The organism is Alteribacillus sp. YIM 98480 (assembly GCF_009765375.1).
Taxonomy (GTDB): domain Bacteria; phylum Bacillota; class Bacilli; order Bacillales; family Marinococcaceae; genus Alteribacillus.
Genome location: NZ_VTOK01000001.1, coordinates 288,358 through 346,028 on the forward strand (window position 1 = coordinate 288,358; position 57,671 = coordinate 346,028).

Annotated in this window: 56 protein-coding genes and 1 pseudogene (2 of these 57 only partly in view); 42 read left to right on the forward strand and 15 right to left on the reverse strand. The window is 39.3% G+C overall.

The genetic code is table 11. The features are described 5' to 3' along the window. The 14 genes from FZF09_RS01225 to FZF09_RS01290 all read left to right on the forward strand — a co-directional run. Nucleotides 1-172, forward strand: partial view of a TRAP transporter large permease gene (locus tag FZF09_RS01225; protein ID WP_158734745.1) — the final stretch only. The gene continues 1,142 nt to the left of window position 1, outside the view; the window shows 172 of its 1,314 coding nt (coding positions 1,143-1,314); its start codon lies off the left edge, out of view; its stop codon occupies nt 170-172. Nucleotides 173-283: 111 nt separating this feature from the next. Continuing rightward, nucleotides 284-724 carry a TRAP transporter small permease gene (locus tag FZF09_RS01230; RefSeq protein ID WP_158734746.1) on the forward strand — a complete coding sequence of 147 codons (441 nt, stop codon included), beginning with the start codon at nt 284-286 and terminating at the stop codon, nt 722-724. Between the two features lie 70 nt (nt 725-794). Beyond that, a complete protein-coding gene (locus FZF09_RS01235; protein WP_233269360.1) occupies nt 795-1,565 on the forward strand; it encodes an SDR family NAD(P)-dependent oxidoreductase in 771 nt (256 codons plus the stop codon). Nucleotides 1,566-1,615: 50 nt separating this feature from the next. After that, nucleotides 1,616-2,029: a nuclear transport factor 2 family protein gene (locus FZF09_RS01240; RefSeq protein ID WP_158734747.1), complete on the forward strand. Its 414-nt coding sequence runs from the start codon at nt 1,616-1,618 to the stop codon at nt 2,027-2,029. Between the two features lie 50 nt (nt 2,030-2,079). Further along, the gene (locus FZF09_RS01245) at nt 2,080-3,636 is read left to right on the forward strand and encodes an AMP-binding protein (RefSeq protein ID WP_158734748.1); all 1,557 of its coding nucleotides are present in this window, start codon (nt 2,080-2,082) and stop codon (nt 3,634-3,636) included. Between the two features lie 61 nt (nt 3,637-3,697). Then, nucleotides 3,698-4,441, forward strand: coding sequence for an SDR family NAD(P)-dependent oxidoreductase (locus FZF09_RS01250; RefSeq protein ID WP_158734749.1), 744 nt, complete (start codon nt 3,698-3,700; stop codon nt 4,439-4,441). Nucleotides 4,442-4,463: 22 nt separating this feature from the next. Next, nucleotides 4,464-4,922 (forward strand): FAS1-like dehydratase domain-containing protein, encoded by a 459-nt coding sequence (locus tag FZF09_RS01255; RefSeq protein ID WP_199256738.1) that lies wholly within the window; start codon nt 4,464-4,466, stop codon nt 4,920-4,922. Nucleotides 4,923-4,950: 28 nt separating this feature from the next. Continuing rightward, nucleotides 4,951-5,355 carry a hotdog family protein gene (locus FZF09_RS01260; protein WP_199256739.1) on the forward strand — a complete coding sequence of 135 codons (405 nt, stop codon included), beginning with the start codon at nt 4,951-4,953 and terminating at the stop codon, nt 5,353-5,355. Between the two features lie 30 nt (nt 5,356-5,385). Further along, complete coding sequence (locus FZF09_RS01265; protein ID WP_158734750.1) at nt 5,386-6,555, forward strand: thiolase C-terminal domain-containing protein; 1,170 nt, start codon at nt 5,386-5,388, stop codon at nt 6,553-6,555. Between the two features lie 66 nt (nt 6,556-6,621). Then, complete coding sequence (locus tag FZF09_RS01270; RefSeq protein ID WP_158734751.1) at nt 6,622-7,035, forward strand: Zn-ribbon domain-containing OB-fold protein; 414 nt, start codon at nt 6,622-6,624, stop codon at nt 7,033-7,035. 36 nt (nt 7,036-7,071) lie between these two features. Beyond that, nucleotides 7,072-8,658: an AMP-binding protein gene (locus FZF09_RS01275; RefSeq protein WP_158734752.1), complete on the forward strand. Its 1,587-nt coding sequence runs from the start codon at nt 7,072-7,074 to the stop codon at nt 8,656-8,658. A gap of 33 nt (nt 8,659-8,691) precedes the next feature. Further along, on the forward strand, nt 8,692-10,038 hold the full coding sequence (locus FZF09_RS01280; protein ID WP_158734753.1) for an MFS transporter: 1,347 nt from the start codon (nt 8,692-8,694) through the stop codon (nt 10,036-10,038). A gap of 117 nt (nt 10,039-10,155) precedes the next feature. Then, on the forward strand, nt 10,156-10,851 hold the full coding sequence (locus tag FZF09_RS01285) for a response regulator transcription factor (RefSeq protein WP_158734754.1): 696 nt from the start codon (nt 10,156-10,158) through the stop codon (nt 10,849-10,851). A gap of 400 nt (nt 10,852-11,251) precedes the next feature. Beyond that, entirely contained in the window at nt 11,252-12,745 is a 1,494-nt protein-coding gene (locus FZF09_RS01290; RefSeq protein WP_158734755.1) for an aldehyde dehydrogenase family protein, read from the forward strand. A gap of 159 nt (nt 12,746-12,904) precedes the next feature. On the opposite strand, the gene FZF09_RS01295 is transcribed toward FZF09_RS01290, so the two are convergent. After that, nucleotides 12,905-13,957: a zinc-dependent alcohol dehydrogenase family protein gene (locus FZF09_RS01295; protein WP_158734756.1), complete on the reverse strand. Its 1,053-nt coding sequence runs from the start codon at nt 13,955-13,957 to the stop codon at nt 12,905-12,907. A 382-nt stretch (nt 13,958-14,339) separates the two neighbouring features. Between FZF09_RS01295 and FZF09_RS01300 the strand changes: the two genes are divergently transcribed. The 3 genes from FZF09_RS01300 to FZF09_RS01310 all read left to right on the forward strand — a co-directional run bounded on the left by FZF09_RS01300 (nt 14,340) and on the right by FZF09_RS01310 (nt 17,158). Next, the gene (locus FZF09_RS01300; protein WP_158734757.1) at nt 14,340-14,816 is read left to right on the forward strand and encodes a nuclear transport factor 2 family protein; all 477 of its coding nucleotides are present in this window, start codon (nt 14,340-14,342) and stop codon (nt 14,814-14,816) included. 127 nt (nt 14,817-14,943) lie between these two features. Continuing rightward, entirely contained in the window at nt 14,944-16,524 is a 1,581-nt protein-coding gene (locus FZF09_RS01305) for an ATP-dependent acyl-CoA ligase (protein ID WP_158734758.1), read from the forward strand. A gap of 76 nt (nt 16,525-16,600) precedes the next feature. Then, nucleotides 16,601-17,158, forward strand: coding sequence for an NADPH-dependent FMN reductase (locus FZF09_RS01310; protein ID WP_158734759.1), 558 nt, complete (start codon nt 16,601-16,603; stop codon nt 17,156-17,158). Nucleotides 17,159-17,375: 217 nt separating this feature from the next. Here the strand turns inward: FZF09_RS01310 and FZF09_RS01315 are convergent, their stop codons facing one another. The 5 genes from FZF09_RS01315 to FZF09_RS01335 form a co-directional block, all read right to left on the reverse strand. Then, nucleotides 17,376-17,753 carry a 5-carboxymethyl-2-hydroxymuconate Delta-isomerase gene (locus FZF09_RS01315; RefSeq protein ID WP_158734760.1) on the reverse strand — a complete coding sequence of 126 codons (378 nt, stop codon included), beginning with the start codon at nt 17,751-17,753 and terminating at the stop codon, nt 17,376-17,378. Between the two features lie 15 nt (nt 17,754-17,768). After that, on the reverse strand, nt 17,769-18,527 hold the full coding sequence (locus tag FZF09_RS01320; RefSeq protein WP_158734761.1) for a fumarylacetoacetate hydrolase family protein: 759 nt from the start codon (nt 18,525-18,527) through the stop codon (nt 17,769-17,771). A gap of 60 nt (nt 18,528-18,587) precedes the next feature. Then, nucleotides 18,588-19,352: a fumarylacetoacetate hydrolase family protein gene (locus FZF09_RS01325; RefSeq protein ID WP_158734762.1), complete on the reverse strand. Its 765-nt coding sequence runs from the start codon at nt 19,350-19,352 to the stop codon at nt 18,588-18,590. 170 nt (nt 19,353-19,522) lie between these two features. Then, nucleotides 19,523-20,155 carry a GntR family transcriptional regulator gene (locus FZF09_RS01330; protein WP_233269361.1) on the reverse strand — a complete coding sequence of 211 codons (633 nt, stop codon included), beginning with the start codon at nt 20,153-20,155 and terminating at the stop codon, nt 19,523-19,525. Between the two features lie 66 nt (nt 20,156-20,221). Continuing rightward, entirely contained in the window at nt 20,222-21,118 is an 897-nt protein-coding gene (locus tag FZF09_RS01335; protein WP_158734764.1) for a LysR family transcriptional regulator, read from the reverse strand. A 213-nt stretch (nt 21,119-21,331) separates the two neighbouring features. On the opposite strand from FZF09_RS01335, the gene hpaE reads away from it, so the two are divergent. From hpaE to FZF09_RS01425, 19 genes and pseudogenes are all read left to right on the forward strand, one after another. Then, a complete protein-coding gene (hpaE, locus tag FZF09_RS01340) occupies nt 21,332-22,852 on the forward strand; it encodes a 5-carboxymethyl-2-hydroxymuconate semialdehyde dehydrogenase (RefSeq protein ID WP_158734765.1) in 1,521 nt (506 codons plus the stop codon). 22 nt (nt 22,853-22,874) lie between these two features. Beyond that, nucleotides 22,875-24,350 carry a 4-hydroxyphenylacetate 3-monooxygenase, oxygenase component gene (gene hpaB, locus FZF09_RS01345; protein WP_158734766.1) on the forward strand — a complete coding sequence of 492 codons (1,476 nt, stop codon included), beginning with the start codon at nt 22,875-22,877 and terminating at the stop codon, nt 24,348-24,350. 14 nt (nt 24,351-24,364) lie between these two features. Next, entirely contained in the window at nt 24,365-25,345 is a 981-nt protein-coding gene (gene hpaD, locus FZF09_RS01350; RefSeq protein ID WP_158735014.1) for a 3,4-dihydroxyphenylacetate 2,3-dioxygenase, read from the forward strand. 32 nt (nt 25,346-25,377) lie between these two features. Next, nucleotides 25,378-26,823, forward strand: coding sequence for an aldehyde dehydrogenase family protein (locus tag FZF09_RS01355; RefSeq protein ID WP_158734767.1), 1,446 nt, complete (start codon nt 25,378-25,380; stop codon nt 26,821-26,823). 24 nt (nt 26,824-26,847) lie between these two features. Then, the gene (locus tag FZF09_RS01360) at nt 26,848-27,306 is read left to right on the forward strand and encodes a flavin reductase family protein (protein WP_158735015.1); all 459 of its coding nucleotides are present in this window, start codon (nt 26,848-26,850) and stop codon (nt 27,304-27,306) included. Between the two features lie 28 nt (nt 27,307-27,334). Further along, a complete protein-coding gene (locus FZF09_RS01365; RefSeq protein ID WP_158734768.1) occupies nt 27,335-28,210 on the forward strand; it encodes an FAD synthetase family protein in 876 nt (291 codons plus the stop codon). A 263-nt stretch (nt 28,211-28,473) separates the two neighbouring features. Next, nucleotides 28,474-28,743, forward strand: a pseudogene (locus tag FZF09_RS01370) (UPF0236 family transposase-like protein); the annotation flags it as partial. A gap of 180 nt (nt 28,744-28,923) precedes the next feature. Continuing rightward, nucleotides 28,924-29,217 carry an MFS transporter gene (locus tag FZF09_RS23280; protein WP_370514407.1) on the forward strand — a complete coding sequence of 98 codons (294 nt, stop codon included), beginning with the start codon at nt 28,924-28,926 and terminating at the stop codon, nt 29,215-29,217. Between the two features lie 186 nt (nt 29,218-29,403). Continuing rightward, a complete protein-coding gene (gene hpaI / locus FZF09_RS01375) occupies nt 29,404-30,324 on the forward strand; it encodes a 2,4-dihydroxyhept-2-ene-1,7-dioic acid aldolase (protein ID WP_158734769.1) in 921 nt (306 codons plus the stop codon). A 127-nt stretch (nt 30,325-30,451) separates the two neighbouring features. Next, nucleotides 30,452-31,519: a TRAP transporter substrate-binding protein gene (locus FZF09_RS01380; RefSeq protein WP_233269362.1), complete on the forward strand. Its 1,068-nt coding sequence runs from the start codon at nt 30,452-30,454 to the stop codon at nt 31,517-31,519. Nucleotides 31,520-31,533: 14 nt separating this feature from the next. After that, on the forward strand, nt 31,534-32,037 hold the full coding sequence (locus FZF09_RS01385) for a TRAP transporter small permease (RefSeq protein ID WP_158734770.1): 504 nt from the start codon (nt 31,534-31,536) through the stop codon (nt 32,035-32,037). Then, nucleotides 32,034-33,338: a TRAP transporter large permease gene (locus FZF09_RS01390; RefSeq protein ID WP_158734771.1), complete on the forward strand. Its 1,305-nt coding sequence runs from the start codon at nt 32,034-32,036 to the stop codon at nt 33,336-33,338. The genes FZF09_RS01385 and FZF09_RS01390 overlap by 4 nt, the downstream gene beginning before the upstream one ends. Before the next feature lie 247 nt (nt 33,339-33,585). After that, on the forward strand, nt 33,586-34,173 hold the full coding sequence (locus FZF09_RS01395) for a TetR/AcrR family transcriptional regulator (protein ID WP_158734772.1): 588 nt from the start codon (nt 33,586-33,588) through the stop codon (nt 34,171-34,173). A gap of 88 nt (nt 34,174-34,261) precedes the next feature. Further along, a complete protein-coding gene (locus FZF09_RS01400; protein ID WP_158734773.1) occupies nt 34,262-35,647 on the forward strand; it encodes an aminotransferase family protein in 1,386 nt (461 codons plus the stop codon). A gap of 31 nt (nt 35,648-35,678) precedes the next feature. Then, nucleotides 35,679-36,788, forward strand: a complete 1,110-nt coding sequence (locus FZF09_RS01405; protein WP_158735018.1) for a class II histone deacetylase — start codon at nt 35,679-35,681, stop codon at nt 36,786-36,788. A gap of 40 nt (nt 36,789-36,828) precedes the next feature. Then, entirely contained in the window at nt 36,829-38,301 is a 1,473-nt protein-coding gene (locus FZF09_RS01410; RefSeq protein ID WP_158735019.1) for an aldehyde dehydrogenase family protein, read from the forward strand. A gap of 108 nt (nt 38,302-38,409) precedes the next feature. Beyond that, nucleotides 38,410-39,216: a molybdenum cofactor biosynthesis F family protein gene (locus FZF09_RS01415; protein WP_158734774.1), complete on the forward strand. Its 807-nt coding sequence runs from the start codon at nt 38,410-38,412 to the stop codon at nt 39,214-39,216. 299 nt (nt 39,217-39,515) lie between these two features. Beyond that, the gene (locus FZF09_RS01420; protein ID WP_158734775.1) at nt 39,516-40,466 is read left to right on the forward strand and encodes a DMT family transporter; all 951 of its coding nucleotides are present in this window, start codon (nt 39,516-39,518) and stop codon (nt 40,464-40,466) included. A gap of 241 nt (nt 40,467-40,707) precedes the next feature. Then, nucleotides 40,708-41,895, forward strand: a complete 1,188-nt coding sequence (locus tag FZF09_RS01425) for an aminotransferase-like domain-containing protein (RefSeq protein WP_158734776.1) — start codon at nt 40,708-40,710, stop codon at nt 41,893-41,895. A gap of 92 nt (nt 41,896-41,987) precedes the next feature. Here the strand turns inward: FZF09_RS01425 and FZF09_RS01430 are convergent, their stop codons facing one another. Continuing rightward, nucleotides 41,988-43,046 carry an exonuclease domain-containing protein gene (locus tag FZF09_RS01430; RefSeq protein ID WP_158734777.1) on the reverse strand — a complete coding sequence of 353 codons (1,059 nt, stop codon included), beginning with the start codon at nt 43,044-43,046 and terminating at the stop codon, nt 41,988-41,990. Nucleotides 43,047-43,213: 167 nt separating this feature from the next. Further along, nucleotides 43,214-44,221 carry an LLM class flavin-dependent oxidoreductase gene (locus FZF09_RS01435; RefSeq protein ID WP_158734778.1) on the reverse strand — a complete coding sequence of 336 codons (1,008 nt, stop codon included), beginning with the start codon at nt 44,219-44,221 and terminating at the stop codon, nt 43,214-43,216. A gap of 201 nt (nt 44,222-44,422) precedes the next feature. Here FZF09_RS01435 and FZF09_RS01440 point away from each other — a divergent pair, with 201 nt between their 5' ends. Further along, nucleotides 44,423-46,429 carry a catalase gene (locus FZF09_RS01440; RefSeq protein ID WP_158735020.1) on the forward strand — a complete coding sequence of 669 codons (2,007 nt, stop codon included), beginning with the start codon at nt 44,423-44,425 and terminating at the stop codon, nt 46,427-46,429. A gap of 132 nt (nt 46,430-46,561) precedes the next feature. On the opposite strand, the gene tatC is transcribed toward FZF09_RS01440, so the two are convergent. The 6 genes from tatC to desB all read right to left on the reverse strand — a co-directional run bounded on the left by tatC (nt 46,562) and on the right by desB (nt 51,764). Beyond that, complete coding sequence (gene tatC / locus FZF09_RS01445) at nt 46,562-47,278, reverse strand: twin-arginine translocase subunit TatC (protein ID WP_158734779.1); 717 nt, start codon at nt 47,276-47,278, stop codon at nt 46,562-46,564. A gap of 73 nt (nt 47,279-47,351) precedes the next feature. Beyond that, on the reverse strand, nt 47,352-47,579 hold the full coding sequence (locus FZF09_RS01450) for a twin-arginine translocase TatA/TatE family subunit (RefSeq protein ID WP_158734780.1): 228 nt from the start codon (nt 47,577-47,579) through the stop codon (nt 47,352-47,354). 27 nt (nt 47,580-47,606) lie between these two features. Beyond that, complete coding sequence (locus FZF09_RS01455) at nt 47,607-49,037, reverse strand: alkaline phosphatase PhoX (RefSeq protein WP_233269363.1); 1,431 nt, start codon at nt 49,035-49,037, stop codon at nt 47,607-47,609. 420 nt (nt 49,038-49,457) lie between these two features. Continuing rightward, a complete protein-coding gene (locus FZF09_RS01460) occupies nt 49,458-50,021 on the reverse strand; it encodes a general stress protein (RefSeq protein WP_158734781.1) in 564 nt (187 codons plus the stop codon). A gap of 75 nt (nt 50,022-50,096) precedes the next feature. Beyond that, on the reverse strand, nt 50,097-50,471 hold the full coding sequence (locus tag FZF09_RS01465; protein ID WP_158734782.1) for a DUF2512 family protein: 375 nt from the start codon (nt 50,469-50,471) through the stop codon (nt 50,097-50,099). A 213-nt stretch (nt 50,472-50,684) separates the two neighbouring features. Next, on the reverse strand, nt 50,685-51,764 hold the full coding sequence (gene desB, locus FZF09_RS01470; RefSeq protein WP_233269364.1) for a Delta(10) desaturase DesB: 1,080 nt from the start codon (nt 51,762-51,764) through the stop codon (nt 50,685-50,687). Between the two features lie 211 nt (nt 51,765-51,975). On the opposite strand from desB, the gene FZF09_RS01475 reads away from it, so the two are divergent. Together FZF09_RS01475 and FZF09_RS01480 are read left to right on the forward strand one after the other, a co-directional pair. Continuing rightward, nucleotides 51,976-52,623, forward strand: a complete 648-nt coding sequence (locus FZF09_RS01475; protein WP_158734783.1) for a FusB/FusC family EF-G-binding protein — start codon at nt 51,976-51,978, stop codon at nt 52,621-52,623. A gap of 181 nt (nt 52,624-52,804) precedes the next feature. After that, a complete protein-coding gene (locus FZF09_RS01480) occupies nt 52,805-53,992 on the forward strand; it encodes an MFS transporter (protein ID WP_158734784.1) in 1,188 nt (395 codons plus the stop codon). 198 nt (nt 53,993-54,190) lie between these two features. On the opposite strand, the gene FZF09_RS01485 is transcribed toward FZF09_RS01480, so the two are convergent. Beyond that, nucleotides 54,191-55,630 (reverse strand): aminotransferase-like domain-containing protein, encoded by a 1,440-nt coding sequence (locus FZF09_RS01485; RefSeq protein WP_158734785.1) that lies wholly within the window; start codon nt 55,628-55,630, stop codon nt 54,191-54,193. Nucleotides 55,631-55,737: 107 nt separating this feature from the next. On the opposite strand from FZF09_RS01485, the gene FZF09_RS01490 reads away from it, so the two are divergent. The 3 genes from FZF09_RS01490 to FZF09_RS01500 form a co-directional block, all read left to right on the forward strand. Beyond that, entirely contained in the window at nt 55,738-56,643 is a 906-nt protein-coding gene (locus tag FZF09_RS01490; RefSeq protein WP_158734786.1) for a DMT family transporter, read from the forward strand. Nucleotides 56,644-56,738: 95 nt separating this feature from the next. Then, a complete protein-coding gene (locus FZF09_RS01495) occupies nt 56,739-57,302 on the forward strand; it encodes a DJ-1/PfpI family protein (protein ID WP_158734787.1) in 564 nt (187 codons plus the stop codon). 121 nt (nt 57,303-57,423) lie between these two features. Next, nucleotides 57,424-57,671, forward strand: partial view of a hypothetical protein gene (locus tag FZF09_RS01500; protein WP_199256740.1) — the 5' portion only. The gene runs 73 nt beyond the window's last position; only the first 248 of its 321 coding nucleotides appear in the window; it begins with the start codon at nt 57,424-57,426; its stop codon lies beyond the right edge, outside the window.

The window sequence follows — 57,671 nt, forward strand, 5'->3', positions numbered from 1 at the left end:
AACGCCTCCAATTGGGGTAAGTGTTTTCACAGTCTCAGCTGTTACTAAAATTCCTATTCATAGATTGTTTCGATTTACAACTATTTATGCGTTAATAGCGACGATAGTCGTCGGAGGCATTATTACTATTTTCCCTGAATTGGTAACTTGGCTGCCAAGCAAAATGAGTTAATCATATCAAAAATATATGAAAGGAGGATGAAAAATTTTTTCTACATTATATAAGATTTTTAAATGGATAAAGTGGGGGAGCGTTGGAGTTTGCGGAGCAGCTGTTGCCTCCATGGCTTTATATATCGTTTTAGACGTAATAAAAAGAAACCTCATGGGTTCTTCCTTAATTGGAGGATACGAGATTATTGAGAATATATTAATGCCACTTGCTGTTTTTCCTGCCTTAGCAATTGCGCAGAGTTCAGGCATTATTCCGCGCATCGATATATTTGTATCCAAACTTTCGAATCGATTTCAATATCTTATTCATCTTTTTCTAGTAGTTATAGAGATTATTATTTACAGCATGTTAACTGTATATGGCTGGCAAAGTGCCTGGATGAATACGATTGAAAATGCTTCATTTTCAGCGAGTGGTATGCTTATTCCTATATATCCGTTTCTTTATTTGGCTGCGTTAGGCTTTGGATTATTAGTGATTGAGAATCTATTTATACTGATAAAAAGTGTAATAGATAAAAAAGTTATTTTTTCCGTTGATAAAAGATAATCATCTGATTTTTATGCTCGATGTAAAACAAACGTTAGTTTTTAATTATTGTATAGGAGGATGATAGATAATGAGGTTAAAAAATAAAGTAGCTGTTATTACGGGCGGAAGTGGCGGAATAGGAAAGGAAACGGCGTTAAGATTTATCGAAGAAGGCGCAAAAGTAGTTTTAGTAGACATTAATAAAGATACAGGTGAAAAAGTGGCGCTCAACCTTCGGGAAAAAGGCGGAGAAGTTATGTTTCTTGAAGCAGATGTTACAGAGGAAGAAGATGTTAAAAAATATGTAGAAGAAACCGTGAAGAAACACGGAAAGATAGATATTTTCTTTAACAATGCCGGAATTGAGGGGGACGTATCTACGGTCGCTGATTACGATGCAGAAGTTTTTAAAAAGGTACTAGACGTTAATGTAACAGGTGTATTTTTAGGATTAAAACATGTTTTACGACAAATGGAAAAACAATCGTCCGGAAGTGTGATTAACACTTCGTCAATGGGAGGACTTGTCGCTCACGAAAATTTCTCGGCATATGTTGCCAGCAAACATGCAGTTAGCGGTCTTACAAAGGTAGCGGGAATTGAATATGGAAAAAAAGGGGTTCGGGTTAATGCGATTTGCCCTGGGCCGATAAAAACCGATATGGTGAAAAATGCTGCTCAAAAATTTAACCCTGAAAACCCGCAAGAATATTATGACAAAATTTCCGTAATGGTTCCTGACGGACGGTTAGGAGAGCCAGAGGAAATTGCAAATCTTGTCGTGTTTCTTGGGTCTGATGAAGCGAAATATATAAATGGCGCTGCTCATTCAATCGATGGAGGGGTAACAGCCGTTTAAAGTAATACAGTATTTTAATCTAGAAGACAATTATTAAGGAGTGAATAGTAATGAAAACAGAAGATAAGCTGGCCATTCATGAATTGCTTAGCAGAGCATCTTACGGTCTGGATGAACGGAATATAGATATGCTTTCCGGGTGTTTTGCTGAAGACGCGGTGATGACACTTCGAATTGCTGACGGGGATATGATCGGTCCTTTTGATGGGCATCAATCAATTATGAAATTAATGAAAGATTCAATGGAAACGCAAACAGATAAAAGACGACATGTTACCTCCAATTTATTTTTTGAAGATGAGTCTGAAACCAATGCAAAAGCAATTTCATATTTAACCCTGTTTGCAACAGAAAATGGAGTTATCAAACTTTTAACGACCGGAATCTATCGGGATGAAGTCGTTAAAACGGCGGATGGCTGGAAGTTAAAAAAACGTCATTTAGATCTTGAGCTGCCTTACTAGATTGCTGAATATTTCAATTATACAGAAAAATGGAGAAGGAGGAATAGTAAATGAATATTGGAGAAATTCCCTCGAAATATTCGAGACTTGACCCACAGCGAACAGCATTGATTGATATTTCCACTGATCGGCGTATGAACTATGGGGAGCTGGATGATCGTGTTCGGAGGCTGGCAAACGGATTTATAGAACAATTAGGTCTTAAAAAAGGAGACCGCGTGAGTGTTTTATCGAAAAACAGCATGGAATATATAGAAGTTTATTTTGCTTGTGCACGAGCAGGTTTAATTATACAACCGCTTAATTGGCGTTTGAGTGTCCAAGAACTTAGCCGCATACTGGTTGACGGCAAACCATCGGTGTTGATTAGTTCAGGAGATTTTCAAGAAGTATGCCGCTCGCTTAAACAGAAAGTTGATGTAAGTCATTGGCTGGCATTTGGAGAAAAAAGTGATCGGTCTTATGAGCGTTTGATTAGTATTGCGTCAGATGACGAACCAAGACAATCCATTTCCGTTGGCAATGACGATCCCATGCTCATTCTTTACACGGGCGGTACTACTGGGGAACCTAAAGGAGCTATTCACACGCACAAAAGCTTTTATATGGGAATGTTAAACCAAACAGTCGCAGAACGTATTGTCCCTTCTGATGTTTATATGCTTACCGGGCAGATGTTTCATATACCTATTGTCCTCGCCCTGAATTATATGGCTCATGGGTGTCCTTTAGTTTTAATCAATTTTGAAGCAAAACAAGCCTTGGAAGTTATTGAAAAAGAACGGGTATCTGCTTTTTTGGGTATTACTACCATGCTTAATTGGATGATGTCTGTCGAAAATTTTGACAGCTATGATCTTAGCAGTTTAAGAAATATTCAATACGGCGGCGGGCCAATGGGAATGAAAGTAGTGAAGGCAGCACTCAATGCTTTTCCGTGTACTTTAATTCAAGGATATGGGCAGACAGAAGGAATGGGGATGACCTTCCTTTCACAAGAAGATCACTTGAATGCGGTGAAAGGGGTCCGTCCTGAAAGATTGTCATCTTGTGGGCGTGAGGCATTTGTTAACAGTATTAGAGTTGTAGATTATAAAGGTGAAGCAGTACCTCGTGATGGCAAAACACCAGGGGAGATTGTCGTTAAATCAGACGCAAATATGATTGGTTACTGGAATAAACCAGAGCTGTCTAGAGAGACATTACGTAATGGCTGGTTGTGGACAGGTGATATTGCGACCTGGGATGAAGATGGTTATATATTTATCGTTGATCGTGCAAAAGACATGATTATTTCAGGAGGAGAAAATATTTACAGTACTCAGGTGGAAAATGCAATTTATCAGAATGAGGCGGTTCTAGAAACAGCTGTATTTGGGGTTCCAGATGATGAATGGGGAGAAAATGTAGCTGCAGCAGTTGTGCTTAAACCTGGAATGAAAGCTACAAAGCAAGAAATAATGGAAACAGCAAAACAACATCTTGCATCTTATCAAAAACCTCGTTTTGTATATTTCGTTGATCGTTTACCTAAGTCTCCAACGAGTAAAATATTGAAACGAGAACTTAGAGAAACATATGGAAAGGTGCACAGAAGTAAAATATGAGCCAGTTAATTTTTAGGCTAGGGAAACTTTAATTAAAGCAAATAAATGAGGGGGTTATTTTTTGGGCAATCGTTTGAAAGATAAGGTCGCCGTCATTACAGGAGCTGCTTCTGGATTTGGAAAAGCGATGGTAAAAAAATTTTCTACAGAAGGAGCAAAAATTTTAGCTCTTGATATTAGCAATGACGTCGAAAAGCTTAAAGAGATGTTCGACGGAGAAATCCATACATTGCAAACAGATGTATCAGACCCTGGACAAGTAGAAGCTGCATTTAAAGAATGTCAAAAAATATACAACAGATTAGATGTGCTTTGTAATAATGCCGGTATTACAGGCTTAGTAGAAACTCCGATACATGAATATCCTCTCAATGAATGGGATAAAGTGTTTTCCGTTAATGTGAGGGGTGCATTTAATGTTTTGCAAGAAGCAGTAAAAATAATGCTGCAGCATGGAGGAGGTTCTATCGTCAACACCGGCTCTATTGGCGGTTATAGAGCGACTCCAGGATCATCAGCATACATTGTATCTAAAGGAGCTATTGTAATGTTGACAAAACAGGCAGCCCTTGAATATATCGATAAAGGGATTCGTGTTAATTCTATTAATCCCGGTACATTTAATACCCCGCTACTTAATGGGTTCTCCCAAGAGGCAAAAGACTTTTTAGCTGGACAAGTTCCAATGGGAAGACTTGGAGAGCCGGAAGAAATGGCGAAATTGGCACTTTTCCTTGCATCAGATGAATCCTCCTATATTACAGGTCAAGACCACATCATTGACGGTGGACGTTCTACGGAATAAGTTGACACCCAAAGGAGAGGAAATGATGGGTAATCTATTAACTGATCACTTATTGTCCAACATTGGAAAGAAAGCACCGATTAAGAAAGAATTGGTAACCCGAAGAGATATACGAAAATATTCGATTGCAACAGGACAGCGCCAAAAGAAGTTTTTGGATGGTGATGAAGCACCTCCTATGTTTCACGTTTCTTTATTTTGGGATGTGGTGGATATGGATCAGCTTTCACCTGATGGTGTTTTTATTGATCGTTTGCTGCCTGAATTCCCTTTAAAAAAAGCGATGGCTGGCGGTTTGAAAATTGATTATTATCAACCTGTTTACCCTGGTCAATGGTTAACAGCAGCTCGAACATTAACGGATATTTATGAAAAGGAAGGTTCTAAAGGTCCGCTCATTTTCTATGAAATTACGATGGAGGTTGAAAATGAAGCTGAAGAAAAAGTGTTAACAGAAGTGACAACACGTATTTTAAGATAAATTTTTTTGAAGTGGCAGGTGTTAGAAATTGACAAAAATGGCAGGCAATCCAGGTGATGTATTACCAGAACGAGCATTCAAACCAGATAACGTGCAATCATTTTTATATAATGCCGTACTATTTAATGCCCATCGTATCCATTTTGATGAACCTTATACTACGGAAGTAGAAAACTATCCTGGCTTAGTAGTTGCAGGACCGTTAATGGGAGACTGGCTTCATCAGTGTGTGCTGGAATGGATCGGGGATGAAGGGAAGTTAACATCGATCGAATACTCTAACCGCAAGGCAGCTTATATAGGAGAAACGCTTTGGTCTGGAGGCAAAATACTCTCTTGTGATGAGCAAAACAGGGAATTGGAGCTTGAAGTCTATATAAAAAATGAGAAAGATGAAAAGATTGTCCCTGGTACGGCTGTTGTGAAATATTAACAACTAACAGATGAAAGAGGGAAATGACACATGAGTTCATTAAATGGAAAAGTGGCAATAGTTGGTGCTGCGGATACGGAAGTAGGAGTTGTTCCACATATGGGAGCGACCCAGCTTTGTGTGGATGCAGCACTGCGTGCGCTAGATGACGCTGGGATTGATAAAGAACAAGTAGATGGATTGATTACATGTAATTCGATGGCTGAACCTTATATGTATCATGCAGAAGCAATTGCAGAATATATGCAGATTTTTCCCCGTTATTGTCTAGGGGTTGGCACAGGAGGAGGCACGACATTTTCTGTTCTGCATCACGCGGCATCAGCCATTGCTACCGGGGTTTGCGATACCGTGTTAATTACAATGGCAGACAGCCTATACAGTGGTTTATCCAAAGAACAGGCGATGGCTATGCAGTCTTCAACGGGTCACCAGCAATTTGAAATACCATATGGTCCCACTGTTCCAGCATTTTATGCGCTTTCAGGGCAAGCTCATATGGCAGAATATGGGACTACCCCTGAACAGTTTGCAGCCATTGCTGTTGCCGGTCGTAAGCATGCAAATCTTAATCCCGCTGCACAAAAACGGGATATCATAACAGTAGAAGATGTTTTAAATTCAAGAATGATTGCGGATCCTTTGCATTTATTAGATTGCTCTTTAATTTCTGATGGCGGCTCAGCCGTAGTACTTACTTCAGCAGAACGAGCAACTTCTTTTAAAAATCCTCCTGTCTATTTACTAGGAGCGGGAGAAGGACATAGTCACGAACATATAAGCCAGGCCCACAACCTTACCACTTCAGCAGCAGCAGAATCCGGCCAGCGCGCTTATGAAATGGCTGGTGTAGGACCAAGTGATATAGATGTCGCTCAAATTTATGATTGTTTTACCCCAACTGTGTTAATTGAATTAGAAGATTTAGGGTTTTGTGAGAAGGGGGAAGGTGGAGCATTTGTGGAAAACGGTAATGTGGAATTAGGAGGATCGCTGCCAATTAATACACACGGTGGATTACTTTCGCATTGTCATCCTGGAAATCCTGGTTCTATGTTTGCCTTAACCGAGGCAGTAGCACAGCTTAGACACCAAGCGGGTGATCGGCAAGTACAAGATGCTAAAGTTTCGCTGGTACATGGACAGGGCGGCATATTATCAAGTCACACTACACTAATACTTGGCAGGGAGAAACACTAACAAAGAAAGCTAAAATTAAAAATATCAGTTCATTATTTTAAAAAAATAAAAACAAGGAGGAGAACGATGGCTGATCACTCCGGAAAAAATTTTCCCACTCCAACCAAAGAAACAGCTCCCTATTGGGAAGGATGCCGTAATCATCAATTAGTCATCCAACAATGTCTTAAGTGTGAATATTATCAATTTTATCCAAGAATGATATGTACTCATTGTTCTCATGATCATATGGATTGGGTCACTGTGTCTGGTAATGGAAGAGTAGTTAGTTTCACGGTTATCCGAAGGCCCATTTCACCAGCCTATAAGGCAGAAGCACCTTATGTGGTAGCATTGATCAAGCTTGATGAAGGCCCGACCATGATGAGTAATATAGTGGAGTGTGAACCAGAAAAAGTATTTATCGGTATGAAAGTAAACGTAGTATTTGAAGATTGGTCTGAGGGTATTTCTATTCCTAAATTCGTTCCTCAAAAGTGATTTAGAAATACAAAATATTTTAATTTGGAGGTTCAAATGTACAGCGGTAAAGAAACATTTGGAAAAGTAGTAGAGCATCGTGCAAATCTTCGTCCTCATGACACATTTGTCCGTTTTGAAAATACGGATTTGACTTTTGAACAATTTCATCGAAACGGCAATAAAGCAGCAAATATGGTAAAATCGTTGGGCCTTACAAAGGGTGATACATGCGCCGTTATGCTTCCAAATAGTCCTGAATTTCTCGAAACTTGGCTGGGGCTTGCGCGTCTTGGCGTAATAGAGGTACCAATAAATGTCGCATACCGTGGTGATCTGCTTACCTATATTCTTAATAAAGCGGAATGCAAAGCTCTTATTATTGATTCTCAATGGGTGGAACGAGTGAAATTTATTTCAGAAAATTTGCAACATATTCAGCATGTCATTGTCGTAGGTGACGATTATGATCCGTCTTTTAAAAAAATGAATTGGCATTCTTACACGGATCTTATCGGAGAATCTGCAATGGATCCAGTACGTGAGACGATTCAACCGCAAGATCCTTCGCTTATTCTTTTCACTTCCGGTACAACCGGGCCTTCTAAAGGGGCTATACTGAGTCATAAAGCAAATTTTGCTCTTGCTTCTGCATGCTGCGAGCTAATGAGTTATGGTCCGGATGATTGTTTATTCACGGTGTTTCCATTGTTTCATGTTAATGCCAGATATGCGACGATATTACCGGCTTTAATGGCTGATAGTACAGTTGTAATGCACAATCGTTTTTCTGCCTCAAAATTTTGGGAGATTTGCCGTACGGAGCACATAACAACCTTCAATTATATGGGCTCTATGCTCAATATATTAATGAAACAACCGGAGCGGCCAGATGATGCTGATAATCCTATCCGGCAGATTCAAGGAGCTCCGGCGCCTCTTGAAATTTATGAAAGCTTTCAACAACGATTTAATATAAAAATTACAGAAGCATATGGTTCAACAGAAATAGGATTAGCTATGATTAATCGGGCAGAAACGTTTCGAAAAGGTTCATGTGGAAAGGCTCTTCCGTTTTATGACGTGGAAATTCATGATGAGAATGATAAGGAGTGTCCAACTGGTGTTGTTGGAGAGATAGTCGTACGTCCAAAAGAACCGTGGATTATGTTCTCAGGTTATTATGGTATGCCAGAGGCTACGGTTAAATCCTGGCAAAACTTATGGTTCCATACAGGCGATCGCGGCCGTATGGGTGAAGATGGCTATTTTTACTTTATTGACAGGGCAAAAGAAGTGGTGCGCCGCAAAGGAGAAAACATATCTTCCTATGAAATCGAACGAGTTATTAACGAACATCCTAAGGTAAAAGAAGCGGCTGTCATTGGAGTTCCATCTGAACTATCTGAAGAAGAGGTGCTCGCTGTTATCGTGGTAAAAGAACCAAACGAATTAAAGCCGCAGGAACTTTTAGATTTCTGTCAGCCCCGAATGGCTCATTTTGCTGTTCCTCGCTATATTCGTTTTATGAAAACGCTTCCTAAAACACCTTCTTTAAGAGTGGAAAAATATAAGCTGAAAGAAGAAGGTGTTACATCAGACACATGGGATCGTGAACGCATCGGTTATACAGTTCATCGATAAAGTGGAAGAAAAATGGAGGAGGGGGAAAATAGAATGCAAAAAATTGATGCAGCACAGGTAGTAGATGAAAGTAAATTTAATCGATTTCATTTAAAGGTTTTACTTTGGTGTGCTTTTATTCTTTGGTGTGATGGATATGATCTTGCTGTGTTCGGATCCGTTATACCAAGCTTAACGGAAGAATGGAGTCTTGCACCTGGCACAGCTGGTTTCATAGGCAGCCTAACTTTAGTTGGGGCATTAATAGGAGCCTTTTCTTGTGGAATATTGGCCGATAAATTAGGAAGAAAGAAAGTAGTTATTTTTTGTTTTATTCTCTTTAATTTTATGACACTGCTCACGGGTTTTGCTCAAGGTCCCATTGATTTTGCCATATATCGATTTATTGGCGGTTTGGGGTTAGGGGGTATTATGCCCATCGTTGTAGCGCTCACATCGGAATATTCACCCAAATCTATAAGGACAATGCTGGTTGGTGTCATGTGTGCCGGTTTTTCTATTGGAGGGGTCACCATAGCTTTATTAGGGATATATATAATTCCAAATATAGGTTGGGAATGGATGTTTTTTATCGGAGGACTTCCATTGCTTGCCGTCCCTTTCATAATGAAATCGTTACCGGAATCTTTAAATTTCTTGGTAGCAAAAGGAGATCTGGAAGCTGTCCGGAAAATATTAACAGACTTAAGCCCTTCATACACTCCTCAAAAGGATGAAACATATGAAATAGTTTTACCTAAACCAGGTTTGCCGGTAGCAAAATTATTTGAAGAAAGACGTGGAATCTCTACAGTGCTTTTTTGGATTGCAACTGCTATGGCTCTGTTAATGTTGTATGGATTAAGTACCTGGCTGCCTCAATTAATGGTAGAAGCAGGCTATCCACTAACTTCTAGTTTAATGTTTTTATTTGCTTTAAACTTTGGGGCCATACTTGGTCAAATAGGAGGCGGCTGGCTGGCAGATCGTAAGGGATCTAAAGGCATATTGGTTAGTTTCTTTGCTGGTGGAGCCTTTTGTCTAGTAATACTTGGGTTTCAGCCAGGAACCATTATATTATATGCTTTGGTAGCATTGGCTGGGGCAGGTTCCACCGGTACTCAAGTCATTAACAACGCTTATATTACTATGTATTATCCAGCATACGTTAGGTCTACTGGCATTGGTTCAGCTCTTGGAATTGGCAGGGTAGGTGCCATCATAGGTCCAATGATGGGTGGAATACTTTTAGAATGGGGTTTACCTACTCACCTTAATTTTATAGGATTTGCCATACCAGGATTTATTGCCGCTGCAGCCATATGGTTTGTACAAGAAAAGTATAGTGATTTAAGTACCCAAAATATAAACAACCAATATTATGCCGAATCAGCTAAATAGAGTATTTTAAAGCTTCTTGGAATGGATCTGTTTTACAGCAGGTGATTGAATGTTCCGTAATGTAAAGATTGGAAGTTAGTACAGGATCTTTCTATATATTTAGAAAGGGGTTATAAAATGATTCAAGTCCAATCAGTTAAAAATTATATACATTGTCTTGATAAGTCATTTGATCATAATGAGAAACTCATACGGATATCGCAAGGCATGATAGAACTCTTTCCATTTAATGAAGTGCATCTATTTAGATACTCACCTCTTGGATATGTGGTAGAAGGAGTCGTAAAAATCAATTCAGAGGGTGTTTTTTATATCGGCCATGTGAGGGATGATATTAGAAATCTGCCCCCTATTTATAATGCAGTTAAAAAAAGAAAGTCTATTTTTATATCACAATGCGAATTTTTTGAAAAATATGGCTGTGCTTATACGAATCCAAATGAGCAAAACGAGCATCTCATCGTCCCAATTAGTTTTAGTATGAATGTTATCGGCTACTTTGTGGCGAGAGAGTGTAAGAAAGACTTTGTTTGCAGCGAAGAACTGCTAGCTAACACAACCCTGTATGGGAAACTAGCAGGTAAATTGATTGAGAGCAATATAGAAGGACAATCTATCAGTTGCTTGAGCAAAAGGGAAACCGAAGTCATTCAAAGAATTTCCTGGGGAGAAAGTATTAAAGAAATGGCAGTTTCTATGGGCATTAGTGAATTTACAGTAAAAGATTATATTAAATCTGTCATTAAAAAATTAGAAGTTAATAACCGTGTCGAAGCTGTGGCGGAATTACTAAGAAGAGGTTTAATTTCATAAATAAAATATCATTAAAGACACCTATTCTTTATGTCACTTTAGGAAAAGTTAACTTTGTGAAAAGATCAAAATACAAGAAAAACTAGGGCTTCTGCTATCAGGACTTGGCGAAAAGCCCTAGTTTTTTCTAAATTCATTTTGGTAAATATAAACCAGCGTACATACCACCTCTTTTTGAGGGAAGAATCCCATATAATATTGGGAATATTCATAGTTTATAGAAAATTATAGTATGGAAGTATCGATCGGTGAAGGTTGCGAGTGATATGACCTTTAGACATTTCCTTAATTATGGAGAAAAGAGGAGGAATGAAGTTATCAAAGTGTGTAGTTCCATAATAGATAGATTCATTTATTATGGAATATTATAAAAAACTTATGATAAACGGAGGTTTTTAATATGGCGACAATGACTGCTTTGAATTCTAAAGTGGCCGAGTTTACCTCGACACCGAAGCAAATGTTCATTGATGGAAAATTCGTGGATGCTCTTTCGGGTAAAAGATTTGCAACATACAACCCGGCAACCGGTGAATCCATCACTACGGTACCTGAAGCTGGAAAAGAAGACGTTGATCTTGCCGTACAGGTGGCCAGGAAAGCATTTGACGGGGGACCATGGCCTAAAACAAAGCCAGCTGAACGATCAAGGCTGCTGCATAAACTTGCCGATTTAATAGAAGAAAATATAGAAGAACTGACACAAATGGAAACCCTTGATAATGGGGTTCCATTAGAAGGAGCAAAAAACTTTGTGATGGCTTCTGTCGGCCACTTGCGTTATTATGCGGGCTGGCCTTCTATCATAAAAGGAGACACGGTGCCTAATAATATCCCAGGAGAATTGTTTAATTATACAAGAAGGGAACCTATCGGTGTTTGCGGTCAGATTATTCCTTGGAACTCGCCGATTATCAATGCCGTTATGAAAATAGCAGCTCCTGTAGCATGCGGGAATACAGTCGTTTTAAAAACGGCAGAGCAGACCCCCCTAAGTGGGGTGAGACTGGCAGAATTAATTCAAGAAGCCGGCTTTCCAGATGGTGTTGTTAATATTATTTCTGGCTTTGGTTCGACTGCAGGTGCTGCCTTAACCGAACACCTTGGAGTGGATAAAATAGCGTTCACCGGCTCCACTGAAGTAGGGAAAGAGGTAATGAGATCTTCAGCAGTAAATGTAAAAAAAGTATCTCTTGAACTTGGCGGGAAGTCCGCTAATATCATATTTGCTGACGCTGATTATGATCAGGCCATTGCTAATGCAGCGAATGCAATTTTCTGGAATTCAGGACAAGTGTGCTGTGCCGGTTCGCGATTATTTGTAGAAAGAAAAATATACGATCGTTTTGTAAGTGATTTAGTAGAGTACTCAAAAAATTTCCGGGTAGGAAATGGTTTTAATCCTGAAAGTGTACTAGGTCCGCTCGTTTCTAAAGAACAGCTAGAACGAGTAAATCGATATCGGGATCTAGCGAAACAAGAAGGAAGTGAAGTATTAGAAGGAGGAAGCGGTGACGAAAAAGAAATTTCTTCTGGGTATTTTGTAAAACCTACCGTTCTTGCTAATGTCACCAATGATATGTGTGTCGCTCAAGAAGAAATATTCGGTCCGGTTGTAGGAGCCCTTCCGTTTGAAACTATTGACGAGGTAGTCGAATTAGCAAACCAAACTCAATATGGGTTAGGCGGAGGAGTTTGCACGACAGATGTAAGAAAAGCACACCGCGTGGCGCACGCCATGAGGACAGGAAATGTTTGGGTAAATACGTATAATGTCATCGATGCTACATCACCATTTGGCGGGTACAAACAGAGCGGAATTGGAAGAGAAAATGGTTCAGCTGCTATTGACATGTATACCGAAATAAAAAATGTGTGGGTTAACTTAGATTAGGTAATATAACAGGTGTCTATCGATTAAAAAAGTAAGAGCAAAGCCGTGTACACGGATTATTCCCGGGTAACGGCTTCTTTTTTATAACCAAATAAAAATAAAAAAAGACGCCCCAAAAGTAATGAATGATCAACTTTTGGGACACCCCCTAAGCTTGTTCTACCATCTATTAAGGACACTAACACCAGGGCTTTGGAAAGTACTCATGGATTCTAGTACTTTGCCTGCTTCTTCTAACCCAACTGTTCTTGTAATCAGTTTTTCTGGCTGCAAAAAGTTGCCTTCAACCATCCTCATCATATCAGGAAAGCGTGATATAGGCATATTCGCAGAGCCATTTACAGAAAGCTCTGTTGTCACTATAAGATCTATTGGTAAAGGGATCATTCCTTTTTCGGCATTCGAGGTCATCCCTAATTGCAATAAACGTCCTCTTTTTCTTAAACTATAAATTGCATTCTGGCAAGTTGCCGTGATACCTAAAGCATCTATAGCTACGTGAGCGCCTCCCTTCGTTAATTCTTTTATTTCATTAACTGCATCTTTTTCTTTTCCATTGATGGTTACTTTTGCACCATGTTCTTTGGCAAGTGCTAAAGGTTCGTCGTTGATATCTACCGCAATAACATTAGCTCCCATAGCGGTAGCAACATGGATGGAAGAAAGGCCAACTCCGCCGCAGCCATGAACTGCAACCCATTCACCAGGTTTGACACTTACTTGGTCGACAATGCCGTGAAAAGCCGTCATAAACCGGCAGCCTAAACCTGCTGCTGCTTCATAGCCTACATTATCTGGTAAACGCATAACATTTTGATCCGCATTTGGAACGTGTACATATTCACCAAAGCCGCCATGATACGTTACGCCAACAATCGCAGGGCTTTCACACAAGTTGGCATGACCAGTGATACAATATTCACACGTTCCGTCTCCGTGGGCATGCGGTACAACGACACGATCTCCCTTTTTAATGTTTGTGACATTTCCTCCTACCTCTTCAACCACCCCTGAAAATTCATGTCCTAGTATGTGAGGTAACTCTAAGTCTAAGCCCACCCAGCTGAAATCTCCCTGCCATAAGTGCCAGTCACTTCGGCAGATTCCATTGGCTTTCACTTGGATAACAACCCCATCAGGAGTCAAGGATGGGTCAGGCATGTTCATAACTTCTAGATCTTTTTTAAGTTCAGTTACCACTAGTGCTTTCATAATTATTTCACTCGTCCTTTCAGATTAGGTTATAATGTAATCATAATTTTTTCAGTTAATTCTGAAAACTACTAATTTAGTATGGATGCTATCCACCAGATGAGGGGTATTGTGATTAAGCTTCAGCACCTGCTTCATAGGTTATTGGAAGCAATTATTAGTTGGTAAAAGATAAACTGATGCCTGGCTTTTTTTATGTTAAACCCCAAAAATGGGGGGGAGGCAACTCTTTAAAGGGGATAGATAAGATCAATAATTCATATTATAATTCAATTATAAATTCTTTATATTCAAAATAATCAAAAATATAAATTTCTACTTTTTTATCATTAAAGTAAAATTTTTAAGAAGTCTTATTTTTAAATAAAGGTTGTGAATAGAAATGTCAAAAAAATTAGAAGCAAGATTATTAGAGTTGGAAGCGCGTGAAGAAATTAAAGAAGTAATGGCTAACTATTGTCATGGTATTGACAAGGAAGATGAACCATTATTTATGGATGTTTGGGAAGAAGATGCAGTGTGGGAGTTAGGAGATCCTTCATCAGCTGCTAATAATAAACAAGAAATTTTAGAGAAAATACAATCGAATTGGAAGAGTATGTTTGAGAATCACCATCATACTTTAAATCCAGTTATAGAAATCGATATAGACAACGGAACTGCCACAGCTGTTGCAGATCTAAAAGCAACTGCTACAAATGCAAAAGGCGTTCCCTTACTTATAACAGCAACGTATTATGATAGTTTTAGCAATCGCACAGGCAAGTGGAGGTTCACAGAGAGGAAATTACGAATTCATTATATGACACCTGTACTTGAGCCATGGTCAAATACACCTGAAAGTAGAATAAAGCCATAATTGCTATCCGGCAGGTGTTGGCGTTGTAGATATTATCGTCGTTCAAGGTTAAACCAAAATAAATGTAATTACTTACAATCTTTATAAGCATTGGAAATAATTTTGAACATGATTTAGGGGTGGAATTATGTACGAAGGAGTAGAGACATTTGGAAAAATTGTAGAACATCGTGCGGAAAACAAGCCTAACGAACGTTTTATACGATTTGAAAACTGTGACCTTACGTATCAAGAGCTGCATCAAGATGGAAATAGAGTGAGTCATATGACAGCTGCTTTGGGATTATCAAAGGGAGATACCTGTGCAGTTATGCTTCCTAATAGTCCTGAATTTTTAGCAACATGGGTCGGTCTGGCAAGATTAGGTGTGATAGAAGTACCTATCAATGTCGCCTTTCGCGGAGATTTGTTGGCTTATATTCTTAACAAAGCGGAATGTAAAGCACTAGTAATTTCTTCCCAATGGGTAGAGAGAGTGAAAGAATTATCCGGTGAACTAACCCATCTTCAACAAGTCATTGTAATAGGAGAAGAGGCAGAGATGAAAGAGGATCGTTTTTCTTTTTACTCTTTTGAAAAACTCATGATGAATGCTAGTGATAACGAAGTGAAAGTTGACATACAATCGACAGATCCAGCACTTATTTTATTTACGTCAGGGACAACTGGACCTTCTAAAGGAGTGATTCTCAGCCACCGGGCAAATTTTAGTCTTGCTCAGACAGCCTGTGATCTAATGAACTATGGTCCGGAAGATCGTCTGTTTACCGTATTTCCGTTGTTTCACATTAATGCCCGCTACACAACTGTTTTGACAGCGCTCCTGGCTGGTTGTGACGTGGTCATGCATGAAAAGTTTTCTGCTTCTAAATTTTGGGATATTTGCAGAAAGGAGCAAATCACTTCTTTTAATTTTATGGGGTCGATGCTGACGATTCTTATGAAACAGCCTAGAAAACCGAATGATGCAGATAACCCCGTTAAAAAAGCATATGGAGCACCAACTCCAGTAGAAATATATCATGATTTCATTCAACGTTTTCAAGTGGAAATCTCTGAAGTTTACGGGTCAACGGAACTAGGAACGGCCATTTACAACCACGCTGATACATTTAAAGTAGGGTCTTGCGGTAAACCAGTGCCAATTTATGAAGTTGAGATCCATGATGAGAATGATGAACCGTGTCCTCCAGGTGTTGCCGGTGAAATCGTCGTTCGCCCAAAAGAGCCTTCTATTATGTTCTCTGGATATTATGGAATGCCGGAAGCAACCGTAAAAGCATGGCAAAATCTGTGGTTTCACACGGGAGACCGGGGTCGGGTGGACGAAGACGGTTATTTTTATTTCCTAGATAGAAAGAAAGATGTAGTACGGCGAAAAGGGGAAAACATCTCATCGTATGAAGTAGAAAGGGTGTTGAACAATCACCCGAAGATTAGAGAATCTGCTGTGATCGGTGTTCCTTCTGAGCTTTCAGAGGAAGAAGTACTTGCGGCAGTCACTGTAAAAGATGGTGAAGAGCTAAAACCAGAGGATTTGCTCGATTACTGTAAAACTTGCATGGCTGACTTTGCAGTACCTCGTTATATTAGATATTTGAAGACGCTGCCAAAAAATACTTCTTTAAGAGTTGAGAAATACAAACTGCGAAAAGATGGTGTGACAGATGACACGTGGGACCGTGAACTTGTTGGCTACAAAGTATAAAAAAGCAGCTGGTGATGTGATAGGGGAGTAATGTAATGAATCTTTTTCAATTAATCAAATATTTGGAGTGGATGATATGAAAATAATAGGGCTATCTGGAACCATTATCGGTTCAAAAACGTCGGCAGTCATACATCATATACTAGAGGAAGTTAAAAAAGCAGATACATCAATTGAAACTGAATGTATTGATTTAAAAGAATATAGGATAGAATTTTGTGATGGGAGAGAGACACATCATTATAATGAAGACACGAGAAAAGTAATTGAAAAGATGTCTTCTGCAGATATATATATTATAGGAACACCGATTTTTAATGCATCGATGTCTGGAGCATTAAAAAATGTCCTGGATCTTATTCCTCCTTCTGTCTTTCATAAAAAAGTAATGGGTTTTGTGGCGACAGGAGGATCTAGTGAACACTATTTTGTCATTGAAAATCAATTAAAAACAATTGCCGGATATTATCAAGCCTATGTCACAACAAATAATATGCTTATTCACCGAAGTAGTTTCGGAAATAATAATGAGATCATTGATAAGGAAACATCAGAGAAACTAACAGCACTTGCTAATGAATTAGCATTTATGGGTAAAAACTTAACCAAAATTGCAACTTCTTCAAGAAAGTGAGAATCATTTGTGCTGCTTTGCACAATGACCTGTAAATAAAATGAGACTGTTTGAGGGGGGGGGTACAATAATATGGAAGAATCTCCCTCAAACAGTCTTATATAAAAAAGAAATATTTATTTTTTATCTTTAAGAAAGTTTAACTTTATTAAAGGGTTAAAGTATAAGAAAATATAAGGCTTTCGCCATTAAGGACTTGGCGACAAGCCAAGTTTTTCTAAAAACGTGTATGAATGTTATTATGCTTGTACGTACCATTTTGGAATTCCACTAATTCAAATGAAAGACCCAAATATCGTCTTTCAAACAGACCTGAAAAGTGTTGTTTCATTTCTTCAAAAATGGCATCGCAAGCTTCTGTTTTTTCTGCTTGGGACCGACCTGTACCGATTTTTAATTGAGCATGTACGAAAGCGTCATCCTCCGTACCATCTGCAATCACGTAATCTTGTAGTTCAATGGCTCTTGAACGGATGCCCCCGATTGGAAAGACATCCCTTCGTTCGATTAATATCTTGTTGATTTTCTTTAACAGATTTTTTATCTCACCATCTTCTCTTAAATTATTAGTATATTCCACTATGAAATGAGGCACGTAAACTCCTCCTTTTTATGAGTTTTGAAACTGTTTATCACTAATAATGTAATTTTTAAGGGCACCGATGCCTTCTATTTCAGTAACCACTTCGTCTCCAGCATTTACTTTTTCAAGGCCTTCTGGCGTACCAGTAAGTATGACATCGTTAGGATTTAAAGTCATAAAATGGCTTAAGTATTCAATTAAATCTGGAATGGAAAAAATCATGTCTTTTGTGGTACCTTCCTGGGTTACTTGACCGTTAACGATTGTTTTTAGTGACAGATTCATAGGATCTTTGATGTCGCTTTGATCAACAAACCAAGGTCCGATGGGTGTGCAGGTATCTCGATTTTTCACACGAAGATTTGGACGGTAATAATTTTCGAGATAGTCTCGAATCGCATAGTCATTTGCAACCGTATAGCCAGCAACGTACTCGTAGGCATCTTCTTTTTTTACATTTTTAGCCGTTTTACCGATAATAACACCAAGTTCACATTCATAGTGCATATTCGTTGCTTCTTCAGGTCGTTTAGTAGAAGCATTGTGTCCAATAAAGGTGTTCGGCCCTTTTAAAAACACTAATGGTTCTTTTGGTGCGCTGAAAGATAACTCTTTGGCATGGTCGGCGTAATTTAATCCTAATGCAAAGACAGTTTGCGGTTGAACGGGCGGTAACCATTCCACTTCTTCCTCTGAAAACAAGCGGCCGTCGGTTAGTCTTACTTTCCCTTCATGTTCATATGCTTCGTGAATAGCACCGCCAACTGCTACGCGTGCTCGTTTCATTATAATTCCTCCTTTTTATCTTATAACTATCTCTTTCGTTAAATGAATGTATGAAAGATATTATTCTGCCACTACGCTGTTTTCTAGCTTTCCAATTCCTTCAATTTCCACTTGAACCTGGTCGCCTTCTTTTAGAAGCGGTGGATTTTCCGGTGTGCCGACTAAGAGAACATCTCCTTTGAATAAAGTCATAAATTCTGTAACATCTTCAATAAGCGTACCAATATTTCGAATAAGGTTTTCTGTTGAATTTGTTTGTTTCAATTCATTATTAACATATACCTTCACTTCCAGGTTATCTGCATTGGGAAGTTGATCTGCTTCGACCACCCACGGACCAATTGGACAAAAGCCATCCCTCGCTTTTTGTTTAACAGCAGGTCGATGCACACTTTCATGTGGAATGCTTATATCATTTACAATAGTAAATCCTTGTATATATTCAAATGCTGAACTTGCGTTTACATGTGCAGCTGTCTTCTTTAAAACGATACCAAGAGCTGCCCCTGTTTGTAATTCTTTCACGTCACTGGGCAGCGGAATATTGGATTGATGAGGGGTGAAAGTATTTAAAGGCTTGATATATAAAATAGGAGCTTTTGGGGGTGCTTTATAAGGATCGTTATGCAAAAGGTCTCCCATTTTCTCAAGTTCTCCTTTATAGTTTAAAGCTGTCCCGTAAACGGTAGCATTTGTAGGAACACCCCAATGCAAATCGTTCGCTGAATAGGATTTAGCGTGATATGCAACATTGTTTGTCTGAGGATCAACTTCTATTTCAACAGGTTGATATAGATTATTAAATAACCCTCTTGCTTTAATCATATCCATAACACTCCTTCTTATTGTTTATAAAATTATATATATTATTATATATGATTTATATTAAAGGTTCAATAAAGTAATGACGAAAAATAATGTAATAAATAATAAAGCCTGTGCTATTCTATAGCATAGGCTTTTACTTTATGAGTTTGGACAGCTCCTTTGAAAAGTTATTTTCGGTTTTCATAAGCTAGCAGTGTGTTTAACTTATGCTGACGTGCATATGCTTCTAAAGAGGCTTTGGAATCATGATTTTTTAACAGTTCAATCATTTTATCATGTTCTTTAACGGAATCTGGAGCACGCATTGGGAAAAATGCGAAGCCAGAGGTTCTGACCGTATCAAGTTTTTCCCAAGATTTTTCAATATCAATTATTAATAATTTATTGGGGCAATGCGAATAAATCGCAAAGTGAAACTTCTTGTTTAATTGACTGAACGTATTTAAATCATATTGAGTTAATACTTTTTTCATTTCTTCATTAATGTCAACTAATTCATTTACATGTTCTTCAGACATATGTTCTACACTTAGTGCAGTAGCATACCCCTCTAAAATTGCAAGCAGTTCCAGCGTCTGCTTATACACCTTTTCATCAATAGAAAGAACAACCGCACCAGCATTTGGTTTGTATTCGATAAGTCTGTCAGCCTCAAGCCGTCGAATAGCTTCTCGAACAGGAATGTGGCTGGATCCAACCTCCTTTGCAATTTGATCTAAAATAATGCGTTGTCCTGGTGAATACGTACCATCTAAAATCCGTCCTCTAATGACATTATATGCATGTTTGCTTTTATTCATCTTTTTCTGTTCCATAAAAATTATTATATATAATATTGTATACGATAGCAAGTGGTTGTTGATGTGTTATGTAGTAGGATAAGCGTTTTTAAATAAATCTAATAAACGTTGAGCTGCTTTCGTTAAACTGCGGTCTTTTTTCCAAATAATAGCTGGTTCAGCTGCAATAGAGGCGTCTTCGAGTTCTAGAATTCTGAGACTTTCATAAGAGAAAGCGTACAAAGTCGATCTTGGAACAATGGTTGCGCCAACCCCTGTAGTCGCCAGCGAAAGGAGCATGGTAGCATCTGGACATTCACAAATAACATTCGGCTCAAAACCATGATTTCTGCATTCATTTACGATTAATTCAAATTGACCTGTTCCACTGATTCTGTGAAGAAGCATTAACGGAATATGTTTTAATTCCTTCATGGAGATCTTTTGTACTTCTTGTTCAAAGCTGTTCCAATTTTCTGGAAGAACAAGAACATACGATTCAGAAGGGAGACGAAGCGTAGAAAATTCTTCTAGATCAACTGGAAGGCGAACGAATGCCAACTCAATGTCACGGTTTCTTATACTTTCTTCAAGATAAAAGGTATCACCTTCTCTAAGTAGAAACGAGATTTTTGAGTGCTGTTGGCGCAATTTTTTCATCTGTTCCGGTAAAAAAGAAAAGCAAGATTTGTTAGAACCTATTGCAAGAACACCTCTAATGCCTTCATTCGTTTCTTGTACTTCTACAATGGTTTCTTCAAGCTCATGCATTATGTTTTTAGCCTTTTTATACAACACACGGCCAGCTTCTGTTAATTCAATGGTACGTCCATTCCTTTCAAACAACTCAATATTTAGCTCTTCTTCAATCTTTTTTAATTGTTGACTAAGTGGAGGCTGGGCCATATGAAGTTTTTTGGCAGCTTTTGTGATCTGTCCTTCATCTGCAACTGTACAAAAATAACGAAGCTGTTTTATATCCATTTTATCACCCCTGCTGCAATGTTTCTTTATTGTATATGAAAAACATATATATAATCAATATTTTTAATATTTTTAATATGTTAGAAAGCGTGATACATTTAATTTAGAAATTAGTTAGACAATTTCCATATTTCGAAAAAGAGCTGCATCATAATATGGGAATTTTTTTTAGTATGAAAGAAAGCGTTATCAAAAAGATGGGAGGTAACATTTATGAGCACTCGTTTAATGGATGTAAATGATGCTGGGAAAGAAGCGATTTCTTCCATTTCAGACATTCAGCTTTATATTGATGGAGTATTTGTCCATGCCGATAGTAAGGAAACATTCGAAAACATTAGCCCCTTTACGAATGAACCAATCAACAGGGTCGCCTCTGGAGATACGGAGGATATTGATCAAGCTGTCAAAGCGGCAAGAAAAGCGTTTAAGGGAGAATGGGGAAACTTAAAGGTAAAAGAACGGTTGGCTTATATTTATAGGATTGCCGATTTAATTGATGAACATATCGATGAAATCGCTCCGTTAGAATCCTATGACACAGGGCTGCCCCTAAGCCAAACGAAAAAGATGGTTGCACGATCGGCTCATAACTTCCGATTTTATGCGGAAATGGTGTCAAGCCGTTTAGTGGGAGATGTGTATCAAGTAGACGACGAGTTTTTGAATTATACGATTCATAAACCAGTCGGCATCGCAGGTTTAATTACCCCATGGAATGCACCGTTTATGCTGGAAACGTGGAAAATCGCCCCGGCATTGGCGACAGGGAACACAGTCATTTTGAAACCGGCGGAATGGTCGCCGTTAACCGCGAATCGTCTAGCGGAGATTATTGATAAAGCAGGGCTTCCGGATGGTGTGTTTAATGTAGTGCACGGGTACGGCGAAAAAGCCGGAGCTGCATTGGTTGCGCACCCAGATGTGGAATTGATTTCTTTTACGGGAGAAACGACAACCGGTTCCGAAATTATGAAAAATGGCGCGGACTCGCTGAAACGATTCTCAATGGAATTGGGTGGTAAGTCACCGATCATCGTGTTTGACGATGCAGATTTAGACCGGGCTCTTGATGCAGCGACGTGGGGCATCTTTTCTTTCAACGGGGAACGCTGTACAGCAAATTCTCGCTTGTACCTTCATGAAAGCGTTGCCGACACCTTTGTCGAACGATTGAAAGAAAGAGTGCAAAATATTATCGTCGGAGATCCGATGAGAGAAGAGACCCAAGTCGGACCACTCATTCATAAAAAACATTATAACAACGTCAAAGGGTACTTGGAACTAGCGAAAGAAGAAGGCTGTGAGGTGATCAGCGGCCATATTCCAGAGGACATGAGCCGCGGTAACTTTATCGCCCCGACCATCTTATTGAATGCTCATAATAACATGCGGGTAATTCAAGAAGAAATCTTCGGTCCTGTGATCGCTGTCATGACCTTTAAAGAGGAAGAAGAAGTGATTGAACTCGCCAATGATGTTCGGTATGGCTTGGCTGGTTATGTATGGACGAAAGACATGCAGCGCGGCCACCGCGTCGCTCAAGCTGTAGACTCTGGGATGTTGTGGGTAAATTCCCAAAACGTCCGTGATTTGCGCACCCCATTTGGAGGTTCCAAACACAGCGGGATTGGGCGAGAAGGCGGTTATTATGCATTTGAATTCTACACCGAGGTTCAAATTATACATGTGGCGTTAAAAGACCACCACATCCCGCAATTTGGAAAAAAATAAATTTATTTAAGGAGGAATTAAAATGCCTGCTAAAACAGGAGCACAGTACAAAGAAAGACTTCGGAAGGCGAAAAATAATGTGTACATTCATGGAGAGCGTGTCGAAGATCCAACGACTCATCCAGGGTTTAAAAATGTTATTAATTCCATGGCAAACCTTTATGACCTTCAGTATGAGCAGCCGGAAAAAATGCTTTATACATCACCTACTTCCGGAGACAAAGTAGGAATGACATTTTTGCGTCCCGAATCAAAAGAAGATTTGGTCAAACGCAGAGAAGCGATTCAAACCTGGGCTCGGACATCCGGAGGTATGATGGGGCGTTCTCCTGATTATTTAAACGCTGAAGTGATGGCAATGGGAGTAGCAACCGATCTTTTTGCAGAAGATGATCCGATGTTTGCAGAAAATGCGAAAAATTATTACGAATATGCGCGCGAAAATGACATTAGTTTAACGCATACTTTAATTCACCCTCAGGTGAACCGTCAAAAAGCGCAGCACGAACAAAAAGACGCCAATGTTGCATTGCACCTCGTCGAAAAAAGATCAGATGGAATCATTGTAGACGGAGCACGTCTTTTGGCTACACAAGGCGGTATTACAGATGAAATTCTCGTATTTCCATCAACCGTAAAACAAGCTGGTGAACTAGATGATCCATATTCCCTAGCGTTTGTCGTACCAAATAATACCCCTGGGTTGAAGTATATTAGCCGCGAGTCTTTTGATTACGGAAAAAATGAATGGGATCATCCAATGAGCAGCCGGTTCGAAGAAGGAGACGCGATTGTCTATTTTGATAACGTTTTCGTACCTTGGGAAAAAGTATTTGTTTGCGGAAACTCTTCTATTTGTAACCGGACCTTCCTTGAGACAAACGCCGTTGTGCATATGTCTCACCAAGTAGTAGCTAAAAATGTTGTTAAAACAGAGTTTATTCTTGGCGTTATCTTAAGCGTTATGGATGCGATTGGAATCGATCAATTCCAGCACGTAAAAGATAAAGGAACAGAAGTCATGCTCGTCTTGGAATCTATGAAATCTCATTTATTCAAGGCTGAACAAAATGCTTCATTAGACAAATGGGGTACGATGACACCAGACTTTGAAGCTCTAAATGCAGCAAGGAACTGGTTTCCAAGAATTTATCCGCGTCTAGTTGAAATTTTAAGAATTCTAGGAGCATCTGGATTAATGGGCATTCCAACAGAAGCAGATTTTCAGCATGAAGAACTCGGTCCTATTGTAAACCGCGCCCTTCAAGCGAAAAATCTCGAAGGTTATGACAGAGTACAATTGTTCCGGTTAGCATGGGACCTAACATTAAGCGCGTTTGGAAGCCGTCAAATGCACTATGAATACTACTTCTTCGGTGATCCAATTAAAATGGGAATGACATACTTTGATCAATTTGATAAAGAGCCGCACAAACAATATGTGCAAGATTTCTTAAAACAAATTAAATCATCAAAACCGGATTTTTCAAAAGTTTAAGGGGGGGATAAATGATGAATTTTGATATCATTCGCACAGGCCGCGCCGTACTGCATGTCACAGACCTTGACAAGTCAAGAGCATTTTACGATGCGCTTGGCTTCATTGAAACCGAATCCGATGAAGAAAACATTTTCTTCCGCGGATTAGAAGAGCACAATCACCATAGCCTTTGGCTGAAGAAAAAGCCAGAGGCTGCCGTGGAAATAATCAGTTATAAAGTGCGATCCGAAGAGGATCTCGAAAAACTAGAATCCTTTTTTACCAAGCAGGGGAGCGAAGTGAAGTGGCTCGAAAAAGGAAGCCAAAAAGCCCTCGGGAAATCACTGCGCGTGCAAGATCTTTCCGGGCTTCCAGTAGAGTTTTATGCGGAAATGGAAACCGTTGATCGTATGCTCCAGCGTTATGATCTATACAAAGGTGCGAAAGTGCAGCGTATTGATCACTTTAACTGTATGGTTCCGGATGTGGAAAAAGCTTATAACTATTATATTGATGAGCTTGGCTTTGCCTGTTCGGAATACACGGCTGGGGAAGAAGAAAAAATATGGGCGGCTTGGCTTCATAGAAAACCAAGCGTGCATGATGTTGCGTTTATGAACGGACCAGGTCCTCGTCTTCATCACGTCGGTTTTTGGTTAAACGACCCAATGAGCTTAATTAACGGCTGTGATGTGCTGGCGTCGATGGGATACGCTCCAAACATCGAACGCGGCCCGGGACGCCATGGGTTGTCTAATGCTTTCTTCCTCTATTTAAGAGATCCGGACGGTCACCGGATTGAGCTGTATAACGGGGACTATCTCACAAGTGATCCGGACTTCAAGCCGGTCCGCTGGGATCTTGATGATCCGATGCGACAGACATTCTGGGGCCATGAAGCACCAGACAGCTGGTTTGACGAAGCCTCTGAAGTGCTCGATGTTCATACTGGAAAGAAAATCGATCTGAAAGAGCCGACATTGAAAAAACGAAAACCAACGTTTGTCATATAAAGCATCATCTTCTAAGGAAGTGGAGGATAATCATGCTCAAAACAGAAATCGAAAAAAGAAAAAGACTATTTATTGATGGAGAATGGCGAGAAGCAGGGGAATACATACCTCTGTATTCTCCCTTCAATCAAGAAATGTTAACAGAAATACCGAAAGCTTCTATTGAGGAAACAGATACAGCGATTGAAGCCGCCGTCCAAGCCCAAACGAAAATGAAAAAGCTAACGGCTCATGAACGAAGTGAGATCCTTTTTCAACTTGTCCGGCTTTTGCAAGATAACCATGAAAAAGCAGCTGCACTCATCGCTCAGGAAGCAGCAAAGCCCATTGCCACAGCTAGAGGCGAAGTAGACCGGACGATCCAGACTTATAAGTTTGCTGCGATGGAAGCCAATCAATTATATGGAGAAACACTCCCGATGGATGCGGCACCAGGCGGTCAAAATCGACTGGGTTATACGGTACATGAACCTCTTGGCGTTGTTGGGGCAATTACTCCTTTTAATTTTCCTATGAATTTGGTGGCTCACAAAGTAGGACCAGCTATTGCCACAGGCAATACTATTGTGTTAAAACCAGCTTCCCAAACACCGTTATCAGCATTCTTTCTCGCCGAATTGTTACAAGTTGCCGGACTCCCTGAAGGGGCATTAAATGTGGTGACCGGAAGCGGCCGCGTTGTAGGAGACCGGATTGTAAAAGATGAACGGGTGAACATGATTACGTTTACGGGAAGTCCGGAAGTCGGTAAAGAAATTCGCAGCAAAGCCGGTTTGAAGAAAGCGACCTTAGAACTCGGTTCGAATGCAGCTGTAATTGTCGATGAAGATGTCGATCTTGATGCGATTATTTCTCGCTGTGTCCAAGGCGCTTTTGCCTTCCAAGGTCAGGTTTGTATATCGCTTCAACGTGTGTATGTACATGAAAACGTCTACGAATCCTTTGTTGAGAAATTTGTAGAAGAAACGAAGAAATTGGTGACTGGAGATCCGTTAGATGAAAAAACAAATGTCTCGGCCATGATCTCAGAAGGGGATGTGGAGCGTGCTTTAGCCTGGATTAAGGAAGCTAAAGAGAGTGGAGCTGTTGTGAAAACAGGCGGGGAGCGAGAAGGCAGCATTGTTCTTCCTACGGTACTTCTAAATGCAGCAGCCGATCAGAAAGTATCGTGCCAAGAAGTTTTTGCTCCAATTGTGGTGATTAATCCAGTATCGTCTATTGACGAAGCGATTGGTGAAGTCAATCATTCACGCTATGGCCTGCAAGCAGGCATTTATACGAAAAACATCCAAAAGGCTATGAATACGTCCGAACAGCTTGAAGTCGGCGGAGTAATGATTAATGACATTCCGACGTTCCGAGTGGACCATATGCCTTATGGGGGAGTGAAAGAAAGCGGAACGGGGCGCGAAGGTATTAAGTACGCGGTAAAAGAAATGACAGAGTTAAAATTAGTCGTCGTAAATAACAATCAATAAATTTATGTTGTAGAGGTGATAATGATGGATGATCGTATGTTCAGAACAGCGATGGGGAAATTTGCGACAGGTGTAACCGTAATTACAACGGAGGTAGATGGAGAAGTACACGGCATGACTGCCAATGCATTCATGTCCGTTTCATTAGATCCTAAACTTGTCCTCATTTCTGTTGGAGATAAAGCCCGCATGCATGACTTAATTAAACGTGCTGATAAATTTGCTGTAAATATATTGTCAGAAGAGCAAAAAGAGATGTCAATGATTTTTGCCGGTCAAATCAAAGAAGAAAGAAACGTAGCTTTTGAAGATTTTGAAGGAACGCCGATTATAAAAGATTCCCTCGTTAATCTAGCATGTAACGTGTATGATGCGCATGAAGCTGGGGACCACACCTTATTTGTCGGCGAAGTATTGAATTTAAATGTTCAAGACGGCGAACCGCTTGCTTTCTTTGAAGGGAAATATAAACAGATTAGCTAAGGAAAGAAATGGAGTAGGAGGGGCAGTAATGAAAACCATTCAACTAGGTTATCCAATAACTGATACCTTAAAAAACAAAAGTGAACCTTGCGTTATGGCTTTGGGCTTTTTCGATGGCGTGCATTTAGGTCACCAGCAGATTATTAAAACAGCAAAAACCATTGCAGCTGAAAAAAATTTGAAGCTGGCGGTCATGACCTTTTTCCCACACCCAAGCACAGTGATTAAAAAAGGAAATCAGGTGACAAAATACATTACTCCACTGTCTGTAAAAAAACAGATATTTGAAAAACTGGGTGTTGACCTGCTATATGTTGTAGATTTTAATATGGATGTTGCCAAAATTCCTCATGACCAATTCGTTAACGAATACCTTGACGGTTTACAATGCAAGCATGCAGTAGGCGGGTTTGATTATACGTATGGATTTAAAGGAAAAGGTGATATGGCTCAATTAAATATTGATGCTAATGGACGCTTTGGCGTGACCACAGTAGAAAAGCTGGAAAAAAAACATCACAAAGTAAGTTCTACTTTGCTGCGCGAACTCATATCGGCGGGCCGAGTAGAAGATATTCCAACCTATCTTGGGAGCCGGTATGCACTTCAAGGAATATTACAAAGAAAAGAAGATAACTATATTCTCTATATTGACTCAGATTATTTTCTGCCCTGCCCGGGAAGCTATGAAGTTACGTTGAAAAATGGAGTACTTGTAACCAAGGGGCTCTGTGAAATTAAATCAAGCGACCGACCTGGAGAACTTCACATTAGAATGTTTTATGGCCAGCCATTTGAAAATACGCTGCCTGTTCAATTACAATGGGAAAACTTTATTGCTGATTATGAAATGGATGCTTTCCATGCGCAAGCCCGATTTGAGGAAATGGAAGTAAGCGTGTAATTCTCCCTCCTCCTTCATTTGTTATGGACCCTTGTTGCCTCTTAATAGCGAGCAGCGAGGGTTTTGTATGTGTAAAATGTTTCTCGAGGATTTAAGCCCAAATTGGTAGAAAAAAAGAGAAGGCACTCTATCATAAATGTATGCCTACCAGAGCAAATACATATAGAAAGAGGCCTTCTCATGATATCTGTTATACCACACTTATACTAGATAATAAAAGACACCAAACATTTTATTGAAGCAGAGGAAAGCATGCAAAAGTATGGCTGATCCAACGAGAAGACTGGAAGACCATTCCATTTATGTTCGGGCCCGTCCGTTATCGTCGTACGTTGATGGTAGACCCTGAAGGAGAAAATCATTATCCCTTGGATGAGTGGATAGGTATCAGAAAACATCAGAGGCTGAGTCCGTTGGTCGAAGTAAAAGTGGCAGAAATGGCCAGTGAAGCGACGTACCGGGAGACAGAACGGGTATTAAAAGAATGGACAGCTGTAGGTATCAGTCATCAAACAGTGGGAAACATCGTAAGACAGGGGTACTGCACAAGCCCAGGTTAATGAAAAGCTTTCAATGATGACCCATTTTTTCGGAAGCTTCGAAAGAAGATTTCGAAAAAGTGGAGGCCACCAAGCGAAGCGCAGTAGCTGGTTTTAAAGCGTACAAAAATAGATTGCTGAAAATAGTAGTGTTATAAGCATGTCGAGAAAAACTTGACGCATACCCACTGCCCTTACGTATTTGATTGTCTTCACGACAGGAATTTCAGTCACTGTACCTTCTGTGATTTCATTGATAGCAGTTATGGCGGTAAAGAAAGAGCTACAGCAATGTCCTTGTACTCATTTTTCCTATTTGTTGGATCGACCATTGGACCTATAATTACTATTTATTTATTGAAGGTAACGGGGTATGGATGGACATTTATAATCTTGTCTATGTTTTTGGGAACAGGTATTTCAATTACATTTTTGATTGCAAAGAAAGTGTTTCAAAGAGCGGGATAGATGTTTAAATATAACGAAAAACATGCAATCATTTTGCTTAGGAAAGAAGCTGAAAAAAAATTACAGTTAACTACTTATTAAAACAGCTTTTTATAAATTCATACTTGAAATCATATATGAAAATATATATAATAAAATGTAATAAAAGATATATATTAAAGTATTCACATGAGGGAGGATATATGAATGAGTAGAAATTATGATGATATTAAAAAAAGATTAAGAGGTTCCATTGCACCAGTGGTTACGCCATTTAAGGCAAATCATGAGGTAGATTACGAGAAACAGTCAGAATTGATTGAATTTCAATTGGAAAATGGAACGCATGCTATTTCTGTTACGGGTACTTCAGGGGAACCAAGCTCCCTTACGACAGAAGAACGTGTGAAAGTGATGGAAAATGCGATCAAAACGATTAACGGCAGAGTCCCATTCGCACCAGGGACTGGGTCAACCAATCACGATGAAACAATGTATTTAACGAAAAAAGCTGAAGAAATGGGCGCCGATGCTGCAATGGTTATAGTGCCTTACTATAACAAACCAAATCAGCAAGCGTTATACAAACATTTCAAAACAGTTGCTGATTCTGTAGATATTCCAATTATTATTTACAATATCCCTGGGCGTACTGCACAAAATTTGGAAGTTACAACAATGGCACGCCTAGTCAAAGATTGCCCGAATATAGTAGGGGCGAAAGAGTCCAATAAAGATTTTGAACATGTAAACAGAGTGTTACTTTATTGTGGAAGAGATTTTCTCTTATACTCCGGTATTGAATTACTTTGTTACCCAATGCTTGCAATTGGAGGAGCAGGATCAATAAGTGCTACCGCAAACGTAGAACCAAAGAAAGTAGCCGAGCTCCATGATGCTTGGGAAGCAGGAGACGTCAAAAAGGCGCAGGATCTTCACTTTGAACTTATGAAATTAAATGATGTGTTATTCAAAGATACGAATCCGGCCCCTGTGAAAGCGGCACTTGGTATGATGGGGAAAATTGAACCAGTATTACGACTGCCTATGGATCTGCCATCCGAGGAGCTTCAAAATGAAATTCGTGAGACATTAAAGGAATATAACATCGATCCACAGTATACTTAAGCGCGTTTTATTAAATGAAGGTTGGGAGAAATGAATAAGGGCGTATATCCTTAAATCCTTCTCCCAATTCATTTTATCTATAGTATGAAAGCGCTTAATTCATCTGTGGTGATAAAGGAGGAACAACATGATTAAGTTAACAAAGAAGATTTCACAAACATTTGTTTTAGCTGCTGCAAGTGTGCTTATGCTTGGTGCGTGTGCTGATGACTCCACTTCTGACAGCTCTTCTGAGGCTTCTGGATCATCCGGTGAAGCACAAGAGTTTGATTTTTCGCATATGTTCCCTTCTAATCACGTCATGGAAACAGAGGTTGTTCAAGAGTTTAAAGCATTAACAGAAGATGCAACCAATTCGGAAGTTCAAATTATATCTTATCCAGGAGCGCAGCTAGCTGAGCCAGATGCTCAATATGAAACAGCGGCAACTGGTGTAGCTGATATGGGGTTTAGCGTGCATAGTTATACACCCGGACAATTTCCGCTTACTTCTGTGATGGAACTTCCTTTCATGAGTGAAACAGGGGTAGAAGGTTCCCAAATTTTATGGGAATTGTATGAAGAGTTTCCGGAGCTGCAAGATGAATATGAAGATACGGTACCTTTATGGACGGCAACTTCTGAACCCGGCCAGATTTTCACGGTTGGTAAACAAGTAAAAAGTGTAGAAGATTTGGAAGGGATGAGAATACGTTCCCCATCCCCTGAGGTAAATAGGTGGCTTGAAGAAATGGGAGCTACGCCAGTATCGATGTCGATGAACGAAACTTACGAAGCGCTTGAACGCGGAGTAGTTGACGGAACGGTAGGACCATTTCACACGTTACTAGATTATAGTTTGCACGAAGTGATTGATTATGTCACTGTTGGTAATTTTTATATGACAACGTTCTTTGCGGTAATGAATCAAAGCAGCTGGGATTCGATTAGTGAAGAGAACCAATCAGCCATGGAAGATATAAATGGTGAACATATGTCACAGGTTGTTGGAGAAACCATGGATAAAAGAGCAGAAGAAGCGGCTCAGGCAGCAGAAGAAGCCGGAGCAGAATTTTATGAATTGAGTGATGAAGAAAACGAGGAATGGAGTGAATATTTACAACCCGCCATTGATGCTTGGATTGAAGATAAAGAAGAAAAAGGGCTTCCAGGTCAAGACATCTACGACAGAGCTATTGAATTAGGCTCTGAATAATAGGGGTTTTTAATATGAAACAATTTATTAATGGGTTAGAAAAAATGGTAAATGTTCTTAGTCTTGTTTTGCACCATATTTCTAACGTTATTTTATGTATTGTTACGTTTTTGATTACGTTTGATGTGATCGGGCGCTTCTTTTTCAATCAGCCAATCAAAGGGGCATTTGAATTAACAGAATTAGGCTCAGCGATTCTGGTGTTTTTTACCTTCGCTATTACTCATAAATACAAAGAACATATTGCCATTGGTTTTGCTGTAGACAAACTGCCGCATAGAATAAGACATGTTATGGAAGGTTGTATTGAATGGTTCATTTGTGTCATGGTTTCTTTAATGAGTTGGCATATATTTAACGAAGCTATGCGTACGATGGGGCGGAACGTGACAACCAGTGATTTGAATTTAACAGTGTATCCATTTATTATCATAGCTTCTATTGGTTCTTTCGTCTTTGCGTTTGTGGCTCTAACCAGTGGGCTCAAACATTTTGTTAAGGCGGTGGAAAAAACATGAGCCCGGAAATTATAGGTATTATAGGTATTGCCATTCTATTGGTTCTATTTTTGCTTAAGGTTCCCGTAAGTATATCTTTAATATTTATTGGAACTGTTGGATTTGGGATGATTAGAGGATTTGATACAGGCTTCGTCCAATTAGGAAATACACCGTTTGGAACTGCCAGCTCCTATTCACTCAGTGTGATTCCCTTGTTTATATTAATGGGGATGATTCTATCTTACAGTGGGTTTGGACAGGATTTGTTTCGAGCTGTTGACTCATGGCTGGGACATATTAAAGGCGGAATGGCTCTAACAACGATAGGAACCAGTGCCATTTTCTCTTCTATTTCCGGTTCTGTAAATGCCACCACAGCAACAATGGCACGTATTACTCTGCCAGAGATGAAAAAATACAATTATAGTCCCACTTTATCTACTGCTTGTGTAGCGGCTGGCGGTACCTTGGGGATTTTAATTCCTCCAAGTGTTATTTTAATTTTGTATGGTATTTTAACGATGGAACCAATCGGACAATTACTGGTTGCAGGTCTTATTCCCGGTATTGTTCAAATGATTCTCTTTATGATTGTAGTGTATTTATGGGTGAAAAAAGATCCTGCAGCTGGTCCATCATCTGAGAAATCAGATTGGAATACAAAATTAAAGTCCTTATCCAAAGTATGGCCATTTGTATTGTTGTTTGTTCTCACAATCGGAGGAATATATTTAGGGGTTTTTACTCCTACAGAAGCGGGGGCTGTTGGGTCGTTTGGTGCACTTGGATTAGCTCTTATCACGAGAAGGTTAAACGGTAAGAAATTAATCAAAGCATTCAGTGAAGCTACTCGTTTATCTGCCATGATATTTCTGATTTTAATTGGAGCAGATGTTTTCAGCCAATTTTTATCTATCAGCAGGATTCCAGCTAAAATTACTATGTTTGTTAATGGGCTTGATTGGTCTCCATTTATGATTATGGGAATGATTCTTCTTGTCTATTTTATTCTTGGCTTATTCTTAGAAGGTATTGCTATATTAGTTTTGACTCTGCCAGTGATATACCCGCTGGTGACACAGTTAGGGTTTGACGGTGTTTGGTTTGGAGTCATTATGGTTATGGTAATGAACATTGGTTTAATTACTCCGCCTTTAGGTATAAGTGTTTATATCATTAGCGGTGTAGTGAAGGATATCCCGATTGAGAGAATATTTAAAGGTGTTACACCTATGTTAGCTGCTATGGTGCTTGCCATCATCTTATTTACAGTGTTTCCAGAGTTGATTACATTTTTGCCTGAATTAATGAGAGGATAAGAATAAGAGGGTTGTCTTCAATAATATTCAATTGGAGATAACTCTCTTTTTTTCGCAGGTAAGCGGATGTTTAGCTTTAGTTCCGAGCCGTTCGGGGCGCCCAAATAAAGAAGAGTTTTTGCTGCAGCCGCGGTACTTTTCTTATGATGACTTGGTGTTTTTGTCGAATGATCAATAAAAATTCGGTAGAATAATATTAATTGGGTCTACGTATTGTTTCTAGCAATAAAAAACGAGGAGGAACATAATGTCAATGACAACTGCAAACAAAATTAAAAAAAGCGCTTTACATCTTTTTGTTGAAAAGGGGTATGACGGTACTTCTTTAACAGATATAGGTGATGAAGTAGGTATAAAAAAGCAATCCATATATGCACATTACAAAAATAAAGATGATCTTTTTTTACAAGTAATGGAAAAAGTAATTAATGAAGAAATCTCATTTTTAGGTGATTATTTTGGAAAGCAGAAAGATAAAACGATAAATAACATTTTGTATTACTTTATTCTTCAATTAAAAGAGAGGTATCAATCAGTAGGAGAAAGAAACATTAAATTTCTGCTTAAAATGATGTTTATCCCCCCTAAACACTTAGAAGAAAGAGTGATTTCAAGTGCCTTTAATTATTATGATAGTTTACAAACATACATAAAAGAAGCATTTGAGAATTATGAAGATGCTTTAGAGGTCAATGCGGAAGAAGGTACTATATCTTTTATGAATTTTATTGATGGGCTCCTTGTGGAATTAATTTATGTCAACGTTGACGAATTTGAAAAAAGATTCTCGATTTCTTGGAAAATTTATTGGCGTGGAATAGAAAAACAAATGTAATTTTCTATTGTAAATTTTCTGATATTTACTTATAATAAAACTGACGAACGTTCGTCAGTTTTATTATTTTAAGGGAGGCGTACATGTTATGAATGAAAATGTAGTAGAAAAAGAAATTAATGCAGAACACCTAAAAAAAGCCGATCAACAATATTACTTTCACCCAACAACTCCGTTAAAACTACAGCAGCAAAGCGGACCGGGATTGATTATTAAAGAAGGGCAAGGGATCAATGTAACAGATGTTCAAGAGGATGTTTATATTGATGGAGTTTCTTCTTTGTGGAACGTAAATATTGGGTACGGGCGTCAAGAAATGGCAGAAGCGGCTAAACAACAAATCTTAAATCTCTCTTATAGCTCTTCCTTTTTCAATAACTCTAATGATAAGGTTATTCAACTATCGGAAAAGCTTGCAGATTTAACACCTGGTGATCTTAATGTAAGTTTTTTCACCTCTGGCGGATCGGAATCAAATGAAACGGCATTTAAAATGGTACGGCATTATTGGAAATTGAAAGGGAATCCAGAGCGGACGAAAATAATTGCTCTTGATTTAAGTTATCACGGGGTAACAATGGGGGCTACAAGTGCCACAGGAGTTCGAGAATTCGATAATATGATCACTTCTTCGGCACCGGGATTCCTTCACGCAAAGCCGTACCTGACTGATTGTGAAAAGGGAGATAAATCTCACCTTGATTATGAAACTAGCATTAGAGGCATTATTGAAAAAGAAGGTTCAGACACAATAGCTGCTGTCATTTTAGAACCGGTTCAAGGGGTGGGAGGAATAAACATTCCACCAGAGGGTTACTTGAAAGCTGTTCGAGAGCTGTGTAATGAACACGGTATTTTTATGATTGCCGATGAAGTAATATGCGGTTTTGGAAGAACTGGAAAAATGTTTGGGGTAGATAATTGGGAGATTGTACCGGATATAATGACTGTCGCTAAAGGAATCACGAGCGGGTATATGCAGCTGGGTGCTGTTCTTCTCAAAACAGAACTAAGAGATGAACTTGCAGAAATGTCAGAAGATGTATTTTTTCACGGATTTACTTACAGTGGACATCCAACTGCTTGTGCGGTTGCATTAAAAAATTTAGAAATCATAGAAAACGAGGACTTAGTTGGTAATGCGAAGCGAATGGGTGCAGAATTACAGACGGGCTTAAAGTATTTAGAAGAGAAACATAAAGTGACGGCAAAATCTAGAACAATAGGTTTACTAGGAGCAATTGAACTGTTTGCAGACCGGGAAAATGAGAAAGGTTTCGAGCCGTCATTGCATGCTGCACAGCAGGTAGTAGAGGAGTGCTTAAATCGAAATCTTCTATTAAGACCTCTTGCTTTTGGTGGTATTAATGCAGTGGCCCTTGCTCCCCCTTTAATAGTTAATAAAAAAGATATTGAAACAATAATAGAAAGGCTTTCAGAAGCTATAAAAGCATTTGAAAACAAAGTGCTTTAGAAGATTAAAAGCTCGAAGGGACGTGAGGACAATAAAAACCGGGTTTCTATATGATGAAAGCTATTTTTGGCACGACACTGGAAATGGTGCTTTGTTTCTTCCGCCTGGAGGATGGATAGAAGCGGATGAACATGGTGAAAGTCCTAAAAGTAAGCGACGTGTAAAGAATCTGTTAGAACGAAGCGGGTTTATTTCTGAGTTAAGAATAATGACTCCACGCTCAGCCGCTAGGGAAGAAATTGAGTTAAATCATATTCCATCATATGTAGATAAAGTAAAGCAATTAAGTGATACAACGGGTGGAGATGCTGGAGAATTAGCCATTGTAGGAAGAGGTTCTTATGAAATCGCTCTTTTATCTGCTGGTGGTTCGATTACGAGTGTTGATGCGGTAATGGAAGAAAAGGTTCAAAATGCATACGCCCTTACAAGACCTCCAGGACACCATGCAGAAAAAGAACAAGGAATGGGTTTTTGCTTGTTTAATAATGCAGCAATTGCTGCCCGTTATGCACAAGAAAAATATGGGCTGAAGCGTATTATGATTTTAGACTGGGATGTTCATCATGGCAATGGAACAGAAAATGCATTTTACGATGATCCTAATGTGTTGTTCTTTTCTATTCATCAAGAGTTTAACTTTCCGCCTGATAGAGGGACTGCAGAAGATATAGGTGAAAAGGCAGGAAAAGGATATAACGTTAATATTCCGTTACCAGCTGGAACTGGAAATGCCGGATATTTATATGCATTGGAGAAAGCTGTTGCTCCGATGGCTGATCAGTTTAAACCAGAGCTCATTATCGTATCAGCCGGACAGGATGCAAGTGTATTTGATCCACTTGGGCAAATGATTGTTACTGCAGAAGGGTATGGCGAAATGACATCTATTGTAAAGGATATAGCGGAACGTCATTGTAAAGGTCGTTTAGTTGTTTGTCATGAAGGTGGTTATAGTCCCGCTTATGTGCCGTTTTGTACGTTAAGGATTATTGAATCATTAAGTGGGTTACAAAGCAAAGTGAAAGAAGATCCATTTTACGAAGCAATTAAGGGGCTGCCTTCAAATGTCTTGGCTGAACACCAAAAAGAAGCAGTTGATCAGGTTATCAACATCCATTCTCAAAATGTTATGTATTAAGTGCAGTTTGTTTTACGAATTTTACTAAAGGAGAATAATGATGAGTGAAACATACAAGTTATTTATTGACGGAAAATGGACAGAATCATTGTCTGGCAAAACATTTGAGTCGCTTAACCCCGCAACTGGAGAAGTCAATGGTACAGTAGCGGAAGGAGGAGCAGGAGACGTTGATTTAGCGATAAAAGCAGCAAGAAAAGCTTTTGAATCCGGGCCGTGGGCACAAATGGCACCAAGTGATAGAGGACGTTTATTAAATAAGGCAGCTCAAGAATTGTGGAGAAAAGCGGACTATTTAGCTGAAGTAGAATCCATAGACAATGGCTTGCCTATTAATGAAACGAAATATATTGCCATTCCCGCTATGATTGATGTACTAGAGTTCTATGCCGGTCTTGCAAATAAAGTTCAAGGAGATACATTAGCTTCCCCTGCTGGAAGATTTAACTATACATTAAAAGAGCCTTTAGGTGTGGTAGGAGCCATTGTACCATGGAATTTTCCTCTTATGCTGACGATGTGGAAATTAGCTCCAGCCTTGGCTGCAGGCAATACCATCGTGATTAAACCTGCAGAGCAAACACCAATCAGTATTTTAGAAATGGTTAACATTTTACAAGAAGCTGGTATCCCAGATGGTGTTATAAATGTTGTACCTGGGTACGGAAAAGACGCAGGAGATGCTCTTTCGTCGCATCCTGGGATTGATAAGATTGCCTTTACAGGATCAACCTCCACCGGAAAGTTAATTATGCAAGCAGCAAGTAAGAATTTAAAACCTGTGAGTTTAGAGCTTGGAGGGAAAGCTCCAAATATTATATTTGATGATGCTAACATTGAAAACGCTGTCAATGGTTCCATGTTTGGTATTTATTTTGCGCAAGGTCAAGTCTGTGCTTCGGGCTCTAGGGTGTTTGTACAAGATAGCATATATGACGATTTTATGGAATCCTTTATTAGAAAAGCAAAGAAAATTAAGGTTGGGAACCCATTAGAACAAACAACGCAAATGGGACCACAAGTTTCATTAGAACAATTAGAACGTATTGAACACTACGTGGCTGCAGGGTTAAAAGAAGGAGCTAACCTAGTTATTGGAGGGGAAAGATGTCAAACGGAAAATAACGGTTATTTTTTTATTCCAACTGTCTTTGAGGATGTGACTAATGAGATGACAATTGCTCAAGAAGAAATTTTTGGTCCTGTTCTTTCGGTTATTCGCTTTAAAGATGAACAAGATGTTTTGCAAAAAGCTAATGACACGTTATATGGCCTAACGTCTGGGGTGTGGACGGAGAACTTAAAAAGAGCACACCGAATGGCCAAAGGGTTAAAAGCGGGAACGGTGTACGTGAATACGTTTAGTATGCTTGATAGTGCCGCCCCATTTGGTGGAACGAAACAGAGCGGATTTGGAAGAGAATTAGGCATACAAGCAATGGATATGTATACGGAAACGAAAAATGTTTGGGTAGATTTAAATGACGAACATTTCAATTGGTATGGGTTTTAATCATTAAATGTAGTAAAAATAAAAGAACGTAGGTATCAAGCAGTTTTGGCTTGGTGCTTACGTGACTTTATCTATAACTATACATTTATTTAGGAGGGCCGCTGAAACATGAGTATGAAAGAAAATGATTTCATCAGTGTAGGCGAACTTTCGGTTGGATTTAGTGAAAATATGATGGAGCCGACGGATAAGTTAGTGGGTAAAGACTTTACGCTTTATTATGAGGGAAACAAAATATCTGAAATATTGTTTGTAGATATCGAAACGCTTAAGTGGACGGTAGAGGATGAGAATATCAAGGAAAGATTCATTTGTGCGTACACAGCTGTCAAGCCAAGAAAAGATATTTATTTTATTGATTTCATTGTTTCATATGGTGATACGAAATCCATATCTATTGTCTTTGACCTTCAACAAAACATTGCTACCGTTGTTACCAGCACGCTTCCAGTTAAAGAAGACACATCAATACCAATGCTTCAACGTGCCGAACAAGGCATGCCGCTTGCTTCTGTGCATGCTTCATTTGAACATGTATCTATTGACAATCCAATTATGGATGTTACACCCCAGCACGAGAAAACAAAAGAATTAATTGGAAAGCGAGTTCAATTTGTTTATAGCCGTAAAGATGTCTATGAGCACACTTATTTAAATGAAAATTATTATACTTGGCATTGCACAGCTGGAAATGAAGCAGGGTTGTGTGACAGTGATCGGTGTTTCTATTACAAACTAGATAATAATCTGTATTTGTTTGTATGGCTGGAAAAGGTTATTCCTACCACAGGTATTGTGATTGAGGATTTTGATACCATGCGATCCTATGGGAAAATCTATGGCTATGATGGTTATACAACTGGTCGTGTTTCAAACTTTCCTGTCGGCTCTTATGCCAAAATTCTTAATGAATAGGCACCAAAAACGTTATCTTAAATGGCTATATTTCTAAAAAGAAGTTCTTTTATCAGGTATAGTTTTTGTAACATTCAGTTAATAAGCGCTTGAATTATCGTCGTGGAGGCGATCATGAGAAATAGACAGTCTTTTTTTAACGGGTTTGGATTGATGGAGATCAATCTACGTTTGAAATCAAAGCTATGAAGAACATATTACAAGAATAATAGTAAGGTGATGACAAGTAGGAACGAGGCATCGTCATTTCAGATTTAAATGGAACAATAAAAATTGGGGTTTTAAAGGGGAGTAATGTGATGAATATTGGGTTTTTATATATTATCATAGTTATGATACTTTTAGGAATAAGTATCCCGGTTGGAGATTATGCTATGGAAACAATTCCTGTTTGGTTATTCACCGCTTTAACATTAACCGTTTCAAGTATCATACTATTACCGGCAGCAAAGATTTATGACAAGGTGGTATGGAAAACCCTCGGCACTAAATATTATTATGGAATTTTTATGCAGGCTCTTTTCACTTGTGTCCTTTACACCGTATTTCTTTTATACGGACTTAGTTATACAAATGTCATTGCAGCTGGGGTAATTAATAGTATGGTTCCAGCTATTGTATTGCTTCTTTCCTTTTTATTATTAGGGGAACGTTTAAACATTCGGAAGATAATTGCTATATCCTTAGCTGTCTGTGCTGTTTTAATTATGGAAGTAGTCGGGGTTAGAGTGGTTGGAGAAGCAAGTTGGATGGGGAATATTTTTATGATTCTAGCAGTAACCTCGCTTGCGATGTTTTATGTTTATGCAAAAAAATTTGCTGTGCAAATCCCGCCGCTTACTATGTCTGCTGGCTTATGTGTTATGGGATTATTTATGACATTGCCTATGGCTGTTTTTGAATCATTAACGTTCGATTGGGAAAGTTTAACGGCTATTACGTGGGCAATCATTGTGGCATATGCTTTTTCTGGCTGGGTGCTCGCATATACTTTTACGTATTTAGGAATGCCTAAAGTTCCCGCTAGTACTGTTGGGATGGCAACAGCAATAATACCAGTGACGGCAACTGTGTTTGCTGTCTCTTTTCTTGGAGAAACATTAAGAGTGGTTGACGGCGTTGCTTTAGTCCTGGTCATTATATCAATATTCATAGCTGAGTCAAAAGATAATACTGATAAGGCTTTAGAAAATTCTAGAATGGAAGGAATATCATATAACTCAGAAGAACAGGTCAACGAAACGAAATAAAATCATTTATTTGTTGTTACTTACTGTTTATCCGTGTAAATAGGTATTTGTACAACGGTATGGCTATATCTCATACACGTTTCTCTTTTTATGCGCTTTTAGTATTTTATGAAAATCCCCCCATCTCGCATAAGATGACTATCGAAGCAGTCGATTTAAATATGATACAATATTAAGACATTTTGAAAATATCTTCTAATGAATCTATCAGTTATAAAAATATAAAGAGGTGGAGAGAGAAATGAAGTACGGGTTTGCCAAACGCGTCAACCATATGCAATCGTCAGCAGTCCGTGATATTTTGAAAGTTGTCAATAAAGGGGACGTTATCTCGTTTGCAGGTGGACTTCCGGATGAAAAATTATTTCCCGTGCAGGAAGTAAGAAAGGCATTTGACCAGGCACTACTGTCCAATCCGAAAGTATTGCAATATGGGGAAACAGAAGGGGTTCCCGCTTTAAGAGAGCAATTGACAGAACGGATGAAAGAAAAAGATATTTACCGAGATCCAGAACATGTGCTGGTAACATCTGGATCTCAACAGGCGATTGACTTGTTCGCAAGAGTGATGTTTAATCCCGGTGATATTATATTAACCGAGAACCCTACGTATTTAGCAGCTCTTCAAGTATTTCAATCGTATGAAGTAAACATTGTGCCGGTAAATTCGGATGAAGACGGGATGGTACAAGGAGACCTGGAAGAAAAAATCCAACGTTTGAAACCTAAATGTATTTATGTTGTACCTACTTATTCAAATCCTGGCGGGAAAGTGTGGTCATTAGAACGCAGAAAGCAGCTTCTAAAGCTCGCAAAAAAATATCACACCATCATTTTTGAAGATGATCCATATGGTGACATTCAATTTGATGAAAGTGAAAATGTTCCGCCTCTAGCGTCAATGGATGACAATAAGTACGTTGTCTACACAAGTACTTTTTCAAAAACGGTTGTACCTGCATTGCGTACGGGATGGATTGCCGGCCCTTATCAAATTATCCGAATGATGGCGCAAGCCAAACAAGCTACAGACCTGCATACCAATTCATTATCCCAGCATGCTTTGATTCACTTAATGCATGAATTTGACCTTGATGGGCATATCCGTACCCTGAGACAAGCATATAAAGAAAGAATGCTGGTGATGAAAGGTATTTTCGATAAAGGTGAAGATCTTCCTATCCAGTACACAGAGCCAAAAGGCGGTATGTTTTTCTGGGTATCGATGCCGGAATCTGTTAATACGACTGCTCTATTAAACGAAGCGGTGGAAAATGGCGTGGCATTTGTTCCTGGAGCGCCGTTTTACGTCAACAACCCCGCTCAAAATACATTGCGTTTGAATTTCACCAATGCGGAACCTGAAGAGATTGAAAAAGGAATGAAACGTTTAGTGGAAGTGATGAATCAGTCTTCTGTTCGTATGTAAGGAGAAGAGGAAAAGATTTCGCTGACAAAATCTTTGCTGGAATTACACAAATCGATTATTAATTAATGCAAACAACCCTCCTATAGAATCAATTAGGAGGGTTGTTTGCTCTTATGGAACAATTCTTTCAAATAGTATTCTCCTGCAGGGTTACGCTGCTGCAATAAATCTACAGTCAGTTTGACGTCATCAAGTGCCCGGTGCGTTTGGTGCTGGGTAATATGGTGGTGACGGCATAAATCAAGCAGTTTTCTCGTGGAAAACCCATAGCTTTTCCAACGTATATCGTTAACAGAACAATGCCAAGGAACGGCTTTTGATACCGGGAAGTAACGCTGAATAAAGCCGCTGTCAAAACTAGCATTGTGTGCAATGATGATATCAGCTTCAGCAAATATTTGTTCAAACTTCTCTTCATTTATCCTTTTACCAGCAACTTTTTTATCCGTGATACCGTGAATACGAGTGACGGCTGCTGGGATGGGAAAGCTTGGCTCGTTTAATTCATTAATCTCTTCAATAATCTCCATTATTTCCCCGGAAATGGTGTCGAACCTGCAGAACATAACGCCAATTTCTACAATTTCATCTTTAACTTTGGATAATCCTGTAGTTTCTACGTCTACAATTGCCGCTTTTATGCCGCGATCTATTTCTAAGGTAATGTTATCTGAAAGCCATAGTGCATATGTATTCTTGTATGTAGTTTTTTTGATAAATATACTGTTTGCAAGGTACCATTTCAATGCTTTTTTGTCACATTTTAATCTTTTTACAACCTTGTTTTCTTCGATTCCAGGATTTTTACTTATACACAAAACCAGTCTATTGCGGGCTTTTTCCATTTCATCAATTCGTTTTAATACAGCTGCTTTCGTAGCTCGATGATATGCACCAGCTGCAAAAGCTTTTTCTACGACAGAGCGTGCTTTTTCAAATTGATCCATCATAGCATAGAACTGAATAAGTGCATCCCGGCATGGGATAGAACGGGGAACGTTTTCGATTTGATAAAAAGCTTCTGAAAGCTGATGCATTCCTCGTTCGCAAAGTTCGATTCCTCTATTTATATCTTCAACGGTTAATATTTTAAGACGATATGTTTCAATTTCCTCATTTAATCTTTCAAATTCTTTCATGGCTGCAGCCACTTTGTTCATCCTTCCAATCAATGCCTATAATAAATTATATTTTACAGGATTTATATATTATTAGGCTAGTGCCAAATTAATTTAACTAAATGACAACATTAGTGATCTGATTGAAAATTCCACAAAAAGGATCGGCTGAGAAGTATATTTCTGCCGATCCTTTGCTATTAATTCATCGTAATTTCAGAGACAATTTCGAAGGAGCGCAGACGTTTTGCATGGTCGTAAATTTGAGCATTAACCATCATTTCATCTGCTTGTGTCTCATCAAGAAATTCCTGCATTTTCTGCTTAACAGTTGCTGCGCCGCCAAATATAGAAGAACCAAGCTGCTGCTGTAAAAGCATTTTTTCATGTTCTGTAACAAAGTTATCGATATTTTCAACGGGCGGCTGCAGCGGTAATTCTGTGTTGCGGACAAGGTTTAAAAATTGCTGCTGAATAGTAGTTCCAAGATACTCTGCTTCATCATCCGTTTCAGCTGCAACAACATTTACCCCGACCATTGCATATGGCTCTTCAAGCGCTTCAGACGGTTGGAAGGAGCGGCGGTACAAGTCTAGTGCAGGCAGGGTATTGTCAGGTGAAAAATGACTGGCAAAAGCAAAAGGCAGTCCAAGTTGTCCAGCAAGCTGTGCGCTAAAACCGCTTGAACCAAGAAGCCAGATTGGAACGTTTAATCCCTGCCCGGGGATAGCTCGTACACGTTTTCCGTTCACATCAGAAAAATAGCTGCGCAGCTCATCTAAAAGCTGTGGAAAATCATGGCCGTCGCTGCCAGTGTGACGTCTTAATGCATGGGCTGTTAATTGATCGGTACCTGGGGCGCGTCCAAGGCCAAGGTCAATACGTCCTGGATAGAGAGTTTCTAAAGTTCCAAATTGCTCTGCGATGATGAGAGGGGAATGATTTGGGAGCATTATTCCTCCTGAACCTACCCGAATTTTTGAGGTTCCCCCTGCCACGTGTCCGATAAGAACCGAGGTCGCAGAGCTTCCAATGAAAGGCATATTATGATGTTCAGCCATCCAATAACGGTGGTACCCCCACTTTTCTGCATGCTGTGCAAGCTCAAGTGTATTTTTATAAGAGTCTGAGACGGTTCCTCCTTTTACGATAGGAGATAGGTCAAGGACAGATAGCTTTATGTCACTTAGTTGCTTATGTTCAGACATTGTTTCATCTTCTTTCTATATAAAAATTTAAAGCCAATATTATTTTACCAAATTTGTTTCGTGTTCCAAAATAAAATGATTTGAAAACAGTTTATTTAAAAATGAGCGCGGGTACGAGCATGTAAGGAAATGTTTATTATATACTGTCAAAAGGAGGAACTATAAGTGAGCGAACCGCATAATAACAGGAAACAAGAGCAGATGGAAAAATATAAAACAAATGATAAAGACAAAAAGTTAACGACTAATCAGGGTGTAAAAATGTCAGAAGATGAATTTTCGCTGAAAGCAGGCGAACGCGGACCGACATTAATGGAAGATTTTCATTTTCGAGAAAAAATGACGCACTTTGACCATGAACGAATACCAGAGAGAATTGTGCACGCACGGGGATATTCTGCTCATGGTGAATTTCAAGTGTATGAGTCGATGAAAGAGTACACGAAGGCTGATTTTTTAATCGATCCATCGAAAAAAACGCCTGTGTTTGTACGTTATTCTACCGTAGCAGGCTCTAAAGGTTCTTCAGAAACTGTTCGTGATGTTCGAGGATTTGCTACAAAATTTTATACAGATGAAGGAAACTTTGATTTAGTTGGAAACAACATACCTGTCTTTTTTATACAAGATGCCATGAAGTTTCCGGATTTAGTGCATGCATTAAAACCAGAACCACATGATGGCATGCCTCAAGCTGCCTCCGCTCATGATACCTTTTGGGATTTTATAGCGAATAACCAAGAATCTGCTCATATGGTAATGTGGGCGATGTCTGATCGGGCAATTCCGCGAAGCTTTCGTATGATGGAAGGATTTGGCGTTCATACTTTCCGTCTTGTCAACGATAAGGGACAAGCTCATTTCGTTAAATTTCATTGGAAGCCTGTTCTTGGAACCCATTCTCTAGTATGGGATGAAGCTCAAAAATTATCAGGAAAAGATGCAGACTTCCACCGTCGTGATCTAGCGGAAGCCATAGATAATGGGGATTATCCCGAATTTGAACTAGGCGTTCAAATCATAAAAGAAGAAGATGAATTTATGTTCGATTTTGATATCCTTGACCCTACTAAAATATGGCCGGAAGAAGATGTACCTGTAAAAATAATAGGAAAACTGACATTGAATAGAAATGTGGATAACGTTTTTGCGGAAAATGAGCAAGTAGCCTTTCACCCTGGTCATGTTGTGCCAGGCATTGATTTTTCCAATGATCCGCTTCTTCAAGGCCGTTTATTTTCTTATACCGATACCCAATTGATCCGTCTTGGCGGTCCGAATTTTCACGAATTACCGATCAATCGTCCGGTTTGTCCGTTCCATAACAATCAGCGTGATGGATATATGCGTCAAACAATAAACACAGGTCAAGTAAGCTATCATAAAAACTCTCTGGCTGGCAACACCCCAGAACCTGCTGCTGAATCAGAAGGCGGTTATGCTCATTACCAGGAAAAAATAGAAGGACGCAAAGTCAGAGCTAGAAGTGACAGCTTTAAAGATCATTTCTCTCAAGCAGCAATGTTTTGGAACAGCATGAGTGAACCTGAAAAGCAGCATATTATCGATGCATTTAGTTTTGAACTTGGAAAAGTAAAAAGTAAATCTGTTCAGCAGCAAATCGTTGATATGTTTGCGAACGTTAGCCTGGATTTAGCCAGAGGGTTTGCAGAAGCCATCGGAGCTGCTCCTCCTCAACAAGGAGGTTCAGATGTGACCAAATCGTCTCCTGCACTGAGCCAGGAAAATACAAAGAAAAAGCCAGATACACGTAAAGTTGGTGTGATTATCGACGATCATTTTAATGGCGAAGAAGTTAATGGAGTTCTTTCCAAATTGAAAGCTGAAGGGATTAATCCGGAAATAGTCAGTGATACATTGGGCGTGCGTAAAGCAGACAACGGATCCGAGTTAGAAGTAGACCATACCTTCTTAACCGGTGAGTCTGTATTGTTTGATGCTATGTATGCTGTGAGCGGCGGCAAAGATGAAAGCAGTGCATTTAGGAAAGATGCCTTGTACTTTGTAAAAGAAGCTTTCGCTCACTATAAACCAATTGGTGCAACACACAGTGGAAAGAGTTTACTAGAAGAAGCAGGTGTCACAAATAGTCCGGGTGTAGTAATGGGAGAGAATTTGACAACTTTCACAAAAGATTTTACAGCCGCCGTTGCAGCGCATCGCCACTGGGATCGTCAGGTGGTTTAGTTAAATCGAACGCCCTGACATAGCGCTTTATCGTATTCTCTCCACGAATATGATTATAAATATTATGTTAGATGCACATTTCACACTAAGAAGAGAGTGGTCCCTTGTCTTTTGGGACTGCTCTGTCTTTTCCTAAGAAACTTTCGTTTGTATTTTTTTTCGATAAACCATTTTACTTACCGTAATACTTACTTCATACAGTCCAAGCAGTGGAATAATAACAAGTACATCAGATATAAAATCAGGCGGTGTGATAAGGACCGAGAGAACGATGAGACCAAAATAGGAAAATTTTCTTGCTTTTGTCAGTTTATATGGATCAATAATACCGAGTCTTGTTAAAAACATAATAACAGCTGGCATTTCGAATAAAAATCCAAACGGAAGCGTGAGGTGCAGCATAAATGTAAAGTATTTTTCTACAGTGAAATACGTTTCAAAATCACTGCCTGCAAGCCCTTCTAAAAAGGAAATAACTAATGGAAATAACACAAAATAGCCAAATGAAATGCCGACAAGAAACAAAAGAAACAAAGCTGGGATAAAAGCAAGAGTTGCTTTTTGTTCGACTTTTGTTAAAGCAGGCTGTACAAATTTCCACACTTGCAGTGCAGCAATTGGAAAGGTTACTGCAATAGCTGAAGTTCCGGCAATCATCATGTATACCCAAAGAATGTCTCCTGGGCCGAGAAGAGCAAGTTTATCATCAAGATCTTTTACGAGATATTGATATATATCTTTAACGAATACAAACGAAACAATAAAAGAAAAAATAAAAGCGAGCAGTGTTATGATAATTCTTTTCCGAAGTTCACTAAGGTGATCGACAATATTCATTTCACTGTTCATTCTATGTAAACTCCTTTCATGAAAAATGCAAAGATGTAAGCAAGCATTGCACCTGCCTACATCTTTGACCACATCAGCTTCCTGTCTTTTCCTCCGATTTTTCTACTGCTTGCAAATTTCTATCTGATTTCTTTACTTTTTCTTGCTCGTCGCCATTTACAAGATCATTGGTTGCTTTTTTAAATTCTTTTAAAGTACTGCCGAAAGCTCGTCCGATTTCTGGGAGTTTGGAGGGCCCGAAAATAATTAACGCAATGACAAGAACAAGAATTAATCCTGGGATACCGATATTTTGCAGCATCTATTAAACAACCTCCTTTTCTACTTTTTATAAAATAGGCATGCCGTGACGGTGGAACGCGGCTGCTTCGAGTGTCGACATTCCTTTGCGTTCCGCAAATTCAACCAGTTTATCATCCACTTTTGGTGCATAAGCAGTAGGGGGAGCAGCATGTCCCATTTGACGCTGACGGCCAGCATTTTTACGTGCAAACGGCCCCCAAATCGCGAATGTAATACCAGGGCTTTGAATGCTCACAAAGAAGGTTTTACCGTCTGTAGAAAAGGTTGGACCGGCAATTTCTGAATTATTTAAGCGGTTTTCTGCGAAAGTGTATGCCTCGCCTTCTGGCGTCAATCCAACAATTCGATCGACTCCGCCTCCATCTTCAGCAATCCACAGGTCTCCCCATGGCGTAATACAGATGTTATCCGGCATTTCTAAATCGTTTGAATCAGTGGATTCATAAAAAAGTTCGAGAGTGTTGGTAGCAGGAATATAGCGGTATACTCGTCCAAGGTTTTTATCACCAGCAGAAGTGTCATCAAACCAGAACACGCCGCCAGCAAAATATGCACCTTCTAAACGGCTGAACTGAATACAGTCTTTTGCAATTGCATCATCACTAGGTTTTTCCGGGTCAACATCTTTCCAAACGATCGAAAAGTTTTGTCCGCTGTCAAAAACTCCAGCATTAGTAGAGGAACTTTCTTCAAGCGCAGCTGCCTGAAGAGTACCGCCTTTTTGAAGTGCCCCCACTTTTTGGCTGCGATCATTTGGAATAAAACGATAAAAGAAACTTGGGCTCGAATCTTCGGTTAAGTATACAATCCCAGTTTCCGGGTCTGTTGCTGTGGCTTCATGAGAAAAAGCTCCCATATCTCTAATTGGTGTTTTAGAAATATTTCCTTCTGGATCATCCGGGTCTACTTCAAATACATATCCATGACCGCGGTTTAACGTTTCTTCACAGGTAAGCCATGTTCCCCATGGCGTAGTACCGCCTGCACAGTTTCGGATAGTTCCGGCAGAAGTGATATATTCATCTTCGAGTTTACGATCTGGTCCGACAACAAGAGCTGTGGTACCGCCAGTTTCATTTTTGTTGTATGGATTTTTTCCTTCTACAGGGTAGGAAGGGTTCCCGCTTAGTTCATGATTTCGGATGAGAACGGTTGAATTATGTTTTCCAGGAAAAGCTGCCATTCCATCAAACATTGCTGGAATAGGACGACCGTCAGAAAGTTTTCCGCCTTCTTCAGAAATAATTCGATATTGAAACCCTTTCGGAAGATCTAAAATGCCGCCGGGGTCTTTCACAAGCGGTCCATAGCCAGCAGTAGAAGCGATGCTGGATTTAGCAAATGACGTTTGTTTGCCCCCCAAAGTAAATAGTCCAGTTGATCCCAACGTAACAGCAAGTGTGCTCATCCCGCCTGCTTTAATAAAATCACGACGATTCATGTTTTTGTCCACCACAGTTATTCCTCCTCAAACTGATTTTAGAGTGCCAGCACTGAAGCAGCCTCTGCATTAAAAGCTACTAGAGGAATGTTGATTGACAGTATATTTAATGTAAAAATTTATCTAAACATGGAATATGGTCCAAAAGTTGTAATAACTACATTGAAATAAACAAATAATTTCAATTATGTAACCTATAAATAGGTGAAAATAAATAGGTTGTTTCTATTAAAAGATATAATAAATTTTGACAACCTTTCTATTGGAGGAATATATGTAAAAATTTCATTAATAAAAAATGTAGAAAAACTCGGCTTGCCGCCGAACCTTATAGAGGAATCTATAGTTTTATTTATAATTTTTAAATAAAATTAAACTTCTTAAAGGATAAAAAAAGACTCATCCTTTTTTACAAGGACAAGTCTTTGCTGTTTATTAAAATTTGCTTTTCGTACCGCTGCTGTATGCATGGGGATACATATGGGTATTTTGAGTCTGATGGGAGGAAAACGTATTATATACCGTATTTTGTTTTTCTTCATCGGCTTCGACCAAAACGAGAATGTGGTTGTTTTTTAAATAATCCTCATAGTCTTTCGCGTGTTCTTCTGGAATGCCGGCCCCAACAAATGCTCCGACAAGACCGCCGCCACCAGCGCCAACGCCGGCGCCGGTTAATGCAGAAGCAATTGGTCCAGCACCTGCTATAGGTCCGATCCCAGGTATAGCTAATAAGCTTAAACCAATAACTGCGCCTAGTACGCCGCCGCTTCCTGCACCTAACCCGGCACCTTTACCAACACTTTTGCTTTTTCCACTTTTGGTACTGTCATCTACTGACGTTGTACCTGTTTTGTTTTCTAGTGCGTCAAGGTCATTTTGATTTTTAGAGAAGACCGAAATGTCTTCTGTCCTATAACCTTCCGATTTTAATGCCTCAATGGCGTTAACAGCATCTACTTGATCTTTAAAAACACCGCCGACAATTTTTTTGTGCATCGATGATACCTCCTTCTTTTCATGTAGGTATTCATTCATGCTGATTCCCGGATCAGTGCCTCATTAAAACCTAATTTATTGGGTATCCATACGAAGTTTATTATTTGCCGGAAGGACATGCGTTGCCAGAAAGGAATGAAAATAATATTCTCCAAACGCTAAAACTGCTGCAGAAATTAAAGCTGCTAACGTTGAAGGTGTACCTGGCTCAAAGACAGCCATGCCGACAAACCAAATAATAAGAAAAGCAAGTACAAAGTCAGCTATAACGGCAGGCATATTTTTAATTTTTGGCATTATAAACAGATCTCCTGGATAAGAAACGGCACCAATAATGACTGTTAAAAGAAGAACTTTCCAAAATGCAACCCCAAAGCCGATGGTAAGAATAAGAAAAAGGCCAACCAGTGTCATTATTCCTTTAAAAGCTAATGCTTTCGCGTGTTCCAAATGATTCCCTCCTCTCTTTTGATAGAACTATTATCTTCTTTATTTTTTCAAAAAATATTCTTTTCATTCCTATTGCCAAAGAAAAGGCGTAGTTAAACAACCTAGCAAAAAAAACGGACAATCGGGAAGAATGACCCATTTGTCCGTTACTTTGCTTATATTAATTTTTTTGTCTTTTGATAATGTTTAATTTGTTAAAAAGTACAAGCTAAACTAGGACTTTCCCCATTTGGATTTAGCGGTAAGCTGAGTTTTTCTGGTGTTGATTCTTTTAGGATTCAGTCCGTGTCCTAAAGATCCGTAAGATTTACTGGTATGAGGATCAACGAGCTGATTTTGGTCAAAATAAACACGCGGTGTTTGCCAAAGGGCTTTTAAGGCCTCACTCATAGGCATTTCATGATAACGCTCGGGCCACATTTTTTTGATTTGTTCTTTTACAAGCGGGTAATATTTTGAGCTCATGCCTGGAAACAAATGATGTTCCGTGTGGTACGAAAAATTAAAATGGAGTACATCAACCCATTTTGGAACCGTGACTGTTAAGCTGTTGGCTAAAGGATCGTTGACTGGAACTAAAGGATTCAGCCGGTGATTTGTCGAAATATATGCCATAACAATAAAGTTGGCAATTAATAATGGAATGAAAAAGGCAAAGATCCACTTTTCAAAACCCATAATAAACAATAGTCCAATCCAGCTTGCCCATGGGACCACGGTTTGCAGAAGCACTTCTGGCTGTTTTTTCGGTTTAAACTCTTTAATGTATATCACTAACATTTTCAGCGAATGTGCAGTAAACTGAATGCTTAAAGAAGCAAAAGCAAAAAAAGCACGAACAAACAGCGGGAGGCGGTACACGGAACGAAATACTTTCATTTTTGAAATTTTCTCGAGTGTAGGCCATGCATCCGGATCATGTTCATCGTGCTGTGTGTGAACATGGTGGGTTAAATTGTGCCATTTTCGCCAGATTTTTGGACTGACACTTAAAGGCCAAAAAGCTATAGCTCCTAAAATATCACGGAGCAGTGCTTTTCGAATTACCGTTCCATGCAGGATTTCGTGTCCCAAAAATCCTAATGCTGCGAAACTTGCCCCAATAATAAAGGAAAAAATAATATTAACGAGCGGATGGATGTTGAAAAGTCCGATCATTAAAAAACAAATAACAACAACAATCAAATATGCTAAACCGCCAAACAGGCGGGCAGGCACAGGTTTAAATGCTTCTTTCGGTAAATGCTTCTTTACATGTTTTGCATATACCGCAAATTTCTCGAGTTCACTCACGAGGATGCTCCCTTCATGACGTTTTAAAGGATTGAAATTCATTTCCATAAAAACGTTTTCGTCTCATTAAGCGTACACCGGCTCGCTATACACGTCAATGGATATTACTACCTGGTATTAAAACTTACTTCTAAAAAGCTTATAAATCAATGTATTGAAAGCTTGTGAAAAAGGGAAGAAATATAGAAACGAAAAGGAAGGAGTCGAATATATGACGAAACCCTTCATTCAAAATCATCATTTAAATGTTATTAAAAACAAAGGCCGCCATGTTCAGTACTGTTTTCATGATATAGAGGATGCAAGCGTTCTTCAGGCTGTCAAAGGACAAGCAGCTGATCAAGTAAAACAAGCGTTTTCTGAATTGAAAGGTGAAGAAGCGGAAGTAATTGATCCGCTTTCTGACGTAAAAACAAGCATTGAAGTTGAAGCATTTATCGGATCTATTTATCCATATGTAAAGCCATTCCCCGCAGTTGATCATACCCAGATTAAAGAGCTGTTTCCAAACAATAAAAAAATGCAGCTTCCTAATTTAGAGAACACTGATTTTTCCTATCTTACCTATCTTGGCTGGAATGACACTGGCCAGCGTAAAAAATACATGGTATATGAATTTGACGGGAAATTAGTTGGTATTGAAGGACGGTATACTCCGCCAACACAAAGGAACTACTGCTATTTCTGCAATGAATTAACTCCTGTTCACCTTGTAAGTATACGAACAGATGAAACTTCAACCGATAACCCCGATTACTACCGGTCTATCGGTCAGTATATATGTAAGGACAGTGATGAGTGCAATAAAAATATAACCGACGTAACTGCGCTGGAGTCTTTTATCCAAAAAGTAATATAAAAAAACATGGAGAAGCGGACAAACGAAATACTTTCTTTGTCCGCGTTTTCTATTCCTTGAACTTTTTCCTTAGGGAAAAAGGGTGTTAACTTTTCTGTCAAAAAACATTTTTTTCTTCCTGCTTTTTGCAACAATGAAATGAAAGAGAGGAAATTTTATTTTGCTAGGGAGTGGGAGAGTTATGACAGAGAAAAAAGTTCAAGGTCAAATTTCGGCATTGGTTCTGTCTACATTAGCAATGATCGTTTCATTTGCTGTATGGTCTGTCATTGCACCAATAGCTACAGATTTACAAAACATATATGAATTAAGTGAAATAGAAAAAAGTCTTCTTGTTGTCACTCCTGTTGTACTGGGGTCGATTATGCGGGTTCCGATGGGGATTTTAACCGATCGCTTTGGAGGCAGAAAAGTATACACCGTTACCATGTTAACTTTGGTGCTTCCTATGACAGCGGCAGGATTCGTACATTCATATTCGCTTCTCTTATTTTTGACATTCTTAATCGGAATGGCAGGCACTACTTTTGCGATTGCCGTTACTTATGTGACGAGATGGTTCCCGCCAGAAAAGCAAGGGCTCGCTCTTGGTATTACGGGGATGGGAAACCTCGGGACGGCGGTAGCAAGTTTTACTGTACCTTCTATTTATACGTATTTAGGTCTAAGCTGGGTATTCTGGATTTTAGCCGTTGCGATAGGGGCTATGGCACTCATCTTTTGGATGGGTACAAAAGAATTACCAAAACCAAAAGAAGTAAAAACGTTGAAAGATTCTTTATCTGTCGTTAAACATAAACAAACATGGGTGTTATCGCTGTTTTATTTTCTAACGTTCGGTGGATTTATCGCTTTTAGCTTGTACTTGCCGGCTATTTTACAAGAAACATATCAATTTTCAGCAGTTCACGCAGGGTTGATCGTTGCCGGATTTGTCGTTGTTGCCACATGTATCCGGCCATTAGGCGGATACCTTGGAGATAAATTTAAACCACTAAGAGTGTTAAGATGGCTCTTCATCGGAATTGTCATTTGTGCGTGTGCTATGACAATTACCGGGGGAACATTCACTTTTTTCGGGATAAGCTGTGCAGTCATGGCTGCTTTACTTGGAGCTGGAAACGGAGCTGTATTTAAGCTTGTTCCAGAAGTGTCTCCTAATAATACAGGTGCGGTAACAGGAATTGTCAGTGCCATCGGCGGGGTAGGCGGATTCTTTCCTCCGGTTGCACTAGGAGTAATAAAAGGATTTACCGGAGGATATGGTTTAGGATTTCTATTACTCGCTGTTTTCACGGCCGGTTGTTTAGTAGTGATCAGTAATTTATATAGAAATAATTTAAAAGAAAGGAACGTACTGTACCAATAAAATCTATAAGATGTGTTATACTTTTGGAAAAATAAGGGAAGTACCACGGTCCAATCATTTTTCATAAGATGGTTGGGCCATTTTAACTTTTTAGTAGAGAACTTAGAATAGGGGAGAAATCTGCGAAAAGGACACTTCACAAGCAGCTGAAGTATTCATTGAAGTGCAGTATCCTATTCTTCGTAATTGAAATCAGCTCTATCCTTTCATCCGTATTTCTTTTAAATAATTTATAATGTCTTTTATTATTTTTATTCCACGTTCCATTTGAGCGTAGTTCGGGTAGGCGAAGGAAAAACGAACGGACGTGTTTTTTTCATCGTGATATATAGATCCAGGGTTAAGAAGCACACCTTGTTTAAAAGCGGCAGCAAACAACTTTTTTGATGCAATGGAGTAGAAGTGAACATAAATGAAGAACCCGCCAGCTGGAATTTCCCAATATGCTTCTTCTTTAAAGTTTTGATGTAATAGGTCTAATAAATAGTTTCTTTTTTGAAGCAGTTTGTGACGGATTTTATGCATGTGCTCTTCGTACAAGCCGGATGTCAGCAGATGTTCGGCTACAAGCTGGGAGACAAAGCTTGTGCCGTAATCCATTTGCATCCGAATATCTGCAAGTCGTTTTACGACATCCTCTGGTCCGGTCATCCAGCCTATTCTAAGGCCCGGGTCCACTGTTTTAGAAAAACTGCCGATATGCAGCACGCGTCCCTGTGTATCTAACGCTTTAAGAGCAGGCGGTGGAGGTGTTTCGAGCCAAAGATCATGATATATATCATCTTCAATAACAGGCTGTTGAAATTCATTACAGGTGCAGAGTAAAGCTTTTCTTCTATCTAATGGCATGGTGGTCCCGGTTGGATTATGAAAAGTTGGGTTTGTATATAGTATAGATTTATTTTTTCTCCAATGCTGCTTTTCTAAAAGTTTTGTTTGAAGTCCGGCCTTGTCCATTGCAATCCCCTGCAGATGCATGCCGGCTGATCGAAACAGGGGAAGTGAATATAAATAAGATGGCTGTTCTAAAAACACGGTAGAGTCAGGCTGGAGAACTCCTAAAGAAATCAGCTGCAGTGCTTGTAGTGATCCTGAAACAATTAATATGGAGTCCGGACTGGCTGAAATCCCGCGACTACTAAGATGGTCGCTAACCGCTTTTCGTAACGAATATTTTCCCCTGCCATCGCCGTATCCGAAATAGCCTATTTCGTTACCAGCTTTTTTAAAAACCTTACCAAGTGCCTTTGCTGGATGAAGTTCCGGCCCCATCTCTCCTTTACTAATCGGCAAAAAGGAATGATTCGTTTCTGCTTGGTTTATTTTTTGAACCAAAGGATCATTGGATGGTTGTACTGACCATCGAACCTGTTCATTCCAAGCAGGAGTACTTGCAGCCATCGACTGCCATGCATTTAAAACGACTGTTGTGGAGCTTCCCATTTTCCCTTCCACTATTCCTTGTGCTTTTAATTCATCTAATGCCGCAATAACGGTACTACGGTTTACTTTAAATGCCGCAGCCAGTGATCGCTGAGAAGGGATCCGGCTTCCCGGAGGCCATTCTCCATTTTGGATTTTCTCTTTTATAGATTCTTGAATGATAAAATGTTTCGGTTTTTGTGTTCTATGACCCATAGTATACTCCTTTGATTGGTTGGTTCTAATAAATGAAAAGTGGTTGGAGCTATTCGCGGCTGCTTTATTTATCATAAATTATATCAATATTTATGGTGAAAGGAAGAATGAAGTTGCGTTACAATGTTTTGTTTGCTTATAGCTTAGCTGTCATTCTATGGGCGTCTGCCTTTCCGGGTATTCGAGTTGGCTTAGAATCATACGGCCCTTTTCATCTCGCTTTATTACGTATGCTCATTGGTTCTTTAGGATTGTTGATTTTTGCGGTAGTCGTCAATATGAGATGGCCTGATAAAAGAGATATTCCCGCAATTTTACTATTCGGTTTTTTTGGTTTTACGATGTACCATACTTTATTAAATGTTGGAGAACGAACCGTTGATGCAGGAGCGGCCAGTTTGATTGTATCGACAACTCCGATATTGTCTGCCTTATTAGCTTCATTCTTTTTAAAAGAAAGGTTTCATCATACAGGGTGGATTGGTTCAATTACTGCTTTCCTTGGGGTTAGTCTTATATCATTCGGCACAGGTGGAAAAATCCATTTTGAGATTGGTGTACTCTTCATATTAATAGGAGCTTTAGGAGAAAGTATCTATTTTGTTTTTCAAGTACCGTATTTACGAAAATATGGATTCTTGCCGTTTACCACCTATACGATTTTATCTGGTACGCTGTTTATGCTGTTGTTTTCTCCAGGGTTATGGACGGCTGTCCAACAATCATCGCTTGAAAGCACGCTTACTGTTATCTATTTAGGGTTGCTTCCTACAGTGATTCCTTATTTTGCGATTGCGTATGCCACATCGAAACACGGGGCATCTGAAGCTACAAGTTCACTATACTTAACCCCAGTTTTAGCCATCTTCATCTCATGGCTATGGCTTGGGGAGGTTCCAGCTATTTTGTCTGTTATTGGCGGTGCATTTGCATTAATAGGAGTGTCTATGACGACATGGACAGCTTTCAAACACTCGCCTTTACAACGTAAGAGAATAAAGGAGAACTATTAAGACGAGAAGAAGGGTCCTGGAGTCTTATCGTCATACTATATAAACAGGATTCGTTTGTAAAAGGAATGATAAACCAATAAGGAAGGTGTTTGAAAATGAAAGCAGCATTTATTCTATTTGATCAATTAACGTCTCTAGATTTCATTGGATTTTATGATGGATTGACCAGACTAAAAACGATGAATTATAAAAGCGACTTAAGTTGGGACCTTTGTGGATTAAATGAGGAAATAACAGATGATCGAGGTATAACCTTCAAAATAAATAAGCTGCAACCGGATCTTTCCGAGTATGATCTAATTTTTATCCCTGGAGGCATGGGAACGAGAAGGCTGAGAAATGATGCGGAATTTATTGAATGGCTAAAAACAGCAGAAAACGTTCCATATAAATTGTCAGTTTGCACGGGGGCTTTGCTTCTGGGCGCTGCGGGCTTCTTAAAAGAAAAAGCAGCAACTACACATCCTAACGCGTATGAACTTTTAAAATCATATACAAACCAAGTGAAAGAGGAACGAATAGTAAAAGACGGTAACATTATTACTGGGGGTGGTGTTGCTGCTTCTGTTGATCTCGGTCTTTATGCATGCGAATGCTTCTCCGGGAGCGAGGCAGCACAGAAAATAAAAAAACAAATGGACTATCCTTACTACGAATAATACTAACTTTCGATTTATTCCTACAGCAAAGCATTTCTTAAACATAAAAAATCAAAGTAAACTTATTAAAGTCAGGTTGTATTCTTACCTGACTTTTTTCTCTGTTGGGAAATATAACAACTTGCAAATCGGAGAACTTTCTCGCATTTCGAAGCGTGGCTGCCCCAAGTTTCTTCCTTATCAAGCTTTTATTGATTCATTAGTCAACATACCAGGCCCGGCATTATTAGGGTTATCTCTTGGTATTATGATCATAAGCGATCTTACAGGTTCTGCTTCCGGGGGTCTTGATTCTTTGCCGTATAACGGTTATGTAGTGACAACCGTACGCGCAATATGCAGTGAAACACATAGGCGTTCGTATAAACC

Excerpts from the sequence above, each read along its gene's own strand:
- FZF09_RS01230 (WP_158734746.1), top strand. The coding sequence starts at position 284 with ATGGCTTTATATATCGTTTTAGACGTAATAAAAAGAAACCTCATGGGT.
- FZF09_RS01235 (WP_233269360.1), top strand. The coding sequence starts at position 795 with ATGAGGTTAAAAAATAAAGTAGCTGTTATTACGGGCGGAAGTGGCGGA.
- FZF09_RS01240 (WP_158734747.1), top strand. The coding sequence starts at position 1,616 with ATGAAAACAGAAGATAAGCTGGCCATTCATGAATTGCTTAGCAGAGCA.
- FZF09_RS01245 (WP_158734748.1), top strand. The coding sequence starts at position 2,080 with ATGAATATTGGAGAAATTCCCTCGAAATATTCGAGACTTGACCCACAG.
- FZF09_RS01255 (WP_199256738.1), top strand. The coding sequence starts at position 4,464 with ATGATGGGTAATCTATTAACTGATCACTTATTGTCCAACATTGGAAAG.
- FZF09_RS01265 (WP_158734750.1), top strand. The coding sequence starts at position 5,386 with ATGAGTTCATTAAATGGAAAAGTGGCAATAGTTGGTGCTGCGGATACG.
- FZF09_RS01270 (WP_158734751.1), top strand. The coding sequence starts at position 6,622 with ATGGCTGATCACTCCGGAAAAAATTTTCCCACTCCAACCAAAGAAACA.
- FZF09_RS01275 (WP_158734752.1), top strand. The coding sequence starts at position 7,072 with ATGTACAGCGGTAAAGAAACATTTGGAAAAGTAGTAGAGCATCGTGCA.
- FZF09_RS01280 (WP_158734753.1), top strand. The coding sequence starts at position 8,692 with ATGCAAAAAATTGATGCAGCACAGGTAGTAGATGAAAGTAAATTTAAT.
- FZF09_RS01285 (WP_158734754.1), top strand. The coding sequence starts at position 10,156 with ATGATTCAAGTCCAATCAGTTAAAAATTATATACATTGTCTTGATAAG.
- FZF09_RS01290 (WP_158734755.1), top strand. The coding sequence starts at position 11,252 with ATGGCGACAATGACTGCTTTGAATTCTAAAGTGGCCGAGTTTACCTCG.
- FZF09_RS01295 (WP_158734756.1), bottom strand. The coding sequence starts at position 13,957 with ATGAAAGCACTAGTGGTAACTGAACTTAAAAAAGATCTAGAAGTTATG.
- FZF09_RS01300 (WP_158734757.1), top strand. The coding sequence starts at position 14,340 with ATGTCAAAAAAATTAGAAGCAAGATTATTAGAGTTGGAAGCGCGTGAA.
- FZF09_RS01305 (WP_158734758.1), top strand. The coding sequence starts at position 14,944 with ATGTACGAAGGAGTAGAGACATTTGGAAAAATTGTAGAACATCGTGCG.
- FZF09_RS01310 (WP_158734759.1), top strand. The coding sequence starts at position 16,601 with ATGAAAATAATAGGGCTATCTGGAACCATTATCGGTTCAAAAACGTCG.
- FZF09_RS01320 (WP_158734761.1), bottom strand. The coding sequence starts at position 18,527 with ATGAAACGAGCACGCGTAGCAGTTGGCGGTGCTATTCACGAAGCATAT.
- FZF09_RS01325 (WP_158734762.1), bottom strand. The coding sequence starts at position 19,352 with ATGATTAAAGCAAGAGGGTTATTTAATAATCTATATCAACCTGTTGAA.
- FZF09_RS01330 (WP_233269361.1), bottom strand. The coding sequence starts at position 20,155 with ATGAATAAAAGCAAACATGCATATAATGTCATTAGAGGACGGATTTTA.
- FZF09_RS01335 (WP_158734764.1), bottom strand. The coding sequence starts at position 21,118 with ATGGATATAAAACAGCTTCGTTATTTTTGTACAGTTGCAGATGAAGGA.
- hpaE (WP_158734765.1), top strand. The coding sequence starts at position 21,332 with ATGAGCACTCGTTTAATGGATGTAAATGATGCTGGGAAAGAAGCGATT.
- hpaB (WP_158734766.1), top strand. The coding sequence starts at position 22,875 with ATGCCTGCTAAAACAGGAGCACAGTACAAAGAAAGACTTCGGAAGGCG.
- hpaD (WP_158735014.1), top strand. The coding sequence starts at position 24,365 with ATGAATTTTGATATCATTCGCACAGGCCGCGCCGTACTGCATGTCACA.
- FZF09_RS01355 (WP_158734767.1), top strand. The coding sequence starts at position 25,378 with ATGCTCAAAACAGAAATCGAAAAAAGAAAAAGACTATTTATTGATGGA.
- FZF09_RS01360 (WP_158735015.1), top strand. The coding sequence starts at position 26,848 with ATGGATGATCGTATGTTCAGAACAGCGATGGGGAAATTTGCGACAGGT.
- FZF09_RS01365 (WP_158734768.1), top strand. The coding sequence starts at position 27,335 with ATGAAAACCATTCAACTAGGTTATCCAATAACTGATACCTTAAAAAAC.
- hpaI (WP_158734769.1), top strand. The coding sequence starts at position 29,404 with ATGAGTAGAAATTATGATGATATTAAAAAAAGATTAAGAGGTTCCATT.
- FZF09_RS01380 (WP_233269362.1), top strand. The coding sequence starts at position 30,452 with ATGATTAAGTTAACAAAGAAGATTTCACAAACATTTGTTTTAGCTGCT.
- FZF09_RS01385 (WP_158734770.1), top strand. The coding sequence starts at position 31,534 with ATGAAACAATTTATTAATGGGTTAGAAAAAATGGTAAATGTTCTTAGT.
- FZF09_RS01390 (WP_158734771.1), top strand. The coding sequence starts at position 32,034 with ATGAGCCCGGAAATTATAGGTATTATAGGTATTGCCATTCTATTGGTT.
- FZF09_RS01395 (WP_158734772.1), top strand. The coding sequence starts at position 33,586 with ATGTCAATGACAACTGCAAACAAAATTAAAAAAAGCGCTTTACATCTT.
- FZF09_RS01400 (WP_158734773.1), top strand. The coding sequence starts at position 34,262 with ATGAATGAAAATGTAGTAGAAAAAGAAATTAATGCAGAACACCTAAAA.
- FZF09_RS01410 (WP_158735019.1), top strand. The coding sequence starts at position 36,829 with ATGAGTGAAACATACAAGTTATTTATTGACGGAAAATGGACAGAATCA.
- FZF09_RS01415 (WP_158734774.1), top strand. The coding sequence starts at position 38,410 with ATGAGTATGAAAGAAAATGATTTCATCAGTGTAGGCGAACTTTCGGTT.
- FZF09_RS01420 (WP_158734775.1), top strand. The coding sequence starts at position 39,516 with ATGAATATTGGGTTTTTATATATTATCATAGTTATGATACTTTTAGGA.
- FZF09_RS01425 (WP_158734776.1), top strand. The coding sequence starts at position 40,708 with ATGAAGTACGGGTTTGCCAAACGCGTCAACCATATGCAATCGTCAGCA.
- FZF09_RS01435 (WP_158734778.1), bottom strand. The coding sequence starts at position 44,221 with ATGTCTGAACATAAGCAACTAAGTGACATAAAGCTATCTGTCCTTGAC.
- FZF09_RS01440 (WP_158735020.1), top strand. The coding sequence starts at position 44,423 with ATGGAAAAATATAAAACAAATGATAAAGACAAAAAGTTAACGACTAAT.
- tatC (WP_158734779.1), bottom strand. The coding sequence starts at position 47,278 with ATGAACAGTGAAATGAATATTGTCGATCACCTTAGTGAACTTCGGAAA.
- FZF09_RS01450 (WP_158734780.1), bottom strand. The coding sequence starts at position 47,579 with ATGCTGCAAAATATCGGTATCCCAGGATTAATTCTTGTTCTTGTCATT.
- FZF09_RS01460 (WP_158734781.1), bottom strand. The coding sequence starts at position 50,021 with ATGCACAAAAAAATTGTCGGCGGTGTTTTTAAAGATCAAGTAGATGCT.
- FZF09_RS01475 (WP_158734783.1), top strand. The coding sequence starts at position 51,976 with ATGACGAAACCCTTCATTCAAAATCATCATTTAAATGTTATTAAAAAC.
- FZF09_RS01480 (WP_158734784.1), top strand. The coding sequence starts at position 52,805 with ATGACAGAGAAAAAAGTTCAAGGTCAAATTTCGGCATTGGTTCTGTCT.
- FZF09_RS01485 (WP_158734785.1), bottom strand. The coding sequence starts at position 55,630 with ATGGGTCATAGAACACAAAAACCGAAACATTTTATCATTCAAGAATCT.
- FZF09_RS01490 (WP_158734786.1), top strand. The coding sequence starts at position 55,738 with ATGAAGTTGCGTTACAATGTTTTGTTTGCTTATAGCTTAGCTGTCATT.
- FZF09_RS01495 (WP_158734787.1), top strand. The coding sequence starts at position 56,739 with ATGAAAGCAGCATTTATTCTATTTGATCAATTAACGTCTCTAGATTTC.